The sequence below is a fragment of the Luteimonas sp. TWI382 genome (genome assembly GCF_039674545.1).
Lineage (GTDB): Bacteria > Pseudomonadota > Gammaproteobacteria > Xanthomonadales > Xanthomonadaceae > Luteimonas.
Genome location: NZ_JBDJNS010000032.1, coordinates 1 through 42,432, shown reverse-complemented (window position 1 = coordinate 42,432; position 42,432 = coordinate 1). Strand labels below are relative to the sequence as shown.

Annotated in this window: 30 protein-coding genes and 1 pseudogene; 18 read left to right on the top strand and 13 right to left on the bottom strand. The window is 70.3% G+C overall.

Annotation, left to right across the window (positions count from 1 at the left end; all coding sequences use genetic code 11):
* Positions 1-110: 110 nt before the first annotated feature.
* The 4 genes from gloA to ABE505_RS15545 all read right to left on the bottom strand — a co-directional run bounded on the left by gloA (position 111) and on the right by ABE505_RS15545 (position 3,715).
* Positions 111-644, bottom strand: coding sequence for a lactoylglutathione lyase (gene gloA / locus ABE505_RS15560; protein ID WP_346441611.1), 534 nt, complete (start codon positions 642-644; stop codon positions 111-113).
* Between the two features lie 111 nt (positions 645-755).
* Positions 756-1,310, bottom strand: coding sequence for a DUF4166 domain-containing protein (locus tag ABE505_RS15555; protein ID WP_346441612.1), 555 nt, complete (start codon positions 1,308-1,310; stop codon positions 756-758).
* A gap of 53 nt (positions 1,311-1,363) precedes the next feature.
* Positions 1,364-2,980, bottom strand: a complete 1,617-nt coding sequence (locus tag ABE505_RS15550; protein ID WP_346441613.1) for a hypothetical protein — start codon at positions 2,978-2,980, stop codon at positions 1,364-1,366.
* 255 nt (positions 2,981-3,235) lie between these two features.
* Positions 3,236-3,715, bottom strand: coding sequence for a DUF3574 domain-containing protein (locus ABE505_RS15545; protein ID WP_346441614.1), 480 nt, complete (start codon positions 3,713-3,715; stop codon positions 3,236-3,238).
* Between the two features lie 239 nt (positions 3,716-3,954).
* Between ABE505_RS15545 and ABE505_RS15540 the strand changes: the two genes are divergently transcribed.
* Positions 3,955-6,399, top strand: coding sequence for a TonB-dependent receptor (locus ABE505_RS15540; RefSeq protein ID WP_346441615.1), 2,445 nt, complete (start codon positions 3,955-3,957; stop codon positions 6,397-6,399).
* A 27-nt stretch (positions 6,400-6,426) separates the two neighbouring features.
* Here ABE505_RS15540 and pgeF read toward each other — a convergent pair whose 3' ends face one another.
* Both pgeF and rluD read right to left on the bottom strand, forming a co-directional pair.
* The gene (gene pgeF, locus ABE505_RS15535; protein ID WP_346441616.1) at positions 6,427-7,215 is read right to left on the bottom strand and encodes a peptidoglycan editing factor PgeF; all 789 of its coding nucleotides are present in this window, start codon (positions 7,213-7,215) and stop codon (positions 6,427-6,429) included.
* A complete protein-coding gene (rluD, locus tag ABE505_RS15530) occupies positions 7,212-8,201 on the bottom strand; it encodes a 23S rRNA pseudouridine(1911/1915/1917) synthase RluD (RefSeq protein WP_346441617.1) in 990 nt (329 codons plus the stop codon). Before rluD ends, pgeF begins: the two co-directional genes overlap by 4 nt.
* An 88-nt stretch (positions 8,202-8,289) precedes the next feature.
* Here rluD and ABE505_RS15525 point away from each other — a divergent pair, with 88 nt between their 5' ends.
* From ABE505_RS15525 to galE, 7 genes and pseudogenes are all read left to right on the top strand, one after another.
* Positions 8,290-9,147 (top strand): outer membrane protein assembly factor BamD, encoded by an 858-nt coding sequence (locus ABE505_RS15525; RefSeq protein WP_346441618.1) that lies wholly within the window; start codon positions 8,290-8,292, stop codon positions 9,145-9,147.
* A 70-nt stretch (positions 9,148-9,217) separates the two neighbouring features.
* Positions 9,218-10,144: a lauroyl acyltransferase gene (locus tag ABE505_RS15520; RefSeq protein WP_346441619.1), complete on the top strand. Its 927-nt coding sequence runs from the start codon at positions 9,218-9,220 to the stop codon at positions 10,142-10,144.
* A complete protein-coding gene (locus tag ABE505_RS15515) occupies positions 10,141-10,707 on the top strand; it encodes a PH domain-containing protein (protein WP_346441620.1) in 567 nt (188 codons plus the stop codon). Before ABE505_RS15520 ends, ABE505_RS15515 begins: the two co-directional genes overlap by 4 nt.
* Positions 10,694-12,241, top strand: coding sequence for a PH domain-containing protein (locus tag ABE505_RS15510; protein ID WP_346441621.1), 1,548 nt, complete (start codon positions 10,694-10,696; stop codon positions 12,239-12,241). Before ABE505_RS15515 ends, ABE505_RS15510 begins: the two co-directional genes overlap by 14 nt.
* 174 nt (positions 12,242-12,415) lie before the next feature.
* A pseudogene (locus tag ABE505_RS15505) lies at positions 12,416-14,455 on the top strand (TonB-dependent receptor); the annotation flags it as partial.
* Between the two features lie 4 nt (positions 14,456-14,459).
* A complete protein-coding gene (locus ABE505_RS15500) occupies positions 14,460-15,593 on the top strand; it encodes a PepSY-associated TM helix domain-containing protein (protein WP_346441622.1) in 1,134 nt (377 codons plus the stop codon).
* Between the two features lie 203 nt (positions 15,594-15,796).
* Complete coding sequence (gene galE / locus ABE505_RS15495) at positions 15,797-16,780, top strand: UDP-glucose 4-epimerase GalE (protein WP_346441623.1); 984 nt, start codon at positions 15,797-15,799, stop codon at positions 16,778-16,780.
* 71 nt (positions 16,781-16,851) lie between these two features.
* Here galE and ABE505_RS15490 read toward each other — a convergent pair whose 3' ends face one another.
* The 5 genes from ABE505_RS15490 to def form a co-directional block, all read right to left on the bottom strand.
* Positions 16,852-18,003, bottom strand: coding sequence for a glycosyltransferase (locus ABE505_RS15490; RefSeq protein WP_346441624.1), 1,152 nt, complete (start codon positions 18,001-18,003; stop codon positions 16,852-16,854).
* Complete coding sequence (locus ABE505_RS15485; protein WP_346441625.1) at positions 17,994-18,995, bottom strand: glycosyltransferase family 2 protein; 1,002 nt, start codon at positions 18,993-18,995, stop codon at positions 17,994-17,996. The genes ABE505_RS15490 and ABE505_RS15485 overlap by 10 nt, the downstream gene beginning before the upstream one ends.
* Before the next feature lie 105 nt (positions 18,996-19,100).
* A complete protein-coding gene (gene rsmB, locus ABE505_RS15480) occupies positions 19,101-20,396 on the bottom strand; it encodes a 16S rRNA (cytosine(967)-C(5))-methyltransferase RsmB (protein ID WP_346441626.1) in 1,296 nt (431 codons plus the stop codon).
* A 1-nt stretch (position 20,397) separates the two neighbouring features.
* Entirely contained in the window at positions 20,398-21,342 is a 945-nt protein-coding gene (gene fmt, locus ABE505_RS15475) for a methionyl-tRNA formyltransferase (RefSeq protein WP_346441627.1), read from the bottom strand.
* Positions 21,343-21,454: 112 nt separating this feature from the next.
* Complete coding sequence (gene def / locus ABE505_RS15470) at positions 21,455-21,970, bottom strand: peptide deformylase (RefSeq protein ID WP_346441628.1); 516 nt, start codon at positions 21,968-21,970, stop codon at positions 21,455-21,457.
* A 131-nt stretch (positions 21,971-22,101) separates the two neighbouring features.
* Between def and ABE505_RS15465 the strand changes: the two genes are divergently transcribed.
* From ABE505_RS15465 to ABE505_RS15430, 8 genes are all read left to right on the top strand, one after another.
* Positions 22,102-23,265, top strand: a complete 1,164-nt coding sequence (locus ABE505_RS15465) for a LysM domain-containing protein (protein WP_346441629.1) — start codon at positions 22,102-22,104, stop codon at positions 23,263-23,265.
* Between the two features lie 109 nt (positions 23,266-23,374).
* The gene (gene dprA, locus ABE505_RS15460; RefSeq protein ID WP_346441630.1) at positions 23,375-24,511 is read left to right on the top strand and encodes a DNA-processing protein DprA; all 1,137 of its coding nucleotides are present in this window, start codon (positions 23,375-23,377) and stop codon (positions 24,509-24,511) included.
* A gap of 33 nt (positions 24,512-24,544) precedes the next feature.
* Positions 24,545-25,018, top strand: coding sequence for a DUF494 family protein (locus ABE505_RS15455; protein WP_241944127.1), 474 nt, complete (start codon positions 24,545-24,547; stop codon positions 25,016-25,018).
* Positions 25,019-25,374: 356 nt separating this feature from the next.
* Positions 25,375-26,349, top strand: a complete 975-nt coding sequence (locus ABE505_RS15450) for an RDD family protein (RefSeq protein WP_346441631.1) — start codon at positions 25,375-25,377, stop codon at positions 26,347-26,349.
* Positions 26,350-26,496: 147 nt separating this feature from the next.
* Entirely contained in the window at positions 26,497-29,064 is a 2,568-nt protein-coding gene (locus ABE505_RS15445) for a DNA topoisomerase I (RefSeq protein ID WP_346441632.1), read from the top strand.
* 19 nt (positions 29,065-29,083) lie between these two features.
* On the top strand, positions 29,084-29,653 hold the full coding sequence (locus ABE505_RS15440; protein WP_346441634.1) for a Sua5/YciO/YrdC/YwlC family protein: 570 nt from the start codon (positions 29,084-29,086) through the stop codon (positions 29,651-29,653).
* Between the two features lie 207 nt (positions 29,654-29,860).
* Positions 29,861-34,318, top strand: a complete 4,458-nt coding sequence (gene gltB, locus ABE505_RS15435; protein WP_346441877.1) for a glutamate synthase large subunit — start codon at positions 29,861-29,863, stop codon at positions 34,316-34,318.
* A 64-nt stretch (positions 34,319-34,382) separates the two neighbouring features.
* Complete coding sequence (locus ABE505_RS15430; RefSeq protein WP_346441636.1) at positions 34,383-35,876, top strand: FAD-dependent oxidoreductase; 1,494 nt, start codon at positions 34,383-34,385, stop codon at positions 35,874-35,876.
* A gap of 98 nt (positions 35,877-35,974) precedes the next feature.
* Here the strand turns inward: ABE505_RS15430 and ABE505_RS15425 are convergent, their stop codons facing one another.
* Positions 35,975-39,058: a TonB-dependent receptor gene (locus ABE505_RS15425; RefSeq protein ID WP_346441637.1), complete on the bottom strand. Its 3,084-nt coding sequence runs from the start codon at positions 39,056-39,058 to the stop codon at positions 35,975-35,977.
* A 651-nt stretch (positions 39,059-39,709) separates the two neighbouring features.
* Between ABE505_RS15425 and ABE505_RS15420 the strand changes: the two genes are divergently transcribed.
* Entirely contained in the window at positions 39,710-40,390 is a 681-nt protein-coding gene (locus ABE505_RS15420) for a hypothetical protein (RefSeq protein WP_346441638.1), read from the top strand.
* Complete coding sequence (locus ABE505_RS15415; protein WP_346441639.1) at positions 40,387-41,004, top strand: DUF4124 domain-containing protein; 618 nt, start codon at positions 40,387-40,389, stop codon at positions 41,002-41,004. The genes ABE505_RS15420 and ABE505_RS15415 overlap by 4 nt, the downstream gene beginning before the upstream one ends.
* Positions 41,005-41,026: 22 nt before the next feature.
* On the opposite strand, the gene ABE505_RS15410 is transcribed toward ABE505_RS15415, so the two are convergent.
* On the bottom strand, positions 41,027-41,803 hold the full coding sequence (locus tag ABE505_RS15410) for an SDR family oxidoreductase (RefSeq protein WP_346441640.1): 777 nt from the start codon (positions 41,801-41,803) through the stop codon (positions 41,027-41,029).
* Positions 41,804-42,432 lie beyond the last annotated feature (629 nt).

Sequence of the window (42,432 nt, the reverse complement as noted above, 5' to 3'; positions counted from 1 at the left end):
CCGGGGCAAACCCGGGTTACTTTTTCGATTTTCCGGCGTTGGGTGCCCCCCCCCCTGGGGTTGCCGCGTGAAAAGCGACTCTGACCCCGGTTTTGGGAGCCCGGCTTGGTTCAAAGAGGGGCGGGCTGGATGATCTCGACCCAGTAGCCGTCCGGGTCCTTGATGAAGGCGATCGAGCGCATGCTGCCGTCGCTCAGCCGCTTCTGGAACGGGACCTCCAGCGCCTCGAATCGCGCGCAGGCGGCGCGGATATCGGGCACGCTGACGCAGATATGGCCGAAACCGCGCGGGTCGCGATTGCCGTCGTGGTAGACCGGGCCGTCCTGATGTTCGGTGCCGTGGTTGTGCGTCAACTCGAGCACGCCGCGCTGCTGCGCCAGCCACTGACGGCGCGCTTCGTCGTCGTCGGGGAGGGCCTCGGCGTCGTCGATCAGCACCAGGAAGTACAGCGAGAACTTCGCGTCGGGGAAATCCACCTTGCGCGCGAGGGTGAAGCCGAGTACGCGGGTATAGAAGTCCAGCGATGCGACCGGATCCTTGACCCGCAGCATCGTGTGGTTGAAGACGAACTCGCGCGTCGCGCGATCGCGTTCGGCAGCGACACCGGGGACCTGGGCGAGTGCGGCACGGGTCTGTGCGGTCATGGCACGGCTTTTCCGAAATGGCGGGTGCGCCATTATCGGTGATCGGCCACTCGCCTGCGGGCATGACGCGCAACGCTGCGTCGCGGCCCCATGCGCCCGCCCCCGCCGCCATCACCCCTCGCCGGTCTCCGGTTGCAGCCAGCCGCGAGCGCGGAAGACCGGGCCGACCAATGGCAGCACCGCTTCGACCTCGAACACGCAGCGCCCGTCGTCCTCGCGCTCGTTGCCGCGCACGTCCGCCAGCAGGCGCGCCGGCAGCGGCAGCACGCCGAGCACGCGCGCCCCGACCACGTTCCAGTACAGCGTCCCGTCGTGGTGGTGCAGCACGCAGCGCAGGTGCAGCGCGCCACGGCGCAGCCGCAATTGGCCGTCGCGATGCCACAGCCGCCAACGCGCCTGGCCTCGTCGCGGCGTGGTGTCCAGTTCGCGCAGCCAGATCTCCCCGCGTGGCCCGGTCGTGCAGTCCAGGGTCAGCGCCGCGTCCGTGGCAGCGCCCGGCACGGCAGCCAGGCGCGCGCACAGTCGCGCCAGGCGCCCCCGACTGCGCTCGATCGTCATCGCGCCGACATGCCGCGCATGCCCGCGCGCGCCATGCAGCGTACGCAGCGCACCGGGCATCCGGAAGAACGCGGCGCCGAGCAGGGTCTGGAACAGCGTCGGCACCATCGCGCGGCCTGGAACGGATCGGGCGCGCAGAATAGCGCTTGCGCGCCCGGCGATCAGCCCGGATCGACCGCCGCGGGCGGTCGTCGCTGCAGGCCGAGCAGACCGAACGCCACCGCCAGGGCCGCATACGCGGCCGCGAACTGGAATGCGATCGCCTGGCGCAGCCCCTCCAGCTGCCAAGGCAGGACCAGCGCACCGGCCGGGTGCACCGAATGGATCACCCCGAACAGGGTCGCAACCGCGGCCAGCAGCAGTGTCGCCACGGCAGTGGCCGGGCGCCAATCGACCAGCGCGACCAGGGTCGTCGCCCACAGCATCGCGGTGATGATGAAGCCGTTGCCGAGCACGACGATGGTCGCCATCTCCGGCAGTCCGTGGCCGGCATCGAGCTGCGCGTACAGCGCAGCCATGCGTTCGGGATCGATCCACGCCGGATTGCCGAACTTGATGTTGAGCAGGTAGGCGATGGCCGGCAGGAAAGCCAGCGACACTGCGATCGCGTGCTCGCGCCTCGTGCTGTGAAACGCCTGCACGGTGATGTCGATGCCGACGAACACGATGATCGGTGCCAGCACCGCCACCGGCAGCCACTGCACCAACCCCGAGACCAGCCCGAGCACGCCGCCCAGGCCGATGAACAGTCCGGTCAGCAGCGTGTAACCGCTGCGTGCCCCCATGTGCTTGTAAGCAGGCTGGCCGATATAGGGCGTGGTCTGCGCGACCCCACCACAGACGCCGGCGACCAGCGTGGACACCGCCTCCACCAGCAAGACATCGCGCGTGCGGTAGTCATCGCCGGCCGCGCGCGCACTTTCGCTGACGTTGATCCCGCCGACCACCATCAGCAGGCCGAACGGCAGCAGCAGCGACAGGTACGGCAGTGTGGTCGGCAGTCCGGTGACGAAGCCCAGGTTCGGCCACGGCCAGGCGGGTGCAGGCCAGGTGACGTCGGGCACGGCGAACCCCGGCGACAGGCCCGACAGCCCGAGCCCGTAGTACAGCACCAGCCCGACCAGCAGCGCGAACGGCACACCCGGCAGGCGGAACGGCACCGGTCCGCGGGCGACGAGCACGTACAGCAGCAGCCCCAGTGTCGCAAAGCCCGCGACGGGCGAGCGCAGGGTCTCGATCAGTGGCAGGAAGCCGAGCAACATCAACGCCGCACCGCCGATCGAGCCCAGCAGCGCTGCGCGCGGCACGACCCGGGTGATCCAGTCGCCGGCAAACGACAGCAAGCATTTCAGTACGCCCATGACGACCAGCGACGCCATGCCGAGCTGCCAGGTCGCGATGCCGGCGGCCTCGGCGTCCATGCCCTGCTGGCGGAACGCGAGAAACGCAGGACCGAGCACCAGCAGCGCCATGCCAATGCTGGTCGGCGCGTCGAGGCCGAGTGGCATCGCGGTGACATCATCGCGGCCGCTACGTTGCGCCAGACGCCGCGCCATCGCCGTGTACATCAGGTTGCCGACCAGCACGCCGAACGCGGTGCCCGGGAACATGCGTCCGAACACGATGTCGGCCGGCACCCCGAAAATCCCGACCAGCGCCGCGGCGATGAACCCCAGAATCGAGAGGTTATCGACGACGAGGCCGAAGAAGCCGTTGATGTCGCCGGGGACGAACCAGCGGGGCCGGGCGTCAGGGGGCGTGCGCGGGGAAGAAGCCATACGGATTCCGGTATTGGGCATCGATCCCGGCGTTTCTGCGAAGGCCGGACGTGACAGCACCAGGCGTCACACGCGACGGCGCCGCGCCTCCCGCCGATTGCCCACCTCGGCGCGCCGCGAGCCATCGGGCGGGACGGTCTTCAGCACTTCGCATCGCGCCGGCGAGTGCCGGCGCGAATCGTTGAAGGATGGAGCGGCGCGGATGACAGATGCGCTCGAGCGACATGGTGGGATCTGGGGACGGAGGAGATGGGGTCAGAACGACACGTCGGCATGCAACTGCGAGCGCAGCACCGACAAGTGTCCGGTCTCGCGCTTCCACGCCAACCGGATCGCCTCGATCGACGCCGCGGCTTCCGGGGTATCGGCATGCAGGACCACCAGCTCCTTGGAGCGCAGCCGGCTGGGCGTGTTGCTGCCCGGCGGCAGCCACTGGCCGTAGACGTCGACGACGCTCAGACCGGCCGGGAACCGGGGCGAGACCTCGCGATCGAGGAAATCCAGCCAGCGCCGCTCGGCGGCGGCCGTCTCATCGGCGTCGGCCTCCCACCGCCCGGTGGCGAAATACAGTTCGGTGCGCAGCCAGCCGCGGCCCTCCGCGGGGCGCGTCGCATCGCCCTGATAGGCGGCAGTCACGCCCTGCCTTGGCGCGCCGGCAGGCACGGGCGCGCTCGCGCAGGCAACCAGCGACAACGCGACGAGCAACGGAACGGTGGTGCGCAACTCAGACGGCATGGCGATCGGCATCGACGAAGGAAGAGCGCCATCCTAGGCACTGGCGCGTCCGCAATTGTTGCGGCGCCGCAACACTGTATCGCTTTATGCAGATGGACGCATGGATCGTACGACGGGCCTAATGCGGCCCTGGCCGTCGCTTCACGCACGGCCATCGGCGCCGGGCCTCGCGCGCGTCCCTCTCCCCGCCCGCGACGGTTCCGGAGCCACCCCTTACCCGCCCCGCGCCAGGAGTCCGCATGCGTCGTCCGTCCGTCCGTCGTCCCCCCGCCCCGCTGGCCCTGGCGATCGCGTGTGTGATCTGCGCGCCGGCCGCCGCGCAGACGGCCGACGCCGATGGCGCCACGCGGCTCGACGCGGTGATCGTCACCGGCACCCGCGCCGCCGACCGCACCGTGCTCGAATCGACCTCGCCGATCGACGTGCTCGACGCGCAGGACCTGCGCCGGGCGGGCGTGGCCGGCGGCGAGTTGGGCAGCGCGCTGCAGACACTGCTGCCGTCGTTCAACTTTCCGCGCCAGTCCAACTCCGGCGGCGCCGATCACGTGCGCGCCGCGCAACTGCGCGGCCTTTCGCCCGATCAGGTGCTGGTGCTGATCAACGGCAAGCGCAGGCACACCTCGGCACTGGTGAGCACCGGCTCGAAGATCGGTCGCGGCGCCACACCGGTGGACTTCAACGCGATCCCGGTTTCAGCGATCGCGCGCATCGAGGTCCTGCGCGACGGCGCCGGCGCGCAGTACGGGTCGGACGCGGTCGCAGGCGTGGTCAACGTGATTCTCGACGACGCGGCAGATGGCGGTGCGTTCGAGGCCAGCTATGGCCTGCACCACACCGACCTGGCGCCGATCGGGCGCACGCTCACCGACGGCCAGACCAGTTTTGTCAGCGCCAAGGTCGGCACCGCGCTCGGCGACGAGGGCTTCCTGCGCGTGGGCCTGGAGGCCCGCAACCGCGAGGCCACCAACCGCGCGGGCTTCGACCAGGTGCCGCCGTGGGACCAGACGGAGGCCAACCTCACGGTGCAGGGCCGGCGCAACTACCACCTGGGCGATGGCGCGTCGCAGGATCTCAACGGCTGGTTCAACACCGAAGTGCCGATCGGCGAGACGGCGACGCTGTATGGCTTCGGCACCTACCACCAGCGCGATACCGAAGGCGCGAACTACTACCGCTACCCCGACGGCAAGGCGAACTGGCCGCAGGTCTATCCCGACGGCTTCCGGCCGGTCTCGATCGGCGAAAATCTCGATATCGGCGCGGTCGCGGGCGTGCGCGGCCAGTGGGGCGAGTGGCAGGTCGACGCCAGCCTCAATCACGGCCGCAACGAGTTCACGTACCGCCTGCGCGACTCGATCAACGCTTCGCTCGGGCCCGGCAGCCCGACGCGCTTCCGCACTGGCGACTACGCGTTCTCGCAGCGCCTGCTCAACCTCGACCTCAGCCGCGGCTTCGAGACGTTCACCGACTACCACACCGTCGCCGCGGGCCTGGAACTGCGCACCGAGCGCTACGAGACCGGCGCCGGCGACCCGGCGAGCTATGCGGTCGGCCCGTACGCCGACCGGCCGGCCGGCTCGCAGGCCGGCGGCGGGCTGACGCCGCAGGACGAGGCCGACCTCGACCGCGACGTCGCCAGCCTCTACGCCAGCCTGGCCAGCAGCTTCGGCGAGCGCCTGGCGACCGATGTCGCGGTGCGCTACGAGAACTACGACGACTTCGGCGGCGAACTGACCGGGCGGCTGGCCGCGCGCTACGAGTTCGCGCCGGCGTTCGCGCTGCGCGGCGCGCTGTCGAACAACGTCCGCGCGCCGGCGCTGGCGCAGACCGGCTACGAGTCCACCAGCACCGGCTACAACGCCGCTGGCCAGATCGTGCAGGGCCGGCTGCTGTCGGTGAACAACCCGATCGCGCGCGCACTGGGCGCGACCGACCTGTCGCCGGAGACGTCGATCAACGCCAGTCTGGGCTTCACCAGCCGCATCGGCCGGCGCTTCGACATGGCCCTGGACCTGTTCCAGATCGAGATCGACGACCGCATCGCGCTGTCGGAAGCGATCACCGGCGATGCGTTGACCGCGTTCGTCGATGCCAACTTCGATGTCGCGCGGATCCAGAGCGCGCAGTTCTTCGTCAACGCCGCCGACACCCGGACCCGCGGTGCCGAGCTGGTCGCCAATTGGCGCGACGCGCTCGCCGGCGGCCAACTGCACCTGACCGGGGCCTGGAGCTACGCCAAGACCGAGCTGCGCAACATCGTCGCCACGCCGCAGCAACTCGCCGCGCTGGACCCGGACTACGTGCTGTTCGGCGTCGAGGAGCGCAACACGCTGACCGACGCCGCGCCGCGCACCCGCGGCCAGTTCACCGCGACCTGGCGCGACGACCGCTGGAACCTGCTCGCGCGCGTTCAGCGCCACGGCAGCGCCAAACGGGTGTTCAACTTCGGCGGCGGCCATGAGCCCGAGCAGGTCTACGGCGCGCAATGGCAGCTCGACGCCGAGGTCGAACTGCGCCTGGCCCAGCGCTGGACGCTTGCGCTGGGCGGCCAGAACATCACCGACGAGTACCCGGACCTGTCGAACGAGGACATCTTCTACTTCGGCAACCTGCCCTACGACGTGCTCTCGCCCATCGGCAGCAACGGCGCCTATTGGTACACCCGCGTGCGCTACACGTTCTGACCCGACCGCGCCGTTGCTGAGCGTGCGTCACGCCGCGGGCGGCGGCCCATCGATCCAGGCCAGCGTCGCGATCCGGCCGCTACGGCCGTCTCGCCGGTGCGAGAAGAACGCGGACGGTTCGGAGATCGTGCAGCGTCCGCCCCCGTGCAGCGCGCCGGGCCGCAGGCCGGCAGCGATCAGCCGGCGGCGCGCCAGCGCGAACAGGTCGACCCGCCAGTGTCCAGGCCGGGTGGCGACGAAGGCCGCCGCCGTGCCCGCGTCCGGCCCCACGAAGGCGTCGTACACCTCGGCCCCGACTTCATAGGCCTGCGGCCCCGCCGCCGGCCCCAGCCAGGCGCGCACGCGGTCGGGCGGCGTGCGCATCGCGCCGAGCGTGCGCTCGAGCACCCCGGCCGCCAGGCCGCGCCAACCCGCGTGCGCGGCGGCGACCTCGCGGCCATCGTCGGCGGCGAACACCACCGGCAGGCAGTCGGCGGTCAGGATCGCCAGCACGGTGCCGGGCACCGAGGTCACCGCCGCATCGGCTTCAGGCTCGGCGTCGGGCGAGGCAGCGCCCGCGCCCGGCGCGTCGAAACGCAGCACTGTGGTGCCATGCACCTGCCGCAGCCAGTGCGGCGGCGACGGCAGCGCGAGCAGCCGCACCAGCGCGGCGCGGTTGCGGTCGACGACCGCCGGGTCGTCGCCGTCGGGCGAATAGCGGTTGCCCAGATTGAACTGGTCGAACGGCGGCGGTGACGCGCCGGCGCCATGGCGCAGCGTGGTCCCGGCGCGCACGCCCGGCGGCGCGGGCCAATCGGCGGGCAGCCAGGCGCTCATCGGCGCGCCAGGTCGCCGTGCGCTGCGGCATCGGCACGCAACGCCTTGAGCAGGGCCTGCATGTCGGCCGGCAGCGGTGCGCTGCAGCGCACGGCCTCGCCGGTCGTGGGATGGCGGAACGCCAGCGTCTCGGCATGCAGCGCCTGACGGCGGAAGCCGCGCAGCATCGACGCGGTCTCCTCCGACGCGCCCTTGGGCAGCTTCAGCGCACCGCCGTACAGCGGGTCGCCGAGGATCGGATGGCGCAGATGCGCCATATGCACGCGGATCTGGTGGGTGCGGCCGGTCTCGAGCCGGCACTCGAGCGCGGTGTGCGCGCGGAACCGCTCGCGCAGGCGATAGTGAGTGACCGCCTCACGGCCATCCTCGCGCACGGCCATGCGCAGGCGATCGCGCGGGTGCCGGTCGATCGGCGCATCGGCCGTACCGCCCGAGACCAGCGCGCCGACCACGACCGCCAGGTACTGGCGGTGCACGTCGCGCGCCGAGAGCTGCTCGACCAGCGCGTTATGCGCCTCGAGCGTGCGCGCGACGACCATGACCCCCGAGGTGTCCTTGTCCAGCCGGTGGACGATGCCCGCGCGCGGCAGCGCGGTCAGCGACGGGTCGCGGAACAGCAACGCGTTGACCAGCGTGCCATCGGGGTTGCCGGCGCCCGGATGCACGACCAGGCCGGCGGGCTTGTCGATCACGAACACCTGGTCGTCCTCGTACAGCACCGACAAGGGGATGTCCTGCGGCAGCGCCTCGGTCTGGACGTCGAGGACGACGTTCAGGCGGACGGTCTCGCCGCCGACGACCGGGTCGCGCGGGCGCGGCACGGCGCCGTCGAGCAGGACATCGCCGGCCTTGATCCAGGCGGTGAGGCGGGAGCGCGAAAACTGCGGGAACAGTTCGGCCAGGACCGCGTCGAATCGGCGTCCCGCGGCGGCATCGGGCACCTTGGCGGTGCGCTGGTCGGGAAGGTCGCTGGGGGCTGGCTGCATTGGACGGCTCGGATTCAGGCGTGGGCGACGGGCACGGGGCCCGGACTGGTATTATCCGCGCTTCGTGCCCCGACCGCCCATTGCCTCCATGACCCCACGCCTTGCATTGACGACCCGCGCCCTGGTGTGCCTGCTGCTGGCCGTGCTGGTCGCCACCGGCTGTTCCCGCGGCAAGACCAAGGACGACGAGAACGAGGGCGTGCCGGTCACCGAGCTCTACGACAAGGGCCACGCGTCGATGCGCATGGGCAACTGGAGCAACGCGGCGACGACGTTCCGCCGCCTGGTCGCGCAGTACCCCTACGGGCCGCACACCGAGCAGGCGCTGATCGAGATCGCCTACGCGCAGTACAAGATGGGTAACAACGAGGAAGCGATCTCCAGCATCGACCGCTTCATCCGCACGTATCCCACGCACCGCAACATCGCCTACCTGTACTACCTGCGCGGGCTGGTGAACTCCAACCGCGACACGGTGTTCCTGCAGCGTGTGTGGAGCCTGGACAGCAGCCGCCGCGACCTGGCCTCGCCCAACCAGGCCTACGCCGACTTCAACACTGTCACCGAGCGCTTCCCCAACAGCCGCTACGCCGCCGACGCGCGCCAGCGCATGGTCGCGCTGCGCAATCTGTTCGCGCGCCACGAGATCGAGACCTCGCTGTACTACCTGCGCCGCGGCGCGTACGTCGCCGCGACCGAGCGGGCGACCTATCTGCTGGAGACCTATCCGCAGAGCGAGTACCAGAACGACGCCATCGCCGTGCTCGCGCTCGCCTACGACCGGCTCGGCAACGACACCCTCTCGGCCGACGCGCGCCGTGTGCTGGAGCGCAACGAACCCGATCACCCGTATCTGACCGGCTCCTGGCCGAACGAGCCCTGGCGCATCCGTCGCCTCAACCCGTTCGCGACCGAGCGCACTGCGATCGACAGCGACCGCGACTGACGACACCACGCCGCCCCCCCCAGGGCGGCGTTCTTCGTTCGGGTCGGGCCCAGGCGCTTAAACTCCCCGGATGCCCGTCTTCCTCGCCCGCCTGCTGTACCTGCTCGCCACGCTGGTCGGTCTGCTGCCGCACATCGTGCAGCGCGTGATCGCTGCAGCTTCTGCAGTCCTCGGCCGCACGTTCGCGATCCGCGAAAGCCGCGTCGCGCTGCGCAACCTCGAACTCGCCTATCCCGAGCTCTCGCCCGATGAGCGCAAGGCACTTTGGCATGCGGTGCTGCGCACCACCGCGCTGCAGACGCTCGAGACACTACGGCTGTGGACACGACATCCGGCGCGCAACCTGCGCATGATCCGCGAGCAGCACGGCGTCGGGTTGTTCGATGCCGCGCTCGCCTCGGGCCGGGGCCTGATCGTCGTCGCGCCGCACTACGGCAACTGGGAGCTGCTCAACCAGTGGCTGGCCGCGCGCACGCCGATCTCGATCCTCTACCGCGCCCCCGAATCGGCAGTCGGCGAAGCCTTCCTGCGGCTGGTGCGTGCGCGCGCCGGCGACGCTACCCGCGTGACCCAGGTGCGCGCCGAGGGTCCGGCGGTGCGCCAGTTGTGGAAGACGCTGCGCGACGGCGGCGTGGCCGGGATCCTGCCCGATCAGCAGCCCAAGGCCGGCGACGGCGAGTTCGTACCGTTCTTCGGTCTGCCGGCGCTGACGATGACGCTGGTGCCGCGGCTGGCCGAACGCACCGGCGCGACCGTGCTCTACGCCTACTGCGAGCGCCTCGGCGATGGCCCCGGGTTCGCACTGCGCATCGAACCGGCGCCCGAGGGTATCGCCGATGCCGACGTGCCGCGCGCCACCGCTGCGCTCAACGCCGGCGTCGAGCACATCGCCCGACGCGACCCGGCGCAGTACCAGTGGACCTACAAGCGCTACAAGGCGCGGCCGTCGGGTTCGCACGACGACAACCCCTATCTCGACCTGGAGCGCCGCCGATGACCCTGCCGACCGAGGGCCGCGACGACGCAGCGGCCGCGCCGTCGCCGCCGACATCCGTCGCAGAGGCCGCCCCCCCGGTCGACGTTGGCGTCTGGCAGCCGCTGCCGGTCGCCGCACGCACGCTATCGACGATCACCGCGCTGATCGGCACGCTGCTGCCGCTGGCGGCCCTGCTGGTGCCGGGACTGCTCACGTTCGGACGCTCGCCGCTCTCGCTGGCGGCACACGCTGGCGCGCTGGTGCTGTTGCCGGCATGGACGGTGTGGATCGCACGGCGGCGCTGGCTGCGCACGCGCTGGCGGCTCGACGACGACGGCCTGGGCATCCGCCGCGGGCACCTGTGGCGCAGCGACGTGCGCGTGCCGGGCAACCGCGTGCAGCATCTGGACATCCGGCGCGGCCCACTGGAACGCGCGTTCGGCCTGTCGACGCTGACCGTGCACACGGCCGGCACCCGCAACAGCGCGGTAGCGCTGTCGGGTCTGGCGCACGCCCAGGCCGAGCGGTTGCGCGATGCGCTGGCCGCACGCGCGGCGCGTGACGACGACCATGACGACGCCTGAGCCGCCGCCGCTGCCGCCGCTTCCCCCTGCGGCGAGGCCCGACGATGCCGAGCGCCGGCTGCATCCGGCCTCATGGCTGTTCGTGCTGTTGCAGAACCTGCGCCAGTTCATCGTGCCGCTGATCGTGCTGCTGGTCGCCGGCCGGCGCGCCGACGACGGCCCGGCGTGGCTGCCGCTGATCGGCATCGGCGCGCTGGTCGCGGTGTCGGTGTGGCAGTACCTGACGTTCCGCTACCGCATTGCCGATGATCGCTTGGTCGTGCGTAGCGGGCTGCTCGAGCGCAGCGTGCGCCAGATCCCCTATTCGCGCATCCACAACGTCGCGATCCACCAGTCGCTGCTGCATCGCCTGGTCGGCGTGGCCGAGGTCCGGCTCGAGTCGGCCGGCGGCACCCGACCCGAGGCGCAGATGCGGGTGCTGCGCCTGCCCGACGCGCTGGCGCTGGAGCAACTGATCCGCGACCGTGGCCGGAGCGATCCGGGCGCGCCGCAGCCGGCGTCGATGGCTGCGCCCGGCGACACGCTGCTCGCGCTGTCGACGGCCGAGGTCGTCAAGCTCGGGTTGATCTCCAATCGCGGCATGATCGTCGTCGCCGGTGCGCTGGCGCTCGCGTTCCAGGCGCTGCCCGACCGCACCGCCGGCCGCTGGCTCTTTGAGGGCGGGCGCGAGGCCTTCGGCTACGCCAACACCTTCGCCGCAACCTGGATGGCGAAGACCCTGGTGCTGGCCGGCGCAGTGGCACTGGCGCTGCTGGCGATCCGCGCGTTCTCGGTGGCGCTGGCGCTGGTGCGCTACCACGGCTTCCGGCTGCAGCGGCAGGGACGGCGCCTGACCGTCGAGCGCGGGCTGCTGAGCCGGTCGCGCAGTTCGGTACCGCGCCGACGCATCCAGGCCTGGACGCTGCGCGAAGGCGTGCTGCATCGATTGTTCGCGCGGCGCACGCTGGAGATCGACACCGCCAGTGCGCGCGGCAGCGATGGCCAGGGGCAGCAGGACGGCCGCGTGCTCGATGCGCTGGCGCCGATCGCGACGGCCGCGGCCTGCGACGCGATCGTCCGCGATGTTGCGGCGCTCGCCAGTTGGCCGCCGACGCACTGGCGGCCGCTGCATCGCCGGGCCTGGCTGCGGCTGGCGCTCGGCGCGTGGCTGCCGACCACCGTGCTGTGCGGGGTACTGGGCTGGTTCTTCGGCCGCTGGGGCCTGCTCGGCCTGCTGTGGCTGCCGTGGTCGGCGTTCGTCGCGCATCGACATGCGGCCCGCGCCGGCTACGCGATCGATACCGCGATGGTCGCCGTACGCGAGGGGTGGTGGCGTCGGCACTGGCGCTTTGCCGAGATCGGCAAGCTGCAGGCGGTGGAGCTGCGTCAGTCGCCACTGGACCGGTGGACCGGCATGGCCTCGCTGTGGCTCGACACCGCCGGCGCGCAGCCCCTGGCACCGCAGCTGCGGGTGCGCTTCGTGCCGCTTGCCGAGGCCGAACGCCTGCATGCGGCGCTGTCGCGCGAGATCGCCCGGCGACCGCTGCGCTGGTAGCGCGTTGTTGCAGGTCGTTTAAATGAGAATGAATGTCATTTATAATGGGCGACTGCATCCTGCCACCTCAGGCGCCCCATGCTTTCATCCTCCTCGCTCCGCCCATTGGCCAAGTGGCTGATCGCCGCCCTGACCGCGCCGTCCATCGCCGTTGCGGCCGAGCCGCCGCAGGCCACCGATCTCGACGCGGTGCGCGTCGTCGGCCGCGCACAAGCGCTCTATCGCAGCGACGACGCTGCGGTCGCGACCCGCACCGGCACGCCGCTGTCGCAGGTCCCGGTCTCTGTCCAGGTGTTGCCGCGCGAGCTGATCGACGACCAGGCGGCCTACGAGGTCACCGACCTGTACCGCAGCATCAGCGGGGTGAGTTTCTTCAGCTACGCCGGCGTCACCTTGCGCGGCTTCCGCCAGGAGAACGTGCTCTACGACGGGCTGCGTGGCGACCCCTACGCGGGCTTCTCGGTACCGCAGTTGTTCAACATCGAGCGGCTGGAAGTGCTCAAGGGACCGGCCGGCGCGCTCTACGGCGGCGGCGAGCCCGGCGGCATCATCAATTACGTGACCCGCAAGCCGCAACGCCGCGCATTGCGCCGGGTCGAACTGGCGGCCGGCAATGCCGCCTTCGCTGCCGGTTCGCTCGAGGCGACCGGCCCGCTGTCCGACCGTGTGCGCTACCGGGTCGGCGTGCACGCCGACGGTGACGAGGGCGTGCGCTGGAACGCCGACAGCGAGAGCCGGATCGGCGACGCGTCGCTCGCCTTCGACATCGGCAACACCGGCGAACTGACGCTGCAGGTGACCGACATCGAGCAGAACCTGGGCGGCAACCGCCTGCGTGGCGTGCCAGTCGACGACGATGGTGTTTTCCTGACCGATCGCCGCTGGAACCACAACGAGGCCACGGACTTCCTGGACATGGACGCGCGGGTAGCGCTGGTGCAGTACCGCGCCTCGCCGTCGGCGGACTGGGACGTGGACCTGGCGGCGCGCTGGTTCGAGAACAGCGAGCACCAGATCTACCACGAGCCGATGGGACTGATCGACCGCGACGGCGACGGCCGCGCCGAATGGATGACCCGGCAGTTGCGCAACCAATGGCGCGACAACACCGGACTCACCTTGGCCGGCAACGCGGTCTGGCGCTTTTCGACCGGCACGCTCGGCCACACGCTGCTGTTCGGGGCGGACGGTTACCGCCTGGATGCCGACTTCGCCGCCCAGACCGCCAACAGCGCCGACCTGCATCGCGGTGCCGGCCCGGTGCCGGGCATCGACCTGCGCGCGCCCAGGTACGGACGCAGTTCGTACCTCGACTACGGCCTCGACGCCCTGCCCTGGCGCAACACCCGCACGCGCGGGCTGCGTTACGGCGGCTACGTCCAGGACGAGATCGCGATCACACCGCGCTGGCAGGTGCTCGCCGGGCTGCGCTGGGACGGCTTCGAGGACGAGAACCGCATCGGCAGCAGCCGGATCAAGGGGAGCGACCTGAGCTGGCGTCTGGGCAGCACGGTGACGCTGCGCGAAGGCATCAACGCCTATGCCAATGTCGCCAGCGGCTTCCTTCCGCAGGCCACGTCCAACCAGGACCCGGCGGCCGGCGGCCCGTTTGATGCCGAGCGCAGCCGCCAATGGGAGGCCGGCCTCAAGACCGCGCTCGCCGACGGCCGCCTGACGCTCGGCACCGCGCTCTACCGCATCGAGCGCAGCAATATCGTGCAGGCCACGGGGGGCGTGGTCGATGGCGTCAACCAACTCGCACCGCTGGGCCTGGTGCGCAGCGAAGGCGTTGAGGTCGACCTGCTCGCCGACTTGACCGCGCATTGGGTGCTCAACATCGCCTACGCCTACAACGACGCGCGGGTGATCGACGCCGGCAGCAACGGCATCACCAACGCTTCCGGGGACCGCTTCGCCAACGCGCCGCGCAACAAGCTGGGGCTCTGGACCCGGTACGACCTGCCGGCACTGGCCTCTGCGGTCGGCTTCGGCCTGGACCACACCGGCGAACGCCTGAGCATGGACGGCCAGCGGGTCAAACCCTATACCGTCTTCGACCTGAGCTGGCAGACGCACTGGCAGCGCTGGAAGTTCCAGGCCAACGTCAAGAACCTCTTCGACAAGGTCTATGCGGCCAGCGGCTTCACCGAACGCACCGGGCATTTCCCCGGCGAGCCGCGACGGCTGTACCTGCAGGCCGCATACACGTTCTGAGCCGATGCCCGCCGACGCGCCCGCCCACCGCCAGCGCCCGCCCGCCGCAACGAAGAAGGCCAGCGGCCGACGGCTGTGGTTCGACCTGCACAGCTGGGTCGGACTCAAGCTGTCGCTGCTGATGGGCTTCGTGTGCCTGACCGGCACCTTGGCGACGGTATCGCAGGAAATCGACTGGCTGATCTTCCCCGAGGCGCGGGTCGCCCCGTCCACGCAGCACGCGAGCTGGGGGACGCTGGTGGCCGCGGTGCAGCGCAGCTATCCGGCGTGGACACTCGAATCGCTGGCCGCGCCGCACGCGTCGCGCTTCGCTGCCCGCGCGGTGATGCGCCTGCCCGATGGCGAGCGCCGCTTCGTCTGGGTCGACCCGGCCACCGGCCGGGTGACCGGCGACACGCCCTGGTTCAATGCCCAGCGAATCCTGCGCAATACCCATCGCCATCTGATGCTGCCGTTGAAGATCGGTGTGCCGCTGGTGGCGGCGCTGTCGCTGCCACTGCTGCTCTCGCTGGCCACGAGCCTGGTCATCTACAAGCGCTGGTGGCGCGGGTTCGGGACCTGGCCGCGCGGCGACCGGCCGCGCCGGCTGTGGGGCGATGTGCATCGTCTTGCCGGTGTCTGGAGCCTGTGGTTCATCGCACTGATCGGGCTGACCGGAGCCTGGTACCTGGTCGAATCGCTCGGCGGCGATGCCGGACCTGCGGCGAAGATCGCGCTGCCCGAGGTCCCCGCCGCGGCGCCCGCCGATCCGGCAGCGATCGACCACGCGATCGCCGACGCGGCGCGGCGCTGGCCGCAGTTGCAGATCCGCGGCGTGCACGAGGTCTCGTCTGCATCGCTGCTGGTCGACGGCCAGGCGCAGGCCTGGCTGGTCCGCGACCGCGCGAACGCGATCGGCTTCGATCTGCGCGACGGCACGGTCGCCGGCCTGCGCGACGGCCGCGACATGGGCCTGCACCAGCGCATCGCCGAACTGGCCGATCCCCTGCACTTTGGCACCTTCGGCGGCTGGCGAGTGCGCTGGCTGTGGTGCGTGTTCGGCGCGATGCTGACCGCGCTGTGCGCAACCGGTGTCTACCTCTACGGCCTGCGTGTGGCCGACGCCCTGCGCGCTGCGCAGCGCCGGAGGCCGGCGTGACGCCGCCCGGCCCCTGGCGGACCGCCTGGCGCGGGATGGGACGCTGGCGGTGGGCGTGGCTGGCGTTGCTGGCGCTGTGGCTGGCGATGCTCACCGCTGCGCTCGCCGCCTGACAGACCTATTGTCCCGCTGTCGTATCGCTGCGTCGTATCATCCTTCCGATCGCCCCGGCACGTCCGGGCGCCTTTCTGCCGAGTGTCTTCATGTCCATCCTGATCTGCGGCGGCGCCGGCTACATCGGCAGCCATATGGCCAAATGGCTCCACGCGCGCCGCATCCCGGTCACGATACTCGACAATCTTTCCACTGGGCATCGCGAGGCGGCACGTCATGGCGGAGGCCGGTTGATCGAGGCCGACCTGCTCGACCCCGCAGGCCTCGATGCAGTGTTCAAGAGCGGGCCGTTCGACGCCGTCATGCACTTTTGCGCGAGCTCGTTGGTAGGAGATTCGGTACGTCAGCCGCTCGACTACTACGACAACAATGTCGTGGGCACTCTCAACCTCCTGCGTGCCATGCGCCGCCACGGCGTTGGACGCCTGGTGTTCTCGTCGACGGCGGCTGTATTCGGCGAACCCATCCGCGACCGTATCGACGAGTCACACCCGACCATGCCGATCAATCCGTACGGTGCCAGCAAGCTGATGGTCGAGCGCATCCTGCGCGACATCGCCCAAGCCCATGGACTGCGATCGGTCGCGCTGCGCTACTTCAACGCCGCAGGCGCCAGCCCCGACGGCTTGATCGGTGAGGCCCACTCGCCCGAGACCCACCTCATTCCGAACGCGATCGCTGCCGCGCGTGGCAGCGGCCGCCTGCGCATCTTTGGCGACGACTGGCCCACGCCCGATGGAACCTGTGTGCGTGACTACATTCACGTCGACGATCTGGCCAAGGCCCACTGGCAAGCGCTGGACTACATGGATGCGCACGCTGGCGCGCACGCGTTTAATCTTGGCAATGGCCAGGGCTTTTCAGTGCGCGAGGTCGTAGCGGCGGTCGAGCGGGTCGGTGGCCGCCCGGTGCCGATCGACATCGTCGCACGACGTCCAGGCGATCCGGCGGTGCTCGTGGCGGCCAGCGCACTGGCCCATCGCGAGCTGGGCTGGCAACCCGACTACACCCGACTCGAAGACATCGTGGCCACCGCATGCCGCTGGCATAATGGTCCAGGCTTTGCAACCTGACAACGCGCCGTGGCCGCGGATCGCGCATATCATCCCGCTACCCGGTCCTGCATGCCGATGATCGGAACGGCTTATCCGCCGCTGTCTTGCGTCGTCTGCACGGTGTCACTGGCAGCCAACGCGATGAAAAGAGCCTGGTAGCGCGCGTTCATCCGCTCGCGACCGTACGCCTCGAATGCCCGCGCTCGTCCCGCCGCTCCAAGGCGACCGGCCCAGGCATCGTCGCGCAACAGGCGCTCGAGCGCGTCGGCCAGCGCAACGGGATCGGCGTGCGCGACGAGCACACCATCATGTCCGTCATCGATGACCTCGCGCACGCCCGGGACCGCGCTGCCAACCACCGCGCATCCGGCCGCCATGCCCTCGATCAACGCCAGCGGCATGCCTTCGTAATGCGTGCTCAGCACCGCAATGCGATGACCCAGCAAAAGTTCGGGAACGTTGCGACACAGACCGAGAAAGCGGACTTGGCCATCGAGTTCCAACTCGCCGGCCAGTCCTTGCAACAATTGGCGGTAGCGCGGCTTGCCGGCGCCGGCGAGCAGCACGGGGGGCTGCAGCCCTCGTTCGCGCAACAGCGCGACTGCACGCAGAAGCGTGGCGTGGTCCTTCTGCTTGGACAGCCGCGAGACCATGACGATTCCGGGCACCCGGTCTGTGATCGGATGCGTCGGCGCATCGCGAAACGGCGCCAGTGAAATGCCGTTCTCGATGGCGATGGTGCGCTCGGGCGGCATGCCCATCTCCAGCAGCACCTGACGCACGCCTTCCGAGCAACCCACGATTCGCGACGTGCGCTGCGCCAGCCAGCGAGTCTGCGCGCGCCGCCAGGCGCTGTAGCGCTCGCGGGTGTTGTGTTCAACATGAACCAGGTGCGGCACGCGCGCGAGCAGGCCGGCATAGCGACCCCACAGATGCTCGCTGAACCCATGGGCGACCAGCACGTCGGGACGGAACCGCTTACAAACCGCCACCAACGCCCAGATGGTCGCGGCATGTGACCAGCCGGGCACGACCTCGAGCGGCAATCCTGCCGCTTGCAACTCCGCGATCCGCGCCGGGTCGGTACGTCGCTTGCGACGCAACACCAACAGCGGGACCACCTGATCCTCTACGCGGGCTGCGTTCACCAGTTGGATGGCGACCTGAGTTGCCCCGCCCGAGAAGCCGCCGGTGACGAAATGAAGGACTCGCACGGGAGCGGCTACCGTCGTCACATCCATCCGCGCGACACCAAGCTGTGCTGGGCACGCGCCGCGCGCAGCCACCATCCGCGTAGCCGGCAAACCGCCAAGGCATGACCTGGTCCTTTGGGAAACAGACGGCGTAGTGCCTGCTTACAATCCTGCTCCAGCACGCGGTCCTCCTTCGGCACCTTACGTGCCAGCGATGAGAACGTACGGAGATTGAAGTAATCGATGGCCAACTCGGCTTCATGCCCAAGCCCGCCCGGCAGGCTCGTCAGGTCGGCATGCAGCTCGCACAACGAAGCGAGCAGATCACGAGTCTTTCGCGCCTCCATCGTGGCCATGATGCTTCCGCCACGCTGCCGGTAACCGATCCAGGGCTGGGCCACGTGCGTCCAGGTCCGGACCCCCGCAATCAGTTGTCCCAGCACCGCCATGTCTTCGAAGGTCCGCCCTTCCGGAAAGTGCACACGCTGCCAGACCTCGCGTCGGGCGATCTTCGACCATACATGTAACTGCCTGCTTTCCAAAATGCCGGTCACGAGCGTATCCCGATCGACGCCGGACGATCCGCGCGACGGACCGGAAAATGCACTGCGATGCAACTCGCCACGCAACCGGTGACGTAGCCCGAAATTTTGTCGCAGTAGCCTGTAATCGCACAACACCAGGTCCGGCGACGTGTCGACCGCCAACCGCAGGGAGTGCAGGCTCCCAGGCAGGATCACGTCATCCGAATCCAGGAGCCACACATAGCGGCCACGCGCATGCGCCAGCAATGTGTTGCGCGCCGCCGAAAGGCCGCGATTGCGCTCGTGCGTCACTACCGCAACCCGCGTGGGATAGCGCGCCGCCAGTTCGGCCGCAATTGCCGCACACCCGTCGGGCGATGCGTCGTCGCACAGGATGACCTCGATACCGCCGATGGCATCAGGATCCTGAGCGAGTACCGACTCGATACTCTCCCGAAGGTAGGCCTCGACGTTGTAGAACGGTACGAGGACGCTCAACCAAGGGCGATTCGACATGCGCAGTGTCCGGCGAGAGAACGTGTCAGATCAAAATTGGCTCGGTCGCATTGACGATATCTCCGCCGCCGCACCGTGCCTACGCTTAGATTCGATCAGCGCAGATTAGCGCCTCTTAAGCCGCGCATAGAAGAAGCCGTCCATACCGTCCTCACCGGGTAGGCGCTGGTGACCTGCACCGGTATCGCGGCCGAAGCCCGCGTCCAGCGGCTGCACCGCGAAGTCGGGATGTCGGGCCAGGAACGCCTCGACCTGCGCGGCGTTCTCGCGCCGCAGGATCGAACAGGTCGCGTACAGCAGTACGCCGCCGGGCGCGACCGTCGGCGCCAATGCGTCGAGCAGACGCGCCTGCAGCGCGACCAAGGCTTCCAGATCGGACGCGCGCCGGTGCAGCAGCACATCGGGCTGGCGACGCACGACGCCGGTCGCCGAGCACGGCGCATCGAGCAGCACCGCATCGAATGGCGTGCCGTCCCACCAACGCCCCACCTCGAGCGCGTCGACCGCGCGCAGCGTGGCCTGCTCGCCCACGCCGAGCCGGGCGAAGGTCGCGGCGATCCGCGCCACGCGCGGCGCGGCGACATCGAGCGCGGTCAGCCGCAGGGCCGGATCGCGCTCGAGCAGGTGCGCACTCTTGCCACCGGGCGCGGCGCAGGCGTCGAGCACGCGCGCGCCCGCGGCCGGTGCCAGCGCGGCGGCGACCTGCTGGGCCGAGCCGTCCTGGACCGAGAACAGACCGTCGGTGAAGCCGGGCAATGCGGCCACCGCGAACGGCGCATCCACCCGCAGCGCATCCGGCAGCCCTGGAGACGCGACCGCCTCGACGCCCGCCTCGGCCAGCGCGGCGATGCAGGCCGCGGGCGTGCTGCGCCGACGGTTGACCCGCAGCCAGGTCGGTGCCTGCGACGCGCTGGCCTCGAGGATCGCTTCCCAGGCATCCGGCCAGTCCTCGCGCACCTGGGCCAGCAGCCAGGCCGGCCAGCCATCGCCGGGCGCCGGCGGTGGCAGGCCGTCGCGCTGGGCGCGGCGCAGCAGCGCATTGACGAGCCCGGCCTGGTGGCTGCGGCCCATCGCGCGCGCAGCCTCGACGGTCGCCGACAGCGCGGCATGCGCCGGCAAGCCGAGCGGGTCGAGCTGGGCGAAGCCGACATGCAGCAACGCACGCAGCGACGCGTCGCGACGCGGCAGCGGACGCGGGATCCACGCCGCGAGCGCACGATCGTAGCGGGCGGCGCCGCGCAGCGCGCCGAAGCAGATCGCCTCGAGCAATGCGCGGTCGCGCGGATCGGCGAGCGTCGGCAGCGCCGTGGCCAACGCGGCCTTGAGCGAGGTGCCGCGGTGCGCGACCGCATCGAGCACCTGTGCGGCCTGCACGCGGACCGTGGCGCCGGGGGCGCCCATGTCAGGCCTGGCCCGCCGGGGCGGCGACCAGCGCCTTGAGGTCCTGGCGGGCGTTGAGATAGTCGGCCGCAGCGACGACCTTGCCGCCGGCGCGCTGCAACCGCAGTACGCGCAGCGCGCCGTCGCCGCAAGCGATATCGAGCCCGTCGCGGCCGGCTGCCAGCAAGGTGCCCGGTACGCGGTCGTGGGCGAGCGGCAACGCCTGCGCCGCATGCACGCGCACGCGCTCACCGGCGAGTTCGGCCTCGGCGATCGGCCAGGGGTCGAACGCACGCACGGTGTCGGCCAGTGCGCGCGCCGGGCGCGTCCAGTCGAGCCGGGCCTCGGCCTTGTCGAGCTTGTGGGCGTAGGTCGCGCCGGCCTCGGCCTGCACTTCGGGCACCGGCCGGATGCCGGCACGCAGCAGGCCCAGGCCGTCGGCGAGCACCTGCGCACCGAGCTCGGCCAGGCGATCGTGCAGGCGGCCGCCGGTGTCGTCGGGCGCGATCGGCGTCGATTGCCGCAGCAGCACCGGCCCGGTGTCCAGCCCCTTCTCCATCTGCATCAGGCACACGCCGGTCTGGGCGTCGCCGGCCTGGATCGCGCGCTGGATCGGCGCGGCACCCCGCCAGCGCGGCAACAGCGAGGCATGGACGTTCCAGCATCCCAGGCGCGGAATGTCGAGCACCGCTTGCGGCAGCAGCAGGCCGTAGGCGACGACGACCATCAGGTCGGGCTCAAGCGCCCGCAGCGCATCGAGCACCTCGCCGCCGCGCAACCGCTCGGGCTGACGCACAACCAGCCCGCGCTCGAGCGCTGTCTGCTTGACTGGCGAGGCCGTCAGCGCGCGCCCGCGCCCGGCCGGGCGATCGGGCTGGGTGTAGACGGCCACGACCTCACGCCGCGCATCGGCAGCGAGCAGCGAGGGCACGGCGAAGTCCGGGGTGCCGGCGAAGACGATTCTCATGGGACGGGAATGGAGATCCGGGGAGCGTGGAGTCTGGAGTCGGGAATCGAACCCGGCGGGCTCGGAGAAACGGATGACGGGCTCGACGCTGCGAATCCCCGCCCCCGCCTGCTTACTCCCGGCCCTTGCGCAGCTTCTCGAGCTTCTTGAGCGCCCGATCGCGCTTGAGCGGCGAGAGATAGTCGATGAACAGCTTGCCGTCGAGGTGGTCGATCTCGTGCTGCACACAGGTCGCCAACAGGCCGTCGACGGTCAGCTCGAACGCCTTGCCGTGGCGGTCGAAGGCCTCCACGACGATGCCGTCGGCGCGGGTCACGTCGGCGAACACGCCCGGAATCGACAGGCAGCCCTCGGTATGCACCCGCAGGTCGGCCGAGCGGTCGCGGATCGTCGGATTGACGAACACCAGCGGCTGGTCGCGCGTCTCGGTGACGTCGATGACCATGAAACGCTCGTACGTATCGACCTGGGTCGAGGCCAGCCCGATCCCCGGCGCCTCGTACATGGTCTGGAACATGTCGTCGAGCAGGCGCTGGAACGCCGGGTCGGCGAAACGGTCGGCGGGCACGGGCGCTGCGACCTTGCGCAGGCCGGTGTCGGGGTATTCGAGGATCGGGAGCAGGGCCATGGATTGGACGGCGTAGGCGGCAGCGCGCAGGCGGAAGCCGGGCATTGTAACGCGGCGCGCAGTTGCTTCCGTTTCGCGGTTTCAGGCTATATTGCGGCGCTGCAAGGGGAGAAACCCAAGGGGAGCTGTAGATGGCCGGCACGCTCGAACGCCTTTCCCGAACGCTCCGCACGGTGTGTGCCGTCGCGCTGCTGACCGTGACCACGTATGCCACGGCCCAGCAACTGCGCGGCGATCATCCCGACACCTATGTCGTGGTGCGTGGCGACACGCTATGGGACATCGCAGGCCGCTTCCTCGACCGTCCGTGGCTATGGCCGGAGATCTGGCAGGCCAACCCGCAGATCGCCAACCCGCATCTGATCTACCCGGGCGACGTGATCAGTCTGGCCTACCTGGACCGGGTCACCGCAACCGTGCGCCCGGGTCCGCGCACGACCGCGCAGGCGCCGATCGATGCGGTCTCGCTGTCGGACATCGAGCCGTTCCTGAAGAACCGCAGCATCGTCTTCAACTTCGACCACCTGCCCTACGTGCTCGGCAGCGAAGGCACCCGCCTGCGCGGCAGCATCGACCGCGACATCTACGTCAAGGGCCTGGAGAACGCGCTGCCCGGCCAACGCTACGCGGTGCAGCGACCGGCGACCGAGTTCTACGGTGCCCGGCGCGCGCGCGACCTCAACTACCGCGGCAAGCGCGTCGCCGGCGAAAGCCACCTGTGGCGGCAGACGCTGCCCCGCCTGCGCGGCCAGGATGCGTTCCTGGGCGTGGAGATGGTCCAACTGGGCGTGGGCACCGTGGTCTCGGGGCCCACCGAGGACACCGACGCCACCACGATCGCGCTCGACGGCGGCGGCTTCGAGGCCCGCCCGGGCGACCGCGTGGTGCCGGTCGACCCGCAGCCCTACGACCTGCAGTTCTTCCCGCACGCGCCGGCCGCCGACACGATCGCCGCCGACGTGCAGGTGCTCGCGGTCGCCGACACGCTCATCACCGGTGGCCCGCGTGACGTGATCGCGATCTCGGCCGGCCGCGCGTCGGGCATCGACAACGGCACGGTGTTCTCGATCTGGAACAGCGGCGATTACATCGTCGACCGCGTGCGCCATCCCAACACCTCGCGCATCGACGCCGCGCCCGACCGCGGCTCGCGCCGCGACCGGCTGCCCGACGAGTACGCCGCGCATGCGATGGTGTTCCGGACGTTCGACCATGTCAGCTACGCGCTGGTCATGGAAGGCACCAAGCCAGTCCAGATCGGCGACCGTCTCAAGCACCCTGACGCGACCCACTGACCCGCGCTGCGGGGTCATGCGCCCAGCACCGTCGCGCGCGGGCGTTTCCGACCCGCACACGGGGCATGCGCCGACGGCCAGCGCGCCCAGGCCGGCCTAGCCTGGGCACATGCCCGACACCGCCCCTACCGATGCCGACGCGCTGCTGCGGCTGATCCATGCCGGCGGCCCGCTGGCGCCGCGGCGCGAGCTGCTCGACCGCCACGGCGGGCCTGCAGCCGCACTCGCCGCCGGCGCCGACGCCTGGCGCGAAGCCGGCCTGGACCCGGCGCAATGCCGTGCACTGCGCACGCCCGATCCCGATTGGCGCCGCTCGCGCGCCTGGCTGCAGTCCGCGCCGAGGCGCCACCTCGTGGGCTGGCACGCGCCCGACTACCCGGCGCTGCTGCGGCGCGCGCCCGGCCCACCCTTGGCGCTGTTCGTCGATGGCGATCCCACCCTGCTTTGGCATCCGGGGGTCGCCGTGGTCGGCAGTCGCGCGCCGACCGCGGCCGGGCTGGACACCGCCGCCGCATTCGCCCGGCGGTTCGCTGCGCAGGGGCTGGCGGTGTTCAGCGGCCTGGCCGGCGGCATCGACGCCGCCGCCCACCTGGCCGCGCTCCAGGCGGGCGGCGTCACGGTGGCGGTGCTCGGCAGCGGCATCGACCAACCCTACCCGCGTTGCAATGCCGGCCTGCACGCGCGGATCGCGGTCGAAGGCGCGGTAGTCAGCGAGTACCCGCCCGGCACGCCCGCGCGCCGCGCACAGTTCCCCAGCCGCAACCGCATCGTCGCCAGCCTTGCGCTCGGCACCCTGGTCGTCGAAGCAGCCTACCGCTCGGGCGCCTTGATCACCGCACGCCTGGCCGGCGAGGCCGGTCGCGAGGTGTTCGCGATCCCCGGTTCGATTCGCAACCCCAAGGCCCGCGGCTGTCATCGCCTGCTGCGCGACGGGGCGATGCTGGTCGAATCGCCGGACGAGGTGAGCGCCGCGCTCGGCCCGGTCGCCGCCGACCTCGCCGATGCCTTGCGCGGGCGCCTGGCCGCCCCCATCGAAGACGAGGCGGCGGCCCCGGCGCCCGCCGTTCCGTCCTCAGACCCCGACTACAACCGCTTGTGGCAGGCCCTGAGCCACGACCCAAGCGGTATGGATGAACTGATCGCCCGCACCGGATTGACGGTCGCACGTGCGTCGGCCATGCTCCTGGCCATGGAGCTGGATGGACGCCTCGACGTCGCGCACGGTCGCTATTGCCGAAAGTCCTGAATGACGCGCCTCTTGGGGCGCAGGCCGGGGAATATGAAAGAAAGCATCCTGGATGTCCTGCTCTATCTGTTCGAGCACTACTTCACCGAGGACGCGGACCTGGTCCGCGACCGCGACTCGCTGCAGAGCGGTCTGCTGCAGGCTGGATTCAGCCCGGCGGAGACCAGCAAGGCCTTCGACTGGCTCGACGCCCTGGCCGAGCAGCGCCCTGCCGTGTCGGAGGTCCGCGCGAACGGGCCCACCCGCGTGTATTCGGCCCCCGAGATCGACCGGCTGGACGTCGAGGGCCGCGGCTTTCTGATGTTCCTCGAGCAGCACGGCGTGCTCGATGCCGACCAGCGCGAACTGGTGCTCGACCGCGTGATGGCGCTCGACCAGGACGAACTCGACCTCGACGACCTCAAATGGGTCGTGCTGATGGTGCTGTTCAACCAGCCCGGCAGCGAGGCGGCCTACGCCTGGATGGAAACCCAGATGTTCATCGACGAACCCGAGCCGGTGCACTGATCCGGCCGCATGCCTGACCACCCGCGATCACCCGGTCTCGTTGCGCTGCCGCGCAACGGGGACGAATCGCGCTGCACGGGTTAGCATTCCGCCCACGACGCCCGTGCGGCCGGCCAGGCCAGCGGCCATCGCGTTGCAGGGGCAGGCGGTCCGCAAGGCCGAGTCGCACCGGCTCCATGGGCTCCCGACATCGGGCACGCGCCGCGTGTGCCGATGCCTCGCCTGCCGCAACACGGTGTCGCTGATGGTCTGACGGCGGCACGCTGGCGCAGGCCGCGTGCGATGCGTGGCTGCAGCATCGTGCCCCTTCGTCTTGCCGCAGCCGCGGCATCGCTCCCCGCACAGGATCCGCCCCGATGACCGACTGGTTCTACGCCGACACCACGCATGCCCGCCGGGGACCGGTCCCGGCCACCGAACTGCTGCGCCTGTACCAGGCACGCCAGATCGACGACAGGACCCTGGTGTGGCGCGATGGCCTGGCCGAGTGGGTGCCGCTGGACGCGGTGCGCGGTGAGTTCGCCAGTGCCGCCTCCCCGGCCCCCGCGGCATCGGAATGGGCCCTCGAGGCGCTGGCGCCCGCGGAAGCGAACGTCGAGGGGGCCCCGGCGCCTGGCGATGCCTGGCGCCCGGTCACCGAGAGCGCGCATACCACCGCAGTCGCTCCTGCCGGCGCCATGGCCAGCGCCTCGCCCTACGCGCCACCGACCGCCCCGGTGGCCGGCGCCGCTGCAGTGGTGCGCGGCGGCCCCGTGTTCTACGCAGGCTTCTGGAAGCGGGTCGCAGCCTATCTGATCGACGGTCTGGTCGTGGGCATCATCGGCATGGTGATCGGCGGGATCGCCCTCGCCGTGCTCGGCGGCATTCTCGCCGTCGGCGGCTCAGGCTCGGCCGGGAGCATCGGGTTCGTGCTGGTCCAGGTCCTGTCCAACCTGCTGTCGATCGCCATTGGCGCGCTCTATTACGCCTGGTTCCACGCCTCGAACATGATGGCCACACCGGGCAAGATGGCAGTGGGCATCAAGGTCGTCCGCTCCAACGGCGAGCGCATTTCGCTGCTGCGCGGCATCGGCCGCTATTTTTCGACCATCCTCAGCGCACTGATCCTGATGATCGGCTTCCTGATGATTGTCTTCACCGAGCGCAGGCAGTCGTTGCACGACATCATTTGCGACACCGTGGTGGTCGACAAGTGGGCCTTCACCGACCGGCCCGACTTGCAGCACGATGGCCTGGGAACGGTGGCGATCGTCGTGCTGGCGATCTTCGGCGCCCTGTTCGGACTGGGGCTGGTCGCGATCGTGGCCGCCCTTTTGTTCGCTTCGATGTGAACCCCGGCAGGGCTCGCGCTTGACAGCCCTGCCCGCCCGTGATTCCACTATAAAAGCAACCGACCGCCCGGGGCCCCGCCCCGGGCGGCGGCGTCTTCACACCTTTCGGGGCGCCGGTCCAACGGCGCACCCACGGATGTCGCCCCCATGGCCAAACACCTCCTCATCGTCGAGTCGCCCGCCAAGGCCAAGACGATCAACAAGTACCTCGGCAACGACTTCCAGGTCCTGGCGTCCTACGGCCATGTGCGCGATCTGATCCCCAAGGAAGGCGCGGTCGACCCCGACCACGGCTTCGCGATGCGCTACGACCTGATCGAGAAGAACGAAAAGCACGTCGAGGCGATCGCCAAGGCCGCGCGCGGCGCGCAGGACATCTTTCTGGCGACCGACCCGGACCGCGAGGGCGAGGCGATCAGTTGGCACATCGCCGAGATCCTCAAAGAGCGCGGGCTGCTCGAGGACCGGTCGCTGCAGCGCGTCGTGTTCACCGAGATCACGCCGCGGGCGATCAAGGAGGCCATGCAGAAGCCCCGCTCGATCGCCGGCGACCTCGTCGATGCGCAGCAGGCGCGTCGCGCGCTCGATTATCTGGTCGGCTTCAACCTCTCGCCGGTGCTGTGGCGCAAGGTGCAGCGCGGGCTGTCGGCCGGCCGGGTGCAATCGCCGGCGCTGCGACTGATCGTCGAGCGCGAAGAGGAGATCGAGGCCTTCATCGCGCGCGAGTACTGGTCGATCGAAGCCGCGTGTGCGCATCCCTCGCAGAGCTTCAGCGCGCGGCTGGCCAAGCTCGACGGGCAGAAGTTCGAGCAGTTCACGATCACCGACGGCGACACCGCCGAGGCCGCCCGCGCGCGCATCCAGGCCGCCGCGCAGGGCGCGCTGCACGTCACCGACGTCGGCGCCAAGGAACGCAAGCGCCGCCCGGCGCCGCCGTTCACGACCTCGACGCTGCAGCAGGAAGCCTCGCGCAAGCTCGGCTTCACCACGCGCAAGACCATGCAGATCGCGCAGAAACTCTACGAGGGCGTGGCGCTCGGCGAGGAGGGCACGATCGGCCTGATCACCTACATGCGTACCGACTCGGTGAATCTGTCGCAGGACGCGCTGGTGGACATCCGCGACGTGATCGCGCGCGACTACGGCACCGCGTCCCTGCCCGACCAGCCCAATACCTATCAGACCAAGTCCAAGAACGCGCAGGAGGCCCACGAGGCGGTGCGTCCGACCTCGGCGCTGCGCACGCCTTCGCAGGTCGCGCGCCACCTGACCGACGACGAGCGCCGCCTCTACGAGCTGATCTGGAAGCGCGCGGTGGCCTCGCAGATGATTCCGGCCACGCTCAACACCGTGTCGGTCGACCTGGCCGCCGGCAGCGAGCACAGCTTCCGCGCCTCGGGCACGACGGTCGTGGTGCCGGGCTTTCTGGCGGTCTACGAGGAGGGCAAGGACACCAAGGGCAAGGATGACGACGACGAGGGCCGCAAGCTGCCGCAGATGAAGCCGGGCGACCGCGTGCCGCTCGACCGCATCCTCGCCGAGCAGCACTTCACGCAGCCGCCGCCGCGCTTCACCGAAGCCGCGCTGGTCAAGGCGCTCGAGGAGTACGGGATCGGCCGCCCGTCGACGTACACCTCGATCATCCAGACCCTGCTGTTCCGCAAGTATGTCGAGATGGAAGGCCGCAGCTTCCGGCCCAGCGATGTCGGCCGTGCGGTGTCGAAGTTCCTGTCCAGCCACTTCACCCGCTACGTGGACTACGACTTCACCGCCAAGCTTGAGGACGAGCTCGATGCGGTCAGCCGCGGCGAGGAGGACTGGATCCCGCTGATGGAGAAGTTCTGGGGGCCGTTCAAGGAGCTGGTGGTCGAGAAGACCGAGTCGGTCGACCGCACCGAGGCCACCGGCGCGCGCGAGCTGGGCACCGACCCCAAGACCGGCAAGCCGGTCAGCGTACGGCTGGGCCGCTTCGGGCCGTACGCGGCGATCGGCAGCACCGCCGAGGACGCCGAGGACAAGCCCAAGTTCGCCTCGTTGCGCCCCGGCCAGAGCATGCACACGATCACGCTCGAGCAGGCGCTCGAGCTGTTCCTGATGCCGCGCATCCTCGGCGAGGACAAGGGCGAGCAGGTCAGCGTGGGCATCGGCCGTTTCGGTCCCTTCGCCAAGCGCGGCAGCACCTACGCCTCGCTGAAGAAGGAGGACGATCCGTACAAGATCGACCTGACGCGCGCGGTGTTCCTGATCGAGGAGAAGGAGGAGATCGCGCGCAACCGGATCATCAAATCCTTCGATGGCAGCGACATCCAGGTACTCAACGGCCGTTTCGGGCCGTACATCAGCGACGGCAAGCTCAACGGCAAGATCCCCAAGGACCGCGAGCCCGCGTCGCTGACGTTCGAGGAGGTCACCCGCCTGCTCGAGGAAACCGGCAAGCCGGTGCGCAAGGGGTTCGGCGCCAAAAAGGCCGCCGCCAAGAAAGTCGCGACGAAGAAGGCCGCGCCCGACAAGAGCCCGGCTGCGAAGAAGGCCGCGACCAAGAAGGCACCTGCGAAGAAAGCCGCCAAGAAGACCGCGAAAAAAGCGACGAAGAAGGTCGCCAAACAGGCGGTCGCCCCGCCTGAGCCGGCCAAGTCGCTGCTGACGCCGGCCAAGGTCGCGCCGGGCAAGAAGCGCGTGGTCAAGGCCGCGGCCGACGACGCCGCGCCGTTCTGACGCGCGGCCGGCATCGCGCATGTCCGCCCTCGCGCGTCTGGACATCGCCGCCGCGGCCGCCGTGCTCGCGCGCGGCGGTGTGATCGCCTACCCCACCGAAGGCGTGTGGGGGTTGGGCTGCGCGCCGTTCGACGCGGCCGCCGTGGGTCGCCTGCTCCAGATCAAGCGCCGGCCGGTCGACAAGGGGGTCATCTTGATCGCCGGGGAAACGGCGCAGTTGGCCGACATCGCCGACTGGCCCCGGCTCGCGCCCGAGCGCCGCGACGCGGTGCTCGCTTCCTGGCCGGGCCCCAACACCTGGATCGTGCCGGCGTTGCCCGGCGTTCCGGACTGGCTGACCGGTGACCATGCCGGCATCGCGGTACGCGTCAGCGCCCATCCGGGCGTCATCGCGCTGTGCGCCGCCTTCGGTGGGCCGCTGGTATCGACCAGCGCCAACCTCTCGGGCGAGCCGGCCGTGCACGAGGCCTCCGCGCTCGACCCGCGATTGCTGGCGCAGATCGACGGTGTGGCCGACGGGGAGACCGGCGGACGCCGCGCGCCGTCGACGATCCGCGACGCCGCCACTGGACGGGTGCTGCGCGGCTGACGGCCGCGGCCCGGATCGACCTGCATCGGGGCTGGTGCCGCGTCGCAATGGTTGCATCGGAAACGTCTGAAGTGCTGCGAATAGCGTATTGCCGCACTGCACAAACTGTGCTCTATTCGATGGCCCGACGTGGATGCGTTGCGAGATCTCCACACGCTCCGATCCCCACGCCGGCTCTGCTCCCCTGACCGGACGGCAATGACGACGATGCGGGAATCCCCGGTGCGTGGGCTGTACGACCCCGCTGACGAACGCGACGCCTGTGGCTTCGGCCTGATCTCGACGATCGGCGGCGCGCCCGCGCGCGAGATCGTCGACGGCGCACTGCAGGCGCTGTCGCGCATGGCCCATCGCGGCGGCATCGCCGCAGACGGCCTGTCGGGCGACGGCTGCGGCGTGCTGCTGGTCGGCGTCGAGGCCTTTGTGCGCACGCTCGCCGCCGAAAGCGGGTTCGTCGTCACCGGCTCTCGAATCGCTGCCGGCATGGTGTTCCTGCCGCACGACGCGGCCGCCGCCGCGCAGTGCCGAGAGACCCTGTCCGCGCAGTTGGCGGCACTGGACGTGCGCACGCTCGGCTGGCGCGAGGTGCCGCTCGACACTGCCGCACTCGGCCGCCTGGCGCTGTCGTCGCTGCCGCAGGTGGCGCAGGTGTTCGTCGAAGCCGATGACGACGATGCGCCGGCGTTCGAGCGCGCGCTGTACCTGGCGCGCCGCCGCGCCGAGCAGGTGCTGCGCGACGTGGCCGACTTCTACGTCGTCGGGTTGACGCCCGGCCTGCTCGGCTACAAGGGCATGGTGTTGCCGAGCCACCTGACCCAGTTGTTCCCGGACCTGGCCCGGCCGGACCTGGCCGCGGTCACGGCGGTGTTCCACCAGCGCTTTTCGACCAACACGCTGCCGCGCTGGCCGCTGGCGCACCCGTTCCGGCGGCTGGCGCACAACGGCGAGATCAACAGCATCGAAGGCAATCGGCGCTGGGCCCAGGCGCGCCGCGGGGTCTGGGCATCGCCGCTGCTCGACATCGGCGAGTTCGAGGCGCCGGTCACGATGCATGGCTCCGATTCGCAGAGCCTCGACAACATGCTCGAGTGGCTGCTGCTCGGCGGCATGGACCTGCTGCAGGCGATGCGCATCCTGATGCCGCCGGCAACCCAGTCGCTGGAGTACAAGGACGCCGACCTCGCCGCGTTCTATGAGTACTACGCGATCAACTCCGAACCGTGGGACGGGCCGGCCGGCGTGGTGATGTGCGACGGCCGGTATGCGGCCTGCACCCTCGACCGCAACGGCCTGCGCCCGGCGCGCTGGACGCTCTCGCACGACGGCATCTTCGTGATCGCCTCCGAGACCGGTGTGTGGGACGTCGCGCCCGAGCGGGTCAAGGCCAAGGGCAAACTCGGGCCGGGCGAGATGATCGCGATCGATCTGGCCGCCGGCACATTGCTCGACAACGACGCGATCGACGCGGTCAACCGCGCGCGCGCGCCATACAAGCAGTGGCTCAAGCGCGGCATGAGCTATCTGCACACCGAACTGATCGACCCGGCGCTGGCCGCCGAGCCCTTCCCCGCCGACACCCTGTTGGCGTTCCAGAAGCTGTTCCAGCTCACCCGCGAGGAACAGGAATCGGTGTTGCGCCCGCTGGCGCAGACCGAGCAGGAAGGGATCGGCTCGATGGGCGACGACGTGCCGATGGCGGCGATCAGCCAGCGCGTGCGCCCGCTCTACGACGGCTTCCGCCAGGCGTTCGCGCAGGTCACCAACCCGCCGATCGATCCGCTGCGCGAGGGCGGGGTCATGACCCTGGCCACGCAGATCGGGCGCGAGGGCAACCTGTTCCTCGACCGCGCCGAGAACGTGCACCACGTGCTGCTGAACTCGCCGGTGCTCTCGCAGCGCAAGCTCAGGCAGTTGCTCGCGCTGCCGCGCTTCGAGCACGCCAACCGACTGCTGCACCTGTACTTCGGCCAGGACGAAACGCTCGAGGCCGCCCTGCACCGGCTGTGCGCCGAGGCCGAAACGGCGGTGCGCGAGGGTGTGGAGATCCTGCTGCTGAGCGATCGTTATCCCAAGCGCGGCACCGCACCGGTGCACGCGCTGCTGGCGACCGGCGCGATTCACCTGCACCTGGTGCGCATGGGGCTGCGCTGCGACGCCAACCTGCTGGTGGAGACCGGCACCGCGCGCGATCCCCACCATTTCGCCTGCCTGATCGGCTTTGGCGCGACCGCGGTCTATCCCTATCTCGCCTACCAGACCCTGCATGGACTGGCGCGGCGCGGCGTGATCCCGACCCAGAGCGGCGACGAGATGCTGCAACTGGGTCGCAGCTACCGCCGCGGCGTGCGCAAGGGCCTGCTGAAGATTCTGTCGAAGATGGGCATCGGCAGTATCGCCAGCTATCGCGGCGCGCAGTTGTTCGAGATCGTCGGACTCGATGCGGAAGTCGTCGCGCTGTGCTTCGAGGGCACGCCATCCCGCATCGGCGGCGCTGGCTTCGCGCGCCTGGAGGCCGACGCCTGGGCGCTGGCCGCGCAGGGCTGGGACGATACCGCGCTGCCCGAACCCGGCGGCCTGCTGCACTACGTGCACGGCGGCGAGTACCACCAGTTCAATCCCGACGTGGTGCAAGCGCTGCAGCGCGCGGTCGCCACCGGCGCGCGTGAGGACTGGCGTCGCTACGCGGGCCTCGTCGACACCCGGCCCCCGGCCGCGCTGCGCGACCTGCTGCGGCCGCGCGCGGCGGCCATGCCGGTACCGCTCGACGAGGTCGAACCGGTCTCGGCAATCGTGCGCCGATTCGACTCGGCGGCGATGAGCCTGGGCGCGTTGTCGCCCGAGGCGCACGAAGCGTTGGCGATCGCGATGAACCGGCTGGGCGGACGCAGCAACTCCGGCGAGGGCGGCGAGGACCCGGCGCGCTACGGCAGCGAGCGGCGCAGCAAGATCAAGCAGATCGCTTCGGGCCGCTTCGGCGTGACGCCCGAGTACCTGATCAACGCCGAGGTGCTGCAGATCAAGGTCGCGCAGGGCGCCAAACCCGGTGAGGGCGGCCAGTTGCCGGGCAGCAAGGTCGACGCGTTGATCGCGCGCCTGCGTTATGCCAAGCCCGGCATCGGTCTGATCTCGCCGCCGCCGCACCACGACATCTACTCGATCGAGGACCTGGCGCAGTTGATTTTCGACCTGCGCCAGGTCAACCCGCAGGCGCTGATCTCGGTCAAGCTGGTCAGCCATGCCGGGGTCGGCACGATCGCCGCCGGCGTGGTCAAGGCCGGCGCCGACCTGATCACGATCTCCGGCCACGACGGCGGTACCGGTGCCAGCCCGCTGGGCTCGATCCGCTACGCCGGCGCGCCGTGGGAACTGGGCCTGTCGGAGGCGCGCCAGGCGCTGCAGTTCAACGACATGCGCGAGCGCGTACTGCTGCAGACCGACGGCGGGCTCAAGACCGGCCTGGACGTGATCAAGGCCGCGCTGCTGGGCGCCGACACATTCGGCTTCGGCACCGCGCCGATGATCGCGCTGGGCTGCAAGTACCTGCGCATCTGCCACCTCAACAACTGCGCCACCGGCGTGGCGACCCAGGATCCGCGGCTGCGCGAACACCACTACAAGGGCCTGCCCGAGCGCGTGGAGGCGTTCTTCCGCAATGTCGCCGAGGACGTGCGCGAGCACCTGGCGGCGCTGGGCGCGCGCGCGCTCGACGAGATCGTCGGCCGCACCGACCTGCTCGAGCAGCACCTGCGCCGCACCCGCGACCACGTCGACATCGACCTGTCGATGCTGCTGCGCCGCGATCCCGACAAGCCGCTTGGCTACTGCGGTGCCCCGGCGCTGCAGGCGCCGCCCGACGGTCTGGCGGCCGCGCTGGACGCGCGCGTGTCCAAGGCGATCGCACGCGGCGACGGTGGCAGCTATGACTTCGAGATCCGCAACACCGACCGCAGCATCGGCACGCGCCTGTCGGGCGCGATCGCGCGCGTGCACGGCAACACCGGCATGGCCGACCGGCCGCTGACGCTGCGCCTGCGCGGCACCGCCGGCCAGAGCCTGGGCGCGTTCAATGCGGGCGGCCTGCACCTCGAACTGGAGGGAGAAGCCAACGACTACGTCGGCAAGGGCATGGCCGGTGGCCGGATCGTGTTGCGTCCACCGGCCGGCAGCGCGTTCGAGTCGCGGCTCACGCCGATCCTCGGCAACACCTGTCTGTATGGCGCGACCGGCGGCGAGCTTTACGCTGCGGGCCGCGCGGGCGAGCGCTTCGGCGTGCGCAACTCGGGCGCGGTCGCAGTGATCGAAGGCGCCGGCGACCATTGCTGCGAGTACATGACCGGCGGCGCGGTCGCGGTGCTGGGTCGCACCGGCCTGAACTTCGGCGCCGGCTTCACCGGCGGCATCGCCTACGTGCTCGACCTCGATCGCGACTTCGTCGACCGCTACAACCACGAGTTGATCGACATCCTGCGGGTGACACCAGAAGCCTTCGACAACTACCGCTCGCACCTGCGCGATTTGATCGAGACCCACGCCCGCCTGACCGGCAGCGCCTGGAGCGCCCGCATCCTCGACGAGTTCCGCGACTTCGTCGGCAAGTTCTGGCTGGTCAAGCCCAAGGCCGCGAGCCTGGCGGCACTCGCCGAAGACCTGAGGCGGGCGGCATGAGGTCCGTGTTGCGCACATCCGCCTTTACGATCTGCTTCGCATCTCGCGCAACGGAGTCCACCTGATGACCAAGCGCGATGTGTTTCGGTTCCTCAAGGAGCCGCGCGAGATGCCGGGCAAAGTGCCGCTGACGCTGCGCACGGCCGGCGACTGGAACGAGCTCTATGGCGGCTTCGGGCCGAGCGAGGCCGCGCACCAGGCCGATCGCTGTCTCGATTGCGGCAACCCGTACTGCGAAGCCAAGTGCCCGGTGCACAACTACATCCCCAACTGGCTGAAGCTGGCGCAGGAAGGGCGCGTGCACGAGGCCGCGGCGCTGTGCCACGAGACCAACCCGCTGCCGGAGATGTGCGGCCGCGTGTGCCCCCAGGACCGGCTGTGCGAGGGCGCGTGCACGCTCAACGACGGCTTCGGCGCGGTGACCATCGGTGCAGTCGAGAAGTACATCGTCGATACCGCATTCGCCCAGGGCTGGCGGCCGGACCTGTCGAAGGTCGTGGCCACCGGCCGGCGGGTCGCGGTGATCGGTGCCGGGCCCGCCGGGCTGGCCTGCGCCGACCGGTTGGCGCGCGCCGGCATCGAGGCGGTCGTGTTCGACCGCTACGAGCAGATCGGCGGCCTGCTGCAGTTCGGCATCCCCAGCTTCAAGCTCGACAAGACGGTCATCGCCACCCGGCGCGCCGTGCTCGAGGGCATGGGCGTGACGTTCCGGCTCGGCGTGGAGATCGGCCGCGACATCGCGCTCGACGCGCTGCTGGAAGACTTCGATGCGGTGTTCCTGGGCACCGGCGCCTACCGCTACACCGATGGTGGCCTGGCCGGTCAGGACCTGCCGGGCGTGTTGCCGGCGCTGCCGTTCCTGGTGCACAACGGCCGCCTGGTCACTGGCGGCGACACCTGGGGCCGGCCGATCGCCGGCTGGGAGGACACGCTCACGCTGCCGAAACTGACCGGCAAGCGCGTGGTCGTGCTCGGCGGCGGCGACACCGGCATGGACTGTGTGCGCTCAGCCGTCCGACTGGGCGCGGCCAGCGTCACCTGTGCCTACCGTCGCGACGAAGCCAACATGCCCGGCTCGGCGCGCGAAGTCGCCAACGCCCGCGAGGAAGGCGTGCGCTTCCTGTTCAACCGCCAGCCGCTGGCAATCGAAGCCGATGCGGACGGCAACGCGGCCGGCGTGCGCATGGTCGAGACCCGGCTCGGCGACCCGGACGCGAACGGCCGCCGTGCCGCCGTTCCGGTCGCGGGCAGCGAATCGATGCTGGCCGCCGACGTGGTGATCATCGCCTTCGGCTTTTCGCCGGCCGTGCCGGCCTGGCTCGACCCGCACGGCGTCGAGGCCCAGGCGCCGGGCAGCGGGCGCATCCGCGTCGGCGGCGAGCGTCGGCTGCCGTATCAGACCGCGCATGAGCGTGTATTCGCCGGTGGCGATGCGGTGCGCGGCGCCGATCTGGTGGTCACCGCGGTGCAGGAAGGCCGCGACGCAGCCGCAAGCATCGCGCGCATGCTGCGCCGACGGGTCGCCGACACGACGCGGGCCGCGCTCGACGCCATCTGATCGACGCTGCGTGCCGCTGCGCGGTTTGCGTGGGCATGCGCCGGAACGCAGAACGGGGCCCGAAGGCCCCGTTCTGTTTCCATCGATGCAGCGTGGCCTCAGAACTTCAGGCCCACTTCCACCGTCAGCGTGCGCGGAAAGTAGAAGATCCCGGCATTGCGGTTCACCGACACGTAGCCGGTGTCGAGTTGGCCGCCTTCGCCGAAGTAGTTGCTGCTGCCGTCGGGTCCGCCGTAGACGTAGCTGTCGTAGTTCTTGAAGTTGAACGCGTTGAGCAGGTTCACGCGTGCGGTCAGCCGCGTGTCGCCCCCCAGCACGAACTCCTTGGTCGCCTGCAGATCCACGGTGCGGTAGCTCCAGATGTCGCCGCCGACCAGGAACTTGCCGTTGCCCGGCGGCACGAAGCCGACGAGTTGGCAGGTCGAACCGTCCCAGCCCTGGACGCCGTAGCAGGCCACGGTGTTGATCGGGTTGGCGGTCTCGAGCACCAGCTTGGCGCCGTAGGTCACCCCCCACGGCCCGTCGACCGAGGCCGAGGCGGTGAAGCGGTGCTTGGGCTGGTTGCTCGACTTCACGAACGGGAAGTACTGCAGCCGCGCCTTGTCGAAGTAGTCGAACTGGCTGTCGTTGTCGCGGCTGTTCTGGCGCGCCTGGGTATGGGTGTAGGCGATGTTGGCGCCCCAGCCCGATTCCTTGGTGTACGGCTTGTCGGCCGCCAGCAGGATCTGCGTGCTGCGCTGCTCGACGCCGTTGTCGCCCAGGATCACGCCGCCGAAGCCCGGCGGCACGCGATCGGAGGCGCCCCACGGCGGGCTGCCGTCGGGGCTGAAGAACGCGCCGTCGGGATAGCGGTTGCCGAGCGTGTAGCCGAAGCCGTCGCGGGCGAGGATGCGCTGCACGGTGACGTCGGTCAGCCACTGCCCCACCTGGTTGCTCATGCCCAGGCTGAACTGATCGCTGTAGGGCGTCTTGAGCCGGTTGTTGAGCATGAACGCCTCGGCGGCATCGCGCGAACCGGTGATACCGGCGAGCACGTCCGCCCCGCCCAGGTAGGCCGGGTCCCAGGCGACGCAACGCGAGCCGGTGATCGCCACGCACTGGCCGGTCGCCGGATCGGCGAACTCCAGGCGCACCAGCGAGATCGAGCCCTTGTGGCGCTCGAACGCGAGGTCGCGGAACAGGTTGCGGTCGTAGGACCGGCCGGCGCCGCCGTGGATCACGTGACGCTCGTCGGCGCCCAGGTCGTAGGAGAAGCCGAAGCGCGGCGCCCACGCGTCCTTGAAGTTCTTGCGGTTGCTGCCGGTGCTGATGTAGTCGAGCGGGTTGATCGCATCGATACCGCCGTTGAGCCAGCGGTCGACCCAGCGCTGCCCCGGATTCTGCGGATCGGCGGCGTAGAGCGCATCGACGAAGGCCTTCGGGGTGACGTGGTCGGTGTAGGCCGGCACGTCCTCGTAGTCCCAGCGCACGCCGAAGTTCAGCATCAGATGCGGGTTCACCTGCCAGTCGTCCTGGATATAGAACCCGTACTGCTTGGCCGTGGTCTCCACGCGCGGGCTCAGGCCGGGGGTCGCGAACGGCGCGATGAACTCCACGCGGTAGGGCTGCGCGGCGATCTGGCCGGTGGCCGGGTCGAACTCCCACGAGAACTGCGGGTTCAGCGGCTCGCCGTCGCTCGACGCCAGCTCGATGTTGCGGTAGTTCACGCCGACCTTGACGGTGTGATCGCCGTTGAACTCGAAGCTGTTGAAGGTCAAGTCGTCCTGCAGCGACCAGCCCTTCTGGTGCTGCGACTGCAGGCTGAACCCGCTGGCCGGGCCGAGCTGCAGCAGCGTGGCCTCGGTCAGCGGCGGGCGGCGGTCGATCACGGTGTAGATGGCGCCGTTGCCGAACGAGACCGGCGTCTTGGAGTTCTGCGAGTCCTGGGTGCTGACGATCAGTTCGTTGTAGAAGCGCTGGCCGTAGTGCATCCACTTGAGATTGACGCGCTTGTCCTCGTTGATGCGCGCATCGCCGTGCTCGGGCGTGCTGATGCCCCCGACGTTGCCGATCACGTCCTCGTCGCGGTACTGGCCGCTCAGTTCCAGGCGGTCGTTGTCGCCGATGTCCCAGCTGAGCTTGGCGAAGTACAGGTCTTCTGCGAACGGCAGCGTAGTCGCGCCGTAGTAGCTGCGCAGGTTGTCGGGCAGCCGCAGATACGCCTCGCCCGACGCGGCCTCGGGCTGCACCGAGCGGGCGTAGATGTTCTTCTTGCCTTCATAGGCGACGAAGAAATGCATGCGGTCTTCGATGATCGGGCCGCCGAGGGCGAAGCCGTACTCCTTGACCTGCGAATCGTCCTTGTCGGTCTCGTCGGGCCGCTTGGCGCGCATGCGCTCGTTGGTGAAGCGGTAGAACATCTCGCCTTCGAACGCGTTGGTACCCGAGCGCGTGGCGGCGGTGATCGCCGCGCCGCTGACCTGGCCGTACTCGGCCTTGTAGTTGGAGGTGATCACCTTGTACTCGCCGATCGCCAGCTGCGGGAACGGATTGCCCGGGCTCTCGTTCTGGCCGGCAATGCCGCCTTGCTGCACGTAGCTCTTCTGGCTGACGCCATCGATGTAGAGGTTGGACGAGCTGGTGTTGGTCGCGCCGGCACGCAGCGTCGCCCGGCCCTGGGCGTCGATCTTGAACTGCATGCCCGGGACGGTGTCGGCGAACTCGAGGAAGTTGCGCGTGGCCTGCGGCAGCTGCTGGATCTGGCGCAGCGAGATCGTGTTGCCGACCTCGGACGTGCGCACGTCGCGCAGCAGCGGGGCAGTCACGGTGACCCCGCCGATGTCGGTGACCGGGCCGTCGGCCGGCACGCCTTCGGCGACCGCCCCCTGGATGTCCAGCGTCGCGGTCGAGGCGACCGACAGCGTCACCGTCTGCGGCTCGCCACCGGCGTCGACGCGGTAGGTGCCCGGCGGCAGGCCAACGAGCGTGTAGGCGCCGCCGGCATTGGTCTGCACACGGCGCACGGCACCGGTGGCGACGTTGGTCGCGGTTACGGTGGTGCCGGCTTCGGCCGAGCGCACCTGCCCGCGCAGCGTGGCGCTGGTGGACTGGGCGAACGCAGGTGCGGCAACGGCCAGACAGGCGGCCAGCGCGCAGGCCAGCAGGGCGGGTTGAGGAACACGGGGCGAACGGGTTGCGTTCATGACATCCCCTCCAGGGGGCTTTTTAGGGTCGTGGTGGATGACGGTCGGGACAGCACGGGACGGCACAGCGGCAGCGCGTCCATGCGCAGGCACGCGCCAGCACAGGGCCGGCACATGGGGAAACGGGAAACGCGGCCCGGGCGATCGGCAGGGCCGCGCAACGTGCGCCGCGCGGCGGCGGGCGTTGCGGACCGGACGTTGTCGACGCGCCGGACTCCTGAACATCGCGGGAAAGAGCGCCGATGCATGTCTGCATCCGCTCCAGGCCGGATCGGTCTCCACCGATCGCACAGGCCGTGGCGCGCTGGGGCGCGTCGCGACGAACGCCGGGGACCGTCGCCTCGCCCGCCCTTCGCGAAGAGCGGATGGGGTCACGATCCGGCGCGCATCGTAATCCTGCGGCCGAACCGCGTCCATGGGCTGGCGGCGGCGCGCATCGCGGCTGGTGTCGGCCCATGCGCGAAGGGCCGTCTGCGGATCGCGGCGCCCCGCCCTGCCGTGCGACCCGCTGTCGCGCCCTGCGATGCCGTCGGCTCTGTCCGCCTTTCTTCGCCGCAGGTCGCCAGCGGGCAGCAGCAAGCAGATCAACCCGCGATCTCGCTGGCCCCTCCCCCGGTTTCGTCCGGCCGCCAGTCGTCGCATGATGGCGGCATGCACCGCGTTCCGAGCCTTCTCGTCCTGATCGCATGCCTGGCCGCGGCAAGGTCCCCGGCGGCAGCCGGCGACGACGTCGTCGTGTACCGGTGTACGGATGCGCGCGGACAGGTCGCGCTGCGCGACTCGCCGTGCAGCGAGGGCCATCGCCAGGAGGTGCGCACGATGATCCGCCCGGTCGATGCCGCACCCACGCCGCGACCGCCGCGGCCGACGCCTTCGGCCGAACCGGCAGTCGCCCCCGCGCCCCCCCAGGTGGTCGTGGTCCGACCCCCGCAACCGATGTACCGCTGCGTGCGTCCGGACGGCAGTACGTACACCAGCGATTCGTCGGCGGGCAATCCGCGCTGGGTGCCGCTGTGGACGCTGGGCTACGGGCCGCCGCAGCGCGGCCCCTCGACCCGGATCGGCGTGGAGGCCGGCCGGGGCGGCGGCCGGGTGGACGTGGACATCGACGCAGGCACGCGGCGCGGGTGGCGCGGCGGCTACGGTGACGCCGGCACCTGGGTCCGCGACGACTGCAGCCCGCTGCCGCAGGCCGAGGTCTGCAGCCTGCTGGCCGATCGCCGCGAACAGATCCGGCGCCGGTTCTTCAACGCCCAACCCAGCGAACGCGCGCGCCTGCGCGGCGAGGAGACCACGATCAACGCCCGCCTGGGCCAGGACTGCGGTCGATGACGCGCGGCCTGCTCGCGGCCGTGGCGCTGCTGCTGTCGGTCGTGGCCGTCGGCACCGCCGCCGCCGATACCGTCATCTACCGCTGCACCGACGCCGACGGCGCGGTCACGTTCCAGAACGGCCGCCCCTGCGCGCCCGGACAACAGCAACAACGGCGCGTGGTCGAGATCGCGGCGCCCCTGCCCGCCTACGTCGCGCCGGCACGCCCGGCACCGGCAGCGACGCCCGCACCGGCGCCGCGCACGCCCCCGGATGTGGCGGCCGAGCCGCCGGCCGTGCGCACCCCGCCGCCACCGCTGTACGCCTGTCGCAGCTACGACGGCCACATCGACTGGCGCGAGGACGCCACCCCGCCCACGCGCTGCCGGCCGATGCAGACCGTCGGCATCGGTGGCCTGCCGGGCATCGGTGCCGGCCAGGCTTGCGAGCGGGTCGAGGACAGCTGCGAGGCGGTCGCCGCCGATGCGCTGTGCGCGGCCTGGCAGGCGCGGCTGCACGAAGCGGAGTTCCGCTGGCGCTACGCCGACCGCGCGACCGGTCCGGCGCTGCGCCAGGCCTACGAGCAGATGCGTGCGACCTGGGACGGGAGCGCATGCGCGGCGGACCCGCCGTGACCCCAGTGGGCTGCCTCCGCCCTCAGAACCCGTAGCGCAGGAAGCCGCCGTCCACGGCGATGCATTCGCCGGTGATGTAGCCCGCCGCCGGCAGGCACAGGAACGCGACCGCCGCCGCCACTTCCTCCGGCTCGCCGATGCGTCCCATCGGCGTGCGCAGCAGCACTTCGTCGAGATAGTCGGGATCGGCCAGCGGTGCGGACGTGCGCCGGGTGCGGATGTACCACGGCGCCACCGCGTTGACGCGGACGCCATCCTCGGCCCATTCGGCCGCGAGATTGCGCGTCATCTGGTGCAGCGCCGCCTTGCTCATGCCGTAGACCACGCCCGTGCGCACATGGGTGATGCCCGACACGCTACCGACGTTGACCACGCTGGAACTGGCATGGCGGGTGAGCAGCGGATGCGCCAGGCGGGTGAGCTCGAACGCGCTGAACACGTTGATCTCGAAGATCTCGCGCCACTCGTCCTCGCCGTACTCGGTCGCCGCACGCGGCACGTTGCCGCCCGCGTTGTTGACCAGGATGTTCAGCCCCTGTCCCTGATCCTCGACCCAGTCGAGAATCTCGCCGCGCTGCTCCTCGTCGACGACATCGGCGATCAGCGCGCGGACGTCAGCCTGTGGAAACGCCTCGAGCAGTTCCTCACGCGCGGCCTCGAGCGCGTCGCCGTTGCGGCCGACGATCAACACCGTGGCGCCAAACCCCGCCAGCTCACGTGCGATCGCCCGCCCGATGCCGGCGCTGCCACCGGTCACCAGGGCACATTGGCCATCCAGGCGCCAGCGCTGCGGATCCATCGACATATCCTCGTTTCGACTGCGCCTAGGATACCGCCGAGTCCGCCATCGGAGATCGCCACGATGCCGAGGCGTGCGGGAAAGCGCCCCCATCCCAGCCTTCCCCCTCACGCGGGAGAAGGGGCCAAAGCCTGGACGCTGCAGTGAAGCCGCCTCCCCGCCTGCGCGTCGGGTGGAGGCATGCGCCTGCCACGGAAGAAGCGCCCCCATCCCAGCCCTCCCCCGCACGCGGGGGAAGGGGCCAAAGTCTGGACGCTGCGGTGAAGTCACCTCCCCGCCTGCGCGTCGGGTGCAGGCTTGGACCTGCCACGGAAGAAGCGCCCCCATCCCAGCCCTCCCCCGCACGCGGGAGAAGGGGCCAAAGCCTGGACGCTGCGGTGAAGTCACCTCCCCGCCTGCGCGTCGGGTGCAGGCTTGGACCTGCCACGGAAGAAGCGCCCCCATCCCAGCCTTCCCCCGCACGCGGGAGAAGGGGCCAAAGCCTCAACGCTGCGGTGAAGTCACCTCCCCGCCTGCGCGTCGGGTGGAGGCATGGACATGCCACGGAAGAAGCGCCCCCATCCCAGCCCTCCCCCGCACGCGGGAGAAGGGGCCAAAGCCTGGACGCTGCGGTGAAGTCACCTCCCCGC

Coding starts and splice junctions, on each gene's coding strand:
- ABE505_RS15415 (WP_346441639.1), top strand. CDS start 40,387: ATGACGCGCGGCCTGCTCGCGGCCGTGGCGCTGCTGCTGTCGGTCGTG.
- ABE505_RS15540 (WP_346441615.1), top strand. CDS start 3,955: ATGCGTCGTCCGTCCGTCCGTCGTCCCCCCGCCCCGCTGGCCCTGGCG.
- ABE505_RS15455 (WP_241944127.1), top strand. CDS start 24,545: ATGAAAGAAAGCATCCTGGATGTCCTGCTCTATCTGTTCGAGCACTAC.
- galE (WP_346441623.1), top strand. CDS start 15,797: ATGTCCATCCTGATCTGCGGCGGCGCCGGCTACATCGGCAGCCATATG.
- ABE505_RS15465 (WP_346441629.1), top strand. CDS start 22,102: ATGGCCGGCACGCTCGAACGCCTTTCCCGAACGCTCCGCACGGTGTGT.
- ABE505_RS15420 (WP_346441638.1), top strand. CDS start 39,710: ATGCACCGCGTTCCGAGCCTTCTCGTCCTGATCGCATGCCTGGCCGCG.
- dprA (WP_346441630.1), top strand. CDS start 23,375: ATGCCCGACACCGCCCCTACCGATGCCGACGCGCTGCTGCGGCTGATC.
- ABE505_RS15485 (WP_346441625.1), bottom strand. CDS start 18,995: ATGTCGAATCGCCCTTGGTTGAGCGTCCTCGTACCGTTCTACAACGTC.
- rluD (WP_346441617.1), bottom strand. CDS start 8,201: ATGCAGCCAGCCCCCAGCGACCTTCCCGACCAGCGCACCGCCAAGGTG.
- ABE505_RS15545 (WP_346441614.1), bottom strand. CDS start 3,715: ATGCCGTCTGAGTTGCGCACCACCGTTCCGTTGCTCGTCGCGTTGTCG.
- ABE505_RS15450 (WP_346441631.1), top strand. CDS start 25,375: ATGACCGACTGGTTCTACGCCGACACCACGCATGCCCGCCGGGGACCG.
- gloA (WP_346441611.1), bottom strand. CDS start 644: ATGACCGCACAGACCCGTGCCGCACTCGCCCAGGTCCCCGGTGTCGCT.
- pgeF (WP_346441616.1), bottom strand. CDS start 7,215: ATGAGCGCCTGGCTGCCCGCCGATTGGCCCGCGCCGCCGGGCGTGCGC.
- ABE505_RS15555 (WP_346441612.1), bottom strand. CDS start 1,310: ATGGTGCCGACGCTGTTCCAGACCCTGCTCGGCGCCGCGTTCTTCCGG.
- ABE505_RS15550 (WP_346441613.1), bottom strand. CDS start 2,980: ATGGCTTCTTCCCCGCGCACGCCCCCTGACGCCCGGCCCCGCTGGTTC.
- def (WP_346441628.1), bottom strand. CDS start 21,970: ATGGCCCTGCTCCCGATCCTCGAATACCCCGACACCGGCCTGCGCAAG.
- ABE505_RS15515 (WP_346441620.1), top strand. CDS start 10,141: ATGACCCTGCCGACCGAGGGCCGCGACGACGCAGCGGCCGCGCCGTCG.
- ABE505_RS15525 (WP_346441618.1), top strand. CDS start 8,290: ATGACCCCACGCCTTGCATTGACGACCCGCGCCCTGGTGTGCCTGCTG.
- ABE505_RS15490 (WP_346441624.1), bottom strand. CDS start 18,003: ATGGATGTGACGACGGTAGCCGCTCCCGTGCGAGTCCTTCATTTCGTC.
- ABE505_RS15430 (WP_346441636.1), top strand. CDS start 34,383: ATGACCAAGCGCGATGTGTTTCGGTTCCTCAAGGAGCCGCGCGAGATG.
- ABE505_RS15500 (WP_346441622.1), top strand. CDS start 14,460: ATGCCCGCCGACGCGCCCGCCCACCGCCAGCGCCCGCCCGCCGCAACG.
- ABE505_RS15425 (WP_346441637.1), bottom strand. CDS start 39,058: ATGAACGCAACCCGTTCGCCCCGTGTTCCTCAACCCGCCCTGCTGGCC.
- ABE505_RS15410 (WP_346441640.1), bottom strand. CDS start 41,803: ATGGATCCGCAGCGCTGGCGCCTGGATGGCCAATGTGCCCTGGTGACC.
- ABE505_RS15445 (WP_346441632.1), top strand. CDS start 26,497: ATGGCCAAACACCTCCTCATCGTCGAGTCGCCCGCCAAGGCCAAGACG.
- ABE505_RS15440 (WP_346441634.1), top strand. CDS start 29,084: ATGTCCGCCCTCGCGCGTCTGGACATCGCCGCCGCGGCCGCCGTGCTC.
- fmt (WP_346441627.1), bottom strand. CDS start 21,342: ATGAGAATCGTCTTCGCCGGCACCCCGGACTTCGCCGTGCCCTCGCTG.
- ABE505_RS15510 (WP_346441621.1), top strand. CDS start 10,694: ATGACGACGCCTGAGCCGCCGCCGCTGCCGCCGCTTCCCCCTGCGGCG.
- gltB (WP_346441877.1), top strand. CDS start 29,861: ATGCGGGAATCCCCGGTGCGTGGGCTGTACGACCCCGCTGACGAACGC.
- ABE505_RS15520 (WP_346441619.1), top strand. CDS start 9,218: ATGCCCGTCTTCCTCGCCCGCCTGCTGTACCTGCTCGCCACGCTGGTC.
- rsmB (WP_346441626.1), bottom strand. CDS start 20,396: ATGGGCGCCCCCGGCGCCACGGTCCGCGTGCAGGCCGCACAGGTGCTC.